This window comes from Corynebacterium sp. ACRQK, assembly GCF_022345965.1.
Taxonomy (GTDB): Bacteria; Actinomycetota; Actinomycetes; order Mycobacteriales; family Mycobacteriaceae; genus Corynebacterium.
In genome coordinates this window covers 114548-172218 of the sequence record NZ_JAKRMU010000005.1, presented here as the reverse complement: position 1 = coordinate 172218, position 57671 = coordinate 114548, and the positions used below count along the sequence as shown (strand labels likewise).

Below are 57671 nucleotides of genomic sequence, written 5' to 3'. Positions count from 1 at the left end.
ACCGATCCTGCGCAGCTGCGCCGCGTGGGCGCGGGGCTCGATAGGTCGCGTCCGCTGGTGTTCCATCAATCGGAAGTGACTGCCGCGGCCGCGTAGTCGACTGGACTTTCTGGCCACATACCCATCTGGGGGTGGAGAAATGGCCGCATATTTTGCTTAATTATTTATGTGAAGCGCAGGGGGTTTGCCGGACTCATAGGTTTGCGCGATCGTATTGAAAACGTTGTTTCATTAGAATATTCGCGCAGGTTTGTATCGTTGAAGATGTATCGGTTGCCAAAAACCGGAGCGTACAGCGCTTGCGGCTAGCGCCCAGCGCGTTTTGATCTAGAAAATTTCAGATTCAACTAATCGATTTTCTTCGAGGAGAGATTTCGCCGATGACCCAGTCCACCGGCTCCACCGACACCAGCATCGACTTCCTGTGGCTTTCCGAGCCCGACATGATTGAAGCGGGGGTGACGGACTCTGCTCGCTGCGTCGACGTCATGGAAGAAACCCTGATCCTTCTGGATAAGGGCGACTACCGCATGGCCGGCGCTTCCGGAAACTCCCACGGCGCTCAGGTCAACTTCCCCGACAACCCCGAGCACGAGGGCATGCCCGCCAACGGCCCCGACCGTCGCTTCATGGCTATGCCCGCCTACCTTGGCGGCCGGTTCAAGGGCGCTGGCGTGAAGTGGTACGGCTCGAACGCAGAGAATCGCACTGCCGGCCTGCCCCGCTCCATCCACGTGTTCGTCCTCAACGATGCCGTCACCGGCGCCCCGAAGGCCATCATGTCGGCCAACCTGCTATCCGCGTACCGCACTGGTGCAGTTCCCGCTGTGGGCGTCAAGCACCTCGCCGTAGAGAACGCAGAGACCGTAGGCATCATCGGACCGGGCGTCATGTCCCGCACCATCCTGGCCTCTTCCATCACGCAGCGCCCCAGCATCAAGACCGTAAAGATCAAGGGCCGCAGCGCCGGTTCCACCGAAAAGGCAGCACAGTGGATCCGTGACCGCTTCGAGGACCTGGACGTGCAGGTTGTCGACAGCGAGCAGGAGGCCATCGAGGGCAGCGACATCCTGATCGCCGGCACTTCCACCTCCCCGGACGGCCCGCAGGCCTTCCCGTACTTCAAGCGCGAGTGGCTCAAGCCCGGCGCGCTGGTGCTGTGCCCCGCAGCGGCTCGCTTCGACGACGACTTCATCAAGTCCGACGAATCCAACCTGGTGCTGGACTACGACGGCCTGTACAAGGAATGGTTCCAGGAAAACGGCCCGGACATCACCTACGAGCGCCTGCTGGGAATCCCCGGCAACCGCTGGTGGGACATGGTCGAGGAAGGCACCCTGCCGAAGGAGAAGCTGCACAACATCGGTGCCATCGCTGCGGGTAAGGCTCCAGGCCGCGAGAATGACGAGCAGATCTTCTTCTACTCCATCGGCGGCATGCCCGTCGAGGACGTTTCCTGGGCTACCGAGGTGTATGAAAACGCCCTTGAGAAGGGCATCGGCACCAAACTGAATCTCTGGGATACCCCGGAGCTAACCTAGGAGCCTGAACGAACCATGGAGTTCAAAAGCATCGACCAGGTTATCGACTTCATTAAGTCGGAAAACATTCGCTACCTGGACATTCGCTTTACCAACATGTTCGGCCTGGAACATGGGCTGACTGTCCCGGCACGCGAGCTAACCCCCAAGGCGGCGGAGGACGGCTTCGCCTTCGACGGCTCCTCCATCCCCGGCTTCTCCACCGTGGATAAGTCGGATATGGCGCTGATCCCGGACCCGACGACTGCCTACGTGGATCCGTTCCGCGATCACCCCACGCTGAACATGCAGTTCTTCGTGCAGGATCCGCTGACCCGCCAGCCATATCGCCGCGATCCGCGCACCATTGCGCGCAAGGCGGAGAACCATCTGAAGGAAACCGGCGTGGCGGACACTTGCTCGATCGGTGCGGAGGCGGAGTTCTACGTCTTCGATTCCGTCCAATACGCCTCCGACACCAACATGTCCTTTCACCGCGTGGATTCGGACGAGGGGTGGTGGCGCTCCGGCGAGGAGACGATGATGGACGGCTCGCCGAATCGCGGTAACCAGATCCGCATCAACGACGGCTACTTCCCGGTCGCCCCGTACGACAAGACCATCCCGGTGCGCGACGATATTGCGTACAACCTGGAGAAGGTCGGCTTCGAGATCGAGCGCTTCCATCACGAGGTCGCCACCGGCGGAATTCAGGAGGTTAACTATCGCTTCGATACCCTGCTGGCCGCCGCGGACGACCTGCAGACCTTCAAGTATGTGGTGAAGAACACCGCCGAGCAGCACCGCAAGACCGCCACCTTCATGCCGAAGCCGCTGGCCGGTGATGGCGGTTGTGGCATGCACGCTCACCAGTCGCTGTGGAAGGACGGCAAGCCGCTGTTCTACGACGAGACGGGCTATGCGGGTCTGTCCGACATGGCGCGCTATTACATCGGTGGTTTGTTGCACCACGCCCCGGCGGTGCTCGCCTTTACGAACCCCACCGTTAACTCTTATCGACGCCTCTATTCCGGCTTCGAGGCACCTGTCAATTTGGCTTATTCGCAGTCCAACCGCTCGGCGGCCATCCGCATTCCGCTGACCGGCGATAGCCCTGCGGCCAAGCGTATTGAGTTCCGTGCGCCGGACCCGTCCTCGAACCCCTACCTGGGTTTCGCGGCCCAGCTGATGGCGGGGCTGGACGGCATTCTGAACCGCATCGAGCCGGGCGAGCCGACGGATAAGGACCTCTACGAGTTGCCGCCTGAGGAGGCGAAGAAGGTGCCGAAGGTGCCGCACTCGCTCGAGACCGCCCTGGCAGCAATGGAGGAAGACCACGATTTCCTGACCGCCGGGGGAGTCTTCGACGAGGACTTCCTTCAGGCTTATGTGCGCCTGAAGTACGAGCTGGAGATCCAGCCGCTGCGCCAGGGGCCAAGCCCGAAGGAGTTCGAGCTGTACTACAGCGTGTAGTTAGCTGCGCGCTACGGCGCGGAGCTAGTTGACTAGCGCCGCGTCCAGGTGCAGAAGCGGTAACGCAGGGGCTGCTCGGGATCGACCTCTTGGTCGACCGGGTGGCCCTTTAGCGATTCCTGCCACTCCTCGGCGTGCTCTTCGAACTCTTCGGTGGGAACCAGAGGTGCGTACACCTGGAAGCGCTCGGGGGCCTCCATGTCGATCTCCGTGATGACGATGCGATCGGCCACAGGCATGCACTGGGCGTACACCTGGCCGCCGCCCAGTACCCATACGGTGGGGGTGCGCTCGTCTGCGGCGCTGTCTTTCAGCTCGTTGAGGATCTGCTCCGCGGCGTTGGCCAGTGCGCTGGGGATCGAAGGCTCGATGATGCCACCGGGGGCGTCATAGTCATCCTGCCGAGTGATCACATAGTTCGTGCGCCCCGGCAGCGGGCGGAATCCATCGTCGAGCGCTTCCCAGGAGGTGCGCCCCATGACCACGGGATAGCCGGTGGTGGCGTTCTTAAAGTGCTGTAAGTCCTCCGGCAGGTACCAGGGCATGTCCGCGCCATCGCCGATCACACCGGCGGTGGTTTGTGCCCAGATCATGCCGATCTCCACCTGATCTCGGGAGATCCCCTTGGCCTCTAGGGCGTAGCTGACCGCAGCGGCGGTGAGCTCCGGGTAGTCGCCCGGCTCGTAGCCGGTGGGGCGATGGGGTTGGTTGTTGGAAGTCATTTATACGGCCACCTTCGCCTTGATCACCGGATGTGGGTCGTAGCCGGTGAACTCGATATCGGAAAATTTGTAAGAAAACATGTCCGCCGCCTTGTTCAACTGCAGCTGCGGGTAGGGGCGGGGATCGCGGGAAAGCTGCAGCTTAACCTGCTCCACGTGGTTGTCGTAGATGTGGCAATCACCGCCGGTCCAGATGAACTCGCCGACCTCCAGACCCGCCTGCTGGGCGAACATGTGGGTCAACAGAGAGTAGCTGGCGATGTTGAACGGCACGCCCAGGAACATGTCCGCGCTGCGCTGGTAAAGCTGGCAACTCAGCTTGCCGTTGGCCACGTACAGCTGGAACAGCAGGTGACACGGTGGCAGGGCCATGTTGTCCAGTTCCGAGACGTTCCAGGCGCTGACGATATTTCGGCGCGAATTCGGGTTAGTCTGCAGAGTTTCCAACGCGCCCGCGATCTGGTCGATGTGCTGACCGTTTGGAGTCGGCCAGCTGCGCCACTGCACGCCGTAGACCGGGCCTAGATCACCGTTCTCGTCAGCCCACTCGTTCCAGATGCGAATACCGTTCTCCTGTAGCCAGCGCACGTTGGAATCTCCGCGGAGGAACCACAGCAGTTCCCCCACCACGGACTGCACATGTACCGATTTGGTAGTGATCAACGGGAAACCTGCGGAGAGGTCGTAGCGGATCTGGCGGCCAAACAGGCTGGTGGTACCCGTGCCGGTGCGGTCGCCCTTAGGAGTGCCCGTTTCAAGGATCTCCCGCAGAAGATCCTCGTATGGGGTGGGGATGGAACTCGGCTGCTGCTGGGGTGCCACTGCTCGCCGCCTTCCTTTCAAGCTTTTAGGTCCTTAGGTTCAAAAGTCTCACTTAGTCTACGTCGGCTATGCGACGGTGGCACCCAAGGGGCTAACAAGCCTGGGCTATGAACAAGCCGAGACTAGGAACTGGCAGCGGAACTAGAAGCGGAGCCACGCGTCGGGTTAGAGCAGTGCTCGGCGGCCGGCGTGTGGTCGCCTGCCTCGCGAGTCAGGCCCCACAGGATCAGCCCGATAGTTGGATCGTGCTTGGGCAAGGCAGCGTGCGCCGGCGGAATGGGGAGCTTGCAGGACGCCCCTACCTCCACGTTCGCCACATCCGCACCGTCGACCGATTCCAGCATGGAGGTCTTGTTCGGTGTCGCGGTGGTATCGGCCGCGGAGTAGAGGTTGGTGTACTGCACGCGCTTGTCGGTATCCGGCAGCTGGTTCAGGCGATCGATCAGTTCCGAGCCGACCAGCTGCTGCACGCCTGCCTTGCCCGCGGCGGACTCGGCTAGCTTCGGGTTCCGCTCGACGATCGGGCGCAGCATCTTGTCCATGCCAGCCAGCGTGGTGCCGTGGTACGTCGCGGCCAGGCCGACGGCACGGCCAACCTTCTCGCCACCGCCGTTCTCCGCGATGTACTTCTTCAAGTGCAACCCACCCTGGGAGTGCCCCACCAGGTCGACCTTCTCCGCGCCCGTTACGGACAGGATGTAGTCGATGGTCGAAGCGATCTCCTTGGCGGAATCGTCGATGTCCACCATGGCGTAGCGCCCCAGCAGGTTCGGTTTGCCGTCCGTGGGCTTGCCGTAGTTGAAGGCCCACGTGCAGAACCCCTGCTTGGATAGAGCGTTGGCGGCCTTCTGCCAGCGCGTGGAGTTATCGGACGTGCCGTGGATGAAGACGACGGGGTTCGGGTGCTCCGGGGAGGGAACACAGGTGGGATTGTTCACAGGTGCCTTGGCCACATGGTTGCCTTCTACACCGGCGGGGACTGCGGCGTCCGAAACAGCGCTAGGAGCATCGCCATCAGCAGCTAGGGCAGAAGGGGGGAAGGAAGAGAGGGCGGAGAGAGAAACGCTCAGCGCTGCGGCGGCAGCGAGGGTGGATCGGCGCGCCCGACCCCGTGCGAGGAAATCAACTTTCATGGAAGAAACGATAGCCCAATTTCCAACGCTGACCACCGTTACAGCCAGAATGCACGGGCGTGTGATCCCCCTGCTCGCGCGTCAAACCCCACTCGATCAGGCCGATGATGTGCTCGTTTTCCGGCAGTGACGCATGCCCCGGCGGAAGCAGCAGCCCGCAGACCTCGCCGACTTCCGCTTCGGCCACATCCGCCCCACCGATGGATTCCAGTTGAGACGTAGAGTTCGGCGTGGCCGTCAGATCCTTCGAGGTGAAGATATTCGTGTACATCACGTTCGGGTGGGTATCCGGCAGCTCGTTGAGCCGACTAATGAACTCCGAACTTTTCAGCTGCTGAATCGCCGCTTTTCCCGCCACCAGATCCGCGAACTCCGGGTTGCGGTCCACCAGGTTCTGCAGGATCGAGGACATCCCGGCTATCGTCGTGCCGTGATACGTTGCGGCCACCCCCACTGCGCGGCGGACCGTATCCTGCCCACCGTGTTCCGCAATGTACTTCTTGATGTGCAGCCCACCCTGGGAGTGGCCTACCAGATCCACCTTGCTGGCTCCGGTGACCTCCAGGATGTAATCAATCGTCGCCGCGATCTCCAGGGCGGATTCGTTGATGTCGTTCACGGCAAACACACCCGGGATCGCAGGGCGGCCTTCCTCCGGCTGGCCGTAGTTAAAAGCCCACACAGAGTAACCCTGGGCGGCGAAATACGTTGCGGCTTTCTGCCAGCGGAAAGTGTTATCCGTCGTGCCGTGGATAAATACCAGGGGGCAGGGGTGTTCCTCCGTAGGTTCCTTCCGCGGATTATTGGCGGGTGCCCCGATAACGTAGCGCCCCTGCAGCGTGGCGGGAATGTCCGCGTCCGGCTCCAGCTGCGCGCGGGAGGCCGGACGGGGCGTCAAGAAGGAGAAAGGAAGCATGCAGGGGTAGGGAGGGGCTAGAGAGAGTAGGCGCCGTGCTTGTCGTGGAACTTCGCGGCGGAGGACAGGATCTCGTCGGCCATGTCGGGGCGGGAGATCACCAGGTCCGGCAGGTACGGCGACTCGCAGTTGTAGCACAGGTCCGTGCCATCCAGGCGGGAGGTGTGCAGGCCAGCGGCCTGGGCAATGCCGACCGGGGCGGCGTTATCCCACTCGTACTGGCCACCGGCGTGGACGTAGGCATCGTTATCGCCCAGGATCACGGAGACGGCTTTAGCTCCGCAGGATCCCATGGTCACCAGCTCCATACCCAGATCCTCAGCGATGAACTCAGCGATCGCCGGGGTGGTGTTCTGGCTGATCACCAGGCGGTTCGTGCGGGTTCCCTTGACTGCGCGGACTTCCGAACTGCTGAACACGCGACCCAGATCTGGCATGCCCACGGCGGCCTCAACGATCTTGCCGTTTTCCACCAGCGCGATATGCACGGCCCAGTCCTGGCGGCCACCGGCGTACTCCCGGGTTCCATCGAGCGGGTCGATGATCCACACGCGCGAGTTGTCCAGGCGTGCAAGGTCGTCCTCGGCCTCTTCGGAGAGCATTGCATCGTTCGGGCGGTGTTGTATGAGGGAGCGGGCGATCCAGTCCTGTGCCAGCGCGTCGCCGGCCTTGCCCAGCTCGGTGCCGCGGAGCAGACCTACGTTCCTTACGCCTTTGAGGATCTCTCCGGTGCCCTGCGCGAGTCTCTGGGCCAGCGTCGCATCATTGAGTTCAGCCGTCATAGTTCATACTTTAGCGGTCTGTTTAAATGGTCACATGGCTGATGACCCGCTGGATTCCTTTTATGCCCCCGTTGCAGCGTGGTTCCGAGACGTTTTCGCCGAGCCGACGATTGTACAAAATCAGGCATGGCGAGCTATTTCCGCAGGTCAGAATGCTTTAGTGGTGGCGCCGACGGGTTCGGGTAAAACCCTGGCGGCTTTTTTATGGTCGCTGTCACGACTTTCTGGGGGATCTTTTTTTAATGACTCCCCCACGCCGGAAAAGCCCAGTCCCACCAAGGTGCTGTACATTTCCCCGCTGAAAGCACTGGGCGTGGACGTCAGCCGGAACCTGGCGGCCCCGCTGGCCGGCATTGCCCGGGTGGCCGACGCGATGGGGGAGACCGCCGCCGCGGTGCGAGTGGGCGTGCGCAGCGGGGACACCCCGCAGTCGGAGCGATCCAAGTTGCTGCGCAACCCGCCGGAGATTCTGGTGACCACGCCCGAGTCGCTGTACCTGATGCTGACCAGCAAGGCGGCAGCCACGCTGGCGAATGTGGACACCGTGATCGTGGACGAGGTGCACGCAGTGGCCGGCACGAAGCGCGGCACGCACCTGGCGCTGTCGCTGGAGAGGTTGGAGATGCTGACGGGCCAGGCGGTGCAGCGCATCGGCCTGTCGGCGACGGTGAACCCCGTGGATAAAGTCGCCAGCTTTTTGGGAGGCGATCGCCCGGTGACGGTGGTGAACCCCGAGCAGCCGAAGTCTTGGGATGTGCAGGTGACCAGCGTGGTGGAGGACTTCCAGGATCCTCCATCGGCAGAAGACGTCGCGTTGGCGGAGTATGAGGTGACGGAGTCGGAGGCGGCGTCAGAAAAAGAAACAGAAGAACCGATAGACGAGGCACTGCTCGGCCCCAGCCTCATCGGCGAAGGAGTGGGCGGCAGCACCCAGGCCGGGGCGGGCGCGCGCGTGGCGAGCGGGGTGGATAAGGAATCTGCTTTGCCGCAGCAGAAGAGCGTGTGGCCGCACGTGCAGCGCGCGATCTACCGGCAGGTGATGGAGAACCGCTCCACGCTGGTGTTTGTGAATTCCCGGCGCGCGGCGGAGAGGCTGACCGGGGCGCTGAACGAGGAATGGGCCAAGGAGCACGATCCCGACGCACTGGCCGCCCCGACCAGGCGCGACCCGGCGCAGCTGATGGCGCAGTCCGACGCTGTGCAGGGGATGGACGGGGCGGGTGTCGCGCGGGCGCACCACGGATCGGTTTCCAAGGACGAGCGCGCTGATATTGAGGCGGCGCTGAAGTCTGGCGAGCTGCGCTGTGTGGTGGCGACGAGCTCCCTGGAGCTGGGTATCGACATGGGGCTGGTGGATCATGTGGTGCAGGTCGGGGCGCCGCCGTCGGTGGCTTCGGCGGTGCAGCGGTGTGGCCGCGCCGGGCACACCGTGGGTGCGACCAGCCGCGCGACGATCTACCCGCTGCATAAGCAGGACGCCGAGGCCACGGTGGTTGTGGTGGATCGGCTGCTGAAGGGGGAGCTGGAGCCACTGCAGGTGGTGCATAATGCGCTGGACGTGTTGGCGCAGCAAACGGTGGCGGCGAGTGTGCAGGCTGGCGCGGGAGGAGTGAGTCACACAGGCGGCACAGAAAGCACGGGCGCGCTAGGTGTCGAGGAGTGGTGGCGCGTCGTTCGCCGCGCGCATCCCTATGCCACGCTGCCGCGCGAGGCCTTCGACGGCGTGATTGAGATGATCAGCGGCCGCTACCCATCCACCGACTTCGCGGATCTGAAGGCTCGCGCGATCTACGACCCCATGGCCGGCAGCCTGGAGGCCCGCCCCGGAGCGCAACGCCTGGCCGTGACGAGCGGCGGCACTATCCCGGACCGCGGCATGTTCGGAGTGTTCCTGGCCGCCGGGGAAAACGACGGCGCGCGGCGGGTCGGTGAACTGGACGAGGAAATGGTCTACGAGTCCCGCGTCGGCGACGTATTCACCCTGGGTGCGAGCAGCTGGCGCATCCTGGAAATCAATCGTGACCAGGTGATTGTTGCGCCCGCCGCCGGCCACACCGGCCGTCTACCGTTCTGGGTGGGTGATGCCGCGGGCCGTCCCGTGGAGCTGGGCCAGGCCATCGGCGAGCATCGCCGCACCTGGGGCTCTGGCACGTTGACGGACATTCGCTCGGCCGATTTTTTGGACGCCCACACCCGCGCCAACCTGGATGCCTACTACCAGGAGCAGAAGGAATCCGCCGGGATCATCCCGGACGAGCGAACCGTTTTGATCGAGCGCTTCCGCGATGACATCGGCGACTGGCGCGTGGTGGTGCATACACCTTTCGGCCGTGGGGTGAACGCACCGTGGGCGCTGGCGCTGGGAGCGGAGCTGAACCGCCGGACGGGAATTGACGCGATGGCCGTGGCTGGCGATGACGGCATGGCGCTCCGCCTGCCTTATTCGGACGAGCCGCCGGGGATGGAGCTGCTGCTGGGTGAGGGGTACAGCGGTGCAGAGCGGGCGGAAGCGACACTGGGGGATGTGATGGAGGAGGTTGGGTCCTCCGCGTTGTTTGCGGCTCGCTTCCGCGAGTGCGCCGCCCGGGCTCTGCTGCTACCGCGCCGCAACCCAGGCAAGCGCCAGCCGCTGTGGCAGCAACGCCAGCGTGCCGCTCAACTGCTGGATGTTGCCCGGGATCATCCGGAGTTTCCGGTGATGGTGGAGACCATGCGCGAGTGCGTGCACGACGTCTACAACCTGGACTTTCTCAAAGCACTGGTGGCGAATCTGGGGCAGCGGGGCGTGCGCTTGGCAGAGGTCACCACGGAGGCCCCGAGCGCGTTTGCCGAATCGCTGCTTTTCACCTACACCAGCGCGTTCATGTACGAGGGAGATTCCGCCGAGCGCGCCGCCGCCCTGGCCGTGGATCCCGCGTTGCTGGCAAAGGTGTTGGGCACCCGGGAGGAAGGCATGTCCCTGGACCCGGCCGCGGTCCGCCGGGTGGTTGACGCCGCCCAGTGGCTGGCCGAGGGGCGACAGGCTACGAGCGTGGAGCAAGCCGTGGATATGCTGCGCGCCCTCGGGCCGCTGAGCCTGGACGGCGTGCGCGAGCGCATCGAACCCTGGGCTGGGACGGTGGAGGATAGCCTCGCGCAGCTGCGGGAGCTGGTTCCCACGCGCCTGCTGGAGGTGCACTTTGGTGGGCAGTTGAAACTCGGCGCAGTAGAGGACATGCCCCTGCTGCGCGACGGCCTGGGCGTACCCGTCCCGCCTGGCGTGGCTATCTCCGCCGAACAGGTGGATCAGGTAGACAATGCCATCGACCAACTGTTGCTGCGGTGGATGAAGAACCGCGGGCCCACGACTGCCGCCGAGGCCGCCGCTGAGTTCGGCCTGGGGCGCGCGACCGCCGAAGCGCTGCTGGCTCGTTGGGCTGAGGGAACGCAGGGCTCACAGGGCACGCGCAGCAAGGGCAACCAGCGCCGCTTGAGTGCGGGGCACTTTGTCTACCTTGGTGATTCTTTCAGTGGGTCTGATGGTCCTAGCGACACTGGTGGCGCCCCTGCACCCACCAGCGCGGATGCACAGGGGGAGATCCAGTACGTGGACACGGGGATGCTCCGCCGCCTCCGTTCGGCAACCCTCGCCGCCGCGCGGGGATCGCTGGAGCCGGTGACCCAGCAGACCTACGCACAATTCCTGGCCGACTGGCACGGTCTGGGTCAGATGCAGCGCGAAGAGCTCGCCAGCGCTCTGGAGCAACTCGCCGGGGTTCCGATCCCCGCCAGTGCGTGGGAAACTTTGGTGCTGCCTGCCCGCATCCCGGACTATCAGCCAGGCGACCTGGACGAGCTGCTCAGTACCGGCGAGGTGCTCGCGGTCGGTGCCGGGCAGGCCGGTGCCAAGGATGCCTGGGTGAGTTTCACACCCGCGGGCATGGCCGAGTACCTGCTGGAAGGCGGGGAGGGGCTGGAACGTGGCGTCCATAAAGAAACAGCGACCACCTTGGGCATGGTTGCCACACAGATCCTCGAGCACCTGCAGCATGGCGGCGCGTTTCTGGCAGCCGAGCTGCAATCGGCGACGGGGGCGGATCACGCGGAGGTCGACGCGGCGCTGTGGGAGCTCTTCGATGCCGGTTTGGTTTCACCCGATAGTTTCGCAGCCTTGCGGGCACGGCTGGCGGAGGCCGGCACCACGGGCAAGCAGGCTCACCGCGCGCCCAGGCGAAACCAGGGGCGCGGGTCGGCGCGCCGGGTGCGGATGGGACGCAGCGGATTTGCGCGAGCAGCGCGGCGGTCGCTGAACGCGCACTCCTCGGTGCCTGGGCGTTGGTCGGCGGTGCACGGTGCTGGCGTTGGTGTTGCAGGGGAGCTAGAAGCCCCTGCCGACGCCGCGGAGCTGGCCCTGGCGCGTTCCGAGGCATGGATCGACCGTTACGCCGTGGTCACCCGAGGTGCGGTCGTGGCGGAAAAAGCCGCCGGTGGCTTCGCCGAGGCGTATCGGACGCTGAGTGCCTGGGAGGATTCCGGCGAAGTGTTGCGCGGCTACATCGTCGAAGGTCTGGGTGGGGCGCAGTTCGCTCCGCGCGACGTGATCTCCCAGCTCCGGCGGGCGCAGGACGGGCGCGAAAATGGGCTCGGCGGTGCCAGGTCGGGTGCTGGCGTTGGCGCTGGCGCAGGCGAACTGGCCACATCCCACAATGCGCCTCAGCTGCTCTCCGTCTTGGACCCCGCGAACCCGTTCGGCTCCACGCTGCCCTGGCCGGAGGTCTCATACTCGGCTGCAGAAGGTATGGCACCCACGCGCACCGCCGGTGCGATGATCGTCATTGCCACTGGTCGTGCCGAGGCGTATGTCTCTCGAGGTGGCAAGAACGTGGTTCTTTTTGCTCGGCCCGATTTTGGTGACGTCACCTCTGCTGAGCTTGGCGCATCAGCGCCGCAGATCGATTTAGTGGTCGGAACACTCAAGGAAGCCATCCGTGCCGGACGGTTGAGCCCCGTGACCATCGAGAAGGTCAACGGTTCATCGGTGATGGACATTGCCACGACAGACTGGGTGGCCGCAGGCGCACGCCTGACTCCAAAGGGGCTGAGTATCCGTGCCTGAGGGAGATTCCGTACTCCAGCTTTCCAACCGCCTGCAATGGATGATGGGGCGTACGGTGCGGAATACCGACATCCGAGTGCCCTGCTTTGCCACAGAGAGCTTCGACGGCGAACAAGTCCGACGAGTGTGGCCCTACGGCAAGCACCTATTCATGCACATTGGCGACCGGGTGATTCACACGCACTTGAAGATGGAAGGCGTGTGGGCAATCCACCGCGCGGGCCAGCGCTGGCGCAGACCCGGATATAGCGCACGCATCGTGCTGCGCTTTAGCCCCCAGCACACCGGTGGCGAGGAGATCGAGATAGTGGGGCACGACCTCGGCTTTGTGCGGGTGTTCAAGTTCGCGGACTACCCGCAGGTTATCGCGCAGTTGGGGCCGGACATCCTGGCGGAAGATTGGGAGTCTGGCGGCAGGGAAGAAGCCATTGCGCGGATCATGCAACGGCCGGAAAGAACATTGGGTGCCGCGCTACTGGACCAGAAGAACGTGGCTGGGATCGGCAACGAGTACCGCGCCGAGGTGATGTTCCTAGTGGGAATGCACCCGGAGGTGAAGGTGAGGCAGGTGGGAGAAGTGGGCGTCACAAGAACAATAGACCTGGCCCGAAGAGTGATGTGGGACAACCGCTTTGAGCCGCACCGCGTCTTCACCGGCGACCGACGGGTCGGGCAGGGAAACTGGGTGTTCGGGCGTGCGGGCAAGGCGTGCCGGCGGTGCGGAGCGGCGATCCAGCAGGCGACGCTGGGTGGGCGCTGGGCTGGCGGAGATCCGGACCTGGATTCGGCGGAGTTGGAACGGATCATCTGGTGGTGCCCGAATTGCCAGGAGCGGTGAGTTTTTCATTGGGGGGTGGGCGTGGCAGCGGCGGGATGTCGCTAGTGAGATCACTTCGTAGCTCGCTAGTGAGCCCCATGATGAGCCGACCGCTAGCTGTATTTAGCACCCCTGAAACGGGGTGGTATGCGCCATTGGTAGGGGAGAAATTGCAGGTCGCAAGAGTTTACCCAAAGTTCATGTGAGCTAGAGTTACGCATTTGGGGAATGGGGGATTTTTTAAAAATTTCTACAGCAAAAGGGTTGGTGATTCTTATTTTTTAAGGAAGGGGAAATTTGGGCGGGGTGACAGTTGCGTTTGTTAGGGTTTTTCGGTGGTCGGGGCAAGGGTTACCTAAGTGGATATGCTTAGGGGGCGAATTGAGCAGTGAATCCCGTTTCGGTAGTTCTTGTAGAGTGCTCTAAGGGTTGCCTAAGGCTCTTTTGGTGAACGCTGGTTTAAATGTCGGTGAACTCTGGGTTGAATACGGTGCATGGTGACACAAAATTGTCGAACAATTCCTTGCTTCGAGGGTCTAGAGTTAAATTCCGTCACTCAGAGCCTGGGTGTACCGCGGCTCTCGCAATTCGTCGCGCAGCACCCGGGAGAGGGCACCCCTAAGACCGGATTCAAACCCAAAGTCACCTGGCCGAAATCTCGCAGAAGTTTGTGGCTGGCGGTGCATTTTCTCGCAGCATCACCAACGCGCCCCAGCCCGTGCAAGCCGGAGAGTATCAAGCTTGCACACTTTTGGCCGGTGGCGTGCAAGAGGAGCACAAAATATGAAGAACCTGTGGAAGAACGGCGCAAGCGCAGCCGCTGCCGCCGTCATCGTTGCGGCAGCCGTCGCATCTCCCGCATCCGCTATCACCAAGGAAGAGCACTACCCGGAGACCCCGAAGCTCAACCCGACCCTGCCGATCGTCAACACCACCCACGGTAGTGACCACATCAAGGCCAACGTCCTGAACCCGCACCCGGTATGCAACTCCGGTGAGGACTACCGCACCGTCGTCTACAAGGTCGACGACAAGTTCACCCCGGCTGGCACCATCTCTGCCACCAACCAGTCGAAGAACACCATCCCGCTGACGCAGGAGCTGTCCAAGACTCAGACCATCTCCATCAGCATCAAGGGTGACCGCACGGAGACCACCAGCGTCAACCTGGGCGGCGAAGGCTCTGCCAAGGATGCCAAGGGCAGCGTTGGCATCGCCTACGAGCTGGCAAAGACCATCGGCGCGGAGGCTTCCTACTCCCTGAGCTGGAATGTTGGTCAGACCGTCGGCCCGTACGACGTCCCGGCCGGCCACACCGGCGAGGCCACCTACGGCTTCCGCACCATCAACATGACCGGCACCCAGCAGTTCTGCAAGGCCAACGGCACCTGGTCCACCCCGACCCCGTGGTCCGCGCTGACTCCGATCAAGAACCAGGTCAACGTGAAGCTGTACGACAACCCGGCTGACTCCGCTGTTCCGGCAAAGCCGGAGGATGCCGAGAAGCCGGCCGACAAGCCGGCTGAGAAGCCGACCGACAAGCCGGCTGAGAAGCCGACCGACAAGCCCGCCGACGAGGCATAAACCAACTTCGCTGATCCCCGTTCGCAGGCTCGAAGCTCCTCGCAAACCCTCGCAATGCCTCTCGCAGCGCAAACCTCAATGCGCCGCGCGATGCTTATCGCAATGCTTCGACCTGCACCTATAAAAGTAAGGAACCCCCTCACATGAAGAAGAACGCAGCTTCCCTGACCCTCGCTGCCGCTATCGGCGTGACCACCGCCTTCGCGGGCGCTGGCAACGCTTTCGCTGATGAAGTTGTTGCCCCTGGCTTCAACCAGGACGTTGCTGTCGCTGAGAACGCGGACGCCTCTGACGCTTCCGCTGCCGAGGCTGACGAAGCTCCGGCTGCCGAGGACGAAGAGCCGTCCACTGACGAAGCCGAGAAGCCGTCCACTGACGAGGCCGAGAAGCCCGCTAAGGACGAGGCTGAGCAGTCCGGCGAGAAGTACGACCTGAAGCCGGAGATCCGCGTCGCTGCTGGCAAGTCTGCTGGCTTCGCAGGCCTGGTTTCCATCTCCGCCAAGAACGTTGGCTCCGAGATCTACTACCAGGACTTCCCGGCTACCTCCTTCCGTATCGACGTGCACACCGAGAAGGGGCCGAAGGGTGTTGACCGCCTGATCACTCCGGGCTGGTTCAATGGTGCATACACTCGCGACCTGGGCTTCGATAAGGACAAGTCCGTCCGCAGCTTCGAGGTTACCCTCTCCAACCCGATTAACCCGGGCGAGTCCAAGCTGCTGGCCAACTTGAACTTCGGCGACGGCAAGACCAAGCTGGGTCGCCTGGAGAACTACATCACCGTAACCCAGACCGGTCGTCTGGAAGAGGACAAGTCCAACTCCAACGACCAGAATGTCGACTCCCGTGAGGTCACCACCACCGACGTTATGCACAAGCCGACCAAGGGGCTGTTCTAGTCTGATCTCTGAACGGATCTCTGATCTCGACGGCTAACTCCGTCTATAAGGCTCCCTGCATTAGCGGGGAGCCTTCGTTTCGTTATCTAGAATTCGCTCGGCCAAAGGCAAATTGTCGGAAATGTTGCATTTCTTTTCTATCGACGCCACCTGTTCCGCCTCTAAATCCTCCTGACCAGCCCTTATATGTAGGTGGAAATAGTTTGCAAGAACGTTTTGCAAGTTTTCCGACTTTTGCCTTACGGGAGTGCAACGTTTCCGACATTTGCCCTGCGGCAGTGCATCGTTTCCGACATCTTGGAGCCGGACAGGCTGGGGTGCAGGGGCAGGCAGAACAGTCGCGGCGTGTAGCGAAGAGCCCGCCCGCCCCAGCTAATCGCTAGCCCCGGTGCTGGCGGTAGTAGGCGATGAGGTCGTCGGTGGAGGAGTCGCCGGCGTCACTACGCTCCTCACCAGTAACCGCAGGCAACAGCGCGTTTGCCTGCTTCTTGCCGAGCTCCACTCCCCACTGGTCAAAGCTGTTGATGCCCCAGATCACGCCCTGCACGAAAACAATGTGCTCGTACAGTGCGATCAGCGCACCCAACGTTTTCGGGGTCAGCTTGTCAGCCAGAATGGTGGTGGTCGGGCGGTTGCCGGGCATCACCTTGTGCGGGATCAGCTCGGGGGCCACACCCTCCTCCTTCAACTCTTCGGCGTTCTTGCCGAAGGCCAGCACGCGGGTCTGGGCGAAGAAGTTGGACATCAACATGTCGTGCATGCTGGTGGTCCCGTCGGCGGCAACGGCATCGTCGTGCGGGTTGACGAAGCCAATGAAGTCAGCCGGCACCAGGTGCGTGCCCTGGTGTAGTAGCTGGAAGAAAGCGTGCTGGCCGTTTGTGCCGGGCTCGCCCCAGTAGATCTCGCCGGATGGAACTTCCACCGGGGTGCCGTCCAGCTGCACGGACTTGCCGTTAGATTCCATCGTCAGCTGCTGCAGGTAGGCGGGGAAGCGCGCCATATCCTCGGAATACGGCAGCACCGCGTGCGACTGCGCGCCCAGGAAATCTGTGTACCACACGCCCAGCATGCCCATTAGCACCGGAATGTTCATTTCCAGCGGTTCGGTGCGGAAGTGGTCGTCGACCTCGTGGAAGCCTTCTAGGAAGCGCATGAAGTCCTGCGGCCCAATGGCGGCCATCAGCGAAAGACCAATGGCGGAATCCACGGAGTAGCGGCCGCCCACCCAGTCCCAAAACTCGAACATGTTCTTCGTGTCGATGCCGAATTCCTGCACTTTCTCCGCGGCGGTGGAGACGGCCACGAAGTGCTTGGCGGTGATGTCACGGATGGCGTCGTCCCCCTCGACGTCCACGCCCTCATCGGCGAGGTTACGCAGCAGCCAGCGGCGCGCGGCGTGGGCATTGGCCAGGGTCTCAGAGGTGGTGAAGGTCTTGGAGGCGATGACGAACAGCGTGGATTCGGCATCCAGCCCATCGAGGGTGCCTGCCACGTCGGCTGGGTCGATGTTGGAGATGAAGTGCGGCGTAATGCCGGCCGTCATGTAGGGGCGCAGTGCCTGTGCGGCCATTGCCGGACCCAGGTCGGAGCCGCCGATGCCGATGTTCACGACGTGCTTGATGGTGTGCCCGGTCACGCCCTGCCAGGAGCCGGAGCGGAGCGCCTTGGCGAAGTCGCGCATGCGGCCCAGCACTGCGTGCACATCGGCGGCCACGTCCTGCGTCTCGTCAGCCCCGCCTAGGATGCTGAACTCCCGATCGACCGGAATGCGCAGCGCGGTGTGCAGGACGGCACGATCCTCGGTGGTGTTGATGTGCTCGCCGTCGAACATGGCGCTGCGGTAGTCTTCCAGGCCGCGGGCACGCGCCAGGTCCAGTAGCAGGCGTAGGCCGCGCTCGTCGATGAGGTTCTTCGACAGGTCTACGTGCAGTGGACCCACGTTGTAGGTCATGTCGCTGGAGCGTCCCGGCTGTTCGGTGAAGAGCTCTCGCAGTTGGGTGCCGCGCGTTGCGTCGGCGAATTCGGTGAGCTTCTTCCATTCCCGTGTCTTATGTGCGGCTTCGCGTTGTTGTGGCATAGGCACAGCTGGGCTCCTTTCGTCGCTGTAATTATCACTTTCCACGGTAGTGGAAAAGGTGCAGGCGCGTGGCGGTCTGCAAGCCTGCTTCCGAAAGGCGCGTATATGTGGGTGCATGACTTCACTCAATATTCCTTCTGAATTCAGCACCACTCTTCAGGTCGCGGGGCTTTCCTTCGAGGTGCCCACGGGGTTGTTCTTAGGTGGGGCCTGGCGCGCCGGGTCTGCCGGTGAATCTATTTCGGTTATTGACGCCGCCACGGGGAAGCCCTTCGCGGATGTCGCTGCGGCAACAGAGGATGATGCGCGGGAGGCCATGGATAAGGCCGTGGAGGTTCAGGTGGACTGGGCCGAATCCACCCCGCGGGAGCGTTCCGAGCTTCTGCGTCGGCTGTTCGATTTGGTGCACGAACACGCGGATCAGCTGGCGGTTCTGCAGTCCCTGGAGCTGGGACGCGCGCTGCCGGATTCCAAGGGCGAGGTAACGTATGCCGCCGAGTACCTGCGTTGGTTTAGTGAGCGTGCGGCGGCTATTGCTGGCGAATATCGCGTCGCCCCGGCGGGCAACGGGCGCATCGTGACTACGCACCGTCCGGTGGGGCCGGTGCTGGCGATTACCCCGTGGAACTTCCCACTGGCGATGGTTACCCGCAAGCTGGCGCCGGCGCTTGCGGCGGGCTGCACCGTGATTGCCAAGCCGGCGCAGCTGACCCCGCTGACGATGCTTTACCTTGCGGAGCTGGGGCGCATCGCGGGCATGCCGGATGGGGTGTTCCAGGTGTTGCCGACGTCTTCGGCGCGCCGCGTATCCGCCCTGTTGGACGACGACCGTCTGCGCAAGCTGACTTTCACCGGCTCCACGGAGGTGGGCCAGGCGCTGGCCGCCACTGCGGCGCAGAAGACGATTCGCACTTCGCTGGAGCTTGGCGGTAACGCGCCTTTCGTTGTGCTGGAGCATGCGGACGTGGACAAGGCCGTGGAGCAGGCTATCGCGGCGAAGATGCGCGGCGCGGGCCAGGTTTGTGTGGCCGCGAACCGCTTTATCGTCCACGAGTCCCTGGCCGAGGAGTTTGAGGCCGGGCTGGTGCAGAAGACGAGCGAGTTCGTGATGGGGCCGGGCACCGACCCGCAGACGACCATGGGGCCGCTGGTCAGCCAGGAGCAGCGCGATGGAGTGCGCGACATGGTGGCCAAGGCTGTCGAGGAGGGTGCGCACGTTGCCCTCGGCGGTAACGAGGCCTTGGAGAAGCTGGGGGAGACTCACCCCAACCTGGACCCGAATGGTTTCTGGTATCCCGCCACGGTGCTTACGGGCGTGACGCCACAGTTTGAGATCGCTAACCAGGAGATCTTCGGCCCCGTTGCGGCCGTGCAGCGCGTCTCCAGCGATGAGGAAGCCCTGAAGGCCGCCAACGACACCATCTTCGGCCTGGCTGGCTATGTGATGGGCGAGGATATGAAGAAGACTCTGCGCTTCGCCGAGCGCATGGAGGCCGGCATGGTCGGCGTGAACCGTGGCGCGCTGTCGGATGCATCGGCTCCGTTCGGCGGCGTGAAGCAGTCCGGCCTGGGCCGCGAGGGTGGCTTCGAGGGGATCGAGGAGTACCTCGACACCGTGTACCTGGCGCTCGACGTCTAGGTCCCGGCTAGGGTCAGGCTCGGTTAGCGCCTATTCGAGGGCGCTGAGCGTGGCCTCGTGCAGTAGGCCGTTGGTAGCTACGGCGGACCCGCCGTGCGGGCCGTCCTGGCCGTCCAGAGAGGTGAAGCGCCCGCCGGCCTCCGTGATGATCGGCGTCAGCGCCGCCAGATCCCAGAGGCTTACCTCCGGCTCGGCGGCGATGTCCACCGCGCCTTCGGCGACCAGCATGTAGGACCAGAAGTCGCCGTATCCGCGCAGGCGCCACGCAGAATCCGTCAGACTGATTAGCTGCTCGCGTTTGCCGCAGTCCGCCCAGCCGGAGAGCGAGGAAATCGCAATCGAGGAGTCCGCGACCTGTGCGACCTTCGAAACCTCCAGGCGGCGGGCACCCACCGACGGCACCCCACGGTCTGCATTGCCTGTGTTACCAGTGGCGCCGGTGTCGCCAGTGCTACCAGTGCCGCCGGTGGCAGTAGCGCTAGCCGGGGTGTTAAACAGTCGCCATGCGCCGGCTCCCTCGGCGGCCCACCAGCGGCGCCCCAGTGCGGGTGCGGAGACGACCCCCACCACGGGCTTGCCGTCGGCCAGCAGGCTGATCAGCGTGGCCCACACGGGCACGCCGCGCACGAAGTTCTTGGTGCCGTCAATGGGGTCGATGACCCACTGGCGCCCGGCAAAGGTGACGTCGCCACCGAATTCCTCGCCCAGCAGTGCGTCCTCTGGGTGATGTGCGGCGATGAGTTCCCGCAGTTCCTTCTCCACGGCGGTGTCTGCGTCGCTCACCGGCGTGAGGTCGGGCTTCGATTCAACGCTCAGGTCGTTCGCCTCGAACCGCGCCATGGTGATCGCGTCGGCGGCGTCGGCCAGCGATAGCGCCAGGGTTAAGTCATCTGCATATGGGGAAACTGAGTCCGTCATGAAACACATGATAACCCCGTGGCGCACGTAAAGCCATGGGAAGAATGTGGCTAGTGTGACGAAGGGGGGTGCGCACTTCTCGCTAGGCTTCGCGCAGCGCCTTAATGGACTGCTCTACCGCGTCTGGCGTCCCGGCAATGAACCAGGTGGTGCCGTCTTTTTCTTCCTTCTTAGCGACGCCCCCAGCGCCCTCCACCAAAGCTCGCCCAGGCAGCCAGTCCCAGCTGGCCACGCTGTGCTGCATCCAGCAGCCGAGCTCGCCACCGGCCACGCAGGCTAGATCGATAGACGCAGACCCCAGCATGCGCAGCGTGGCAAACTGCGTGCTCACGGCCTTCCAGCTGTGCAGCCGGGTGGCGTCCGCGATATCGGTGGGGTGCAGGTAGCCGCCCAGGCAGGTCAGTTCCGCGGTGGTGTTCGGCAGGCTGATCTCGGCGGCGTCACGAGTAGTAGGAATGTTCGGGCCGCCAAACCACGTGTAGCCCATGGCCGGGCGGTGAACGGCGCCGAACAACAGGGCGTCCGGATCATCGGGGGACCCCTCGACCAGAGCCAGGGCAGAGCACCAATAATCTGAACCAGTAGTGAAGTTATACGTGCCATCGACCGGGTCGATCACCCAGGTGCGGCCGGACTTCGACTCCACGGCGGTGCCCTCCTCGCCTAACAGGCCATCGTCGGGGCGGATGGCGCGCAGCGCGTCGGCAATGAACTTTTCGGCTGCGCGATCCGCAGCGGTCACGACATCGCTGACGGACGTCTTCTGCTCCGTTTCCAGACCCGTCTGGCGCATACGCCACGCAAGGCGCCCTGCGTTGTACACCAATGCCTGAGCCAGGTGATGGTCGGAATCGTCGACATGCGCCACGATGAACGTCTTGATGATTGCGTTCAGCATGTCCTCTGGGATCGGGGAAGAAGAATCAGAACCGTTAGTAGCCATACATTCCATTGTGCATGTCGCCGGGTAGACTTGCGCATTATGCAACCGGAAGTTTCTGCAGACCTAAGCGACCTGGACGGCACCCTGACCACCATTGAGAAGGTGCTGGACCTCGACGAGCTGGGCGATCGCGCCCGCGAGCTGGAGGAAAAATCCGCCGATCCTTCCCTGTGGGACGATCCAGACCATGCGCAGCAAGTGACTTCCGAACTCTCCCGCGTACAGGCGAAGTTGAAGAAGGTCACGGGGTTGCGCCAACGCTTGGATGACCTGCCGGTGCTCTACGACATGGCTGAGGAGGAAGCCGGGGACGACCCGGATGCCGCCCAGGAAGCCGTGCAGTTGGCAGACGCCGAACGCGCGGAATTGCGCCAAGAAATTGAATCGCTTGAGGTCACGACGATGCTGTCGGGGGAGTACGACGAGCGCGAAGCTGTGCTAAACATCCGCAGTGCCGCCGGTGGCGTGGATGCTGCCGACTGGGCAGAGATGCTGCTGCGCATGTACACCCGCTGGGCCGAAAAGGCCGGCCACAAGGTGGAGGTCTACGACATCTCCTACGCCGAGGAAGCTGGCATTAAGTCCGCGACCATCGTCATCCACGGCGAATACATGTACGGTACCCTCTCCGTGGAACAGGGCACCCACCGCCTAGTGCGTATTTCTCCCTTCGACAACCAGGGGCGCCGCCAGACCTCGTTTGCTGAGGTGGAGGTGCTGCCAGTGGTGGAGAAGACCGACCACATCGACATTGACGAAAACGACGTGCGCGTGGACGCCTACCGCTCCTCTGGCCCCGGCGGGCAGTCGGTGAACACCACCGACTCGGCGGTACGCCTGACCCACGTGCCCACCGGCATTGTGGTGACGTGCCAGAACGAGAAATCGCAGATTCAGAACAAGGCATCCGCCATGCGGGTGCTGCAGGCGAAGCTGCTGGAGCGTAAGCGTCAAGAAGAACAGGCCGAAATGGACGCGCTGAAGGGCGACGGATCGAACTCCTGGGGTAACCAGATGCGCAACTACGTGCTGCATCCGTACCAGATGGTGAAGGACCTGCGCACGAACGTCGAGGTCAACGACCCCAGCAAGGTGCTGGATGGAGACCTCGACGGATTCCTGGAGGCCGGCATCCGCTGGCGCATGGCGCAGCAGCAGGAAGCGCAGGCCTAGCGCGCCGAGCTGTACGCGAGCGCGCCGGGCCGCGACCGGGCTGGCGGCCGAGCCAGGGCTACGCGCCCGGCCAGGCTCAGCGCTGCGACTTAAGGCGTGAGGCCGTGGATGTAGCCGAAGCGGTGCTCCGTGGTGGAGATCGCCTGCTCGAGTAGCAGCGGCAGCAGCTCGCGGCGGCCATCGGGCAGTACATCCTGATCCAGGATCACGGAGCCGGACTTCGCAGCGGCCTCGTAGAACTCATCCGGAGCCTCACCCAACGAGCGGACGCGCACGGATTGGGCGATGGCGATTTCCTCGGCAAAGTCGCGGTCGGAGGAAGTACGCATCTGCTCGCCGAGCTCGCCCCACTCGCGGGCGATCTCCGGGTTGGCGGAAATATCCAGCTCCGTGCCCGTAGCAGCGGAGGCCAGCTTCAGGCGCAGCAGGTCGCGCGGGTTGGCGCCCTCGGAAACGCGGACGCGCAGCGGCTCGAGCAGCGGCTTGTAGCGGAACACGTTGGACTCCACAACCAGGGCCGTCTTGTCGTGCTCAACGCCGAACTCGGTAGACATCGCGTAGGCATCCGACTCCGCAGCGCGACGCAGCCACACGTGATCGTCCTTGGACAGGGCAGGGGAACCCAGGCCGCGGATCTCGCGCAGTAGCTGCGTGATGTGCGTCGGCAAGGTGCCCGCTGCCAGCTCGCTCAAGTCACCCTCGGTCCACACGCCCTGCTGGGCGACGTAGTTCGGGCCACCGGCCTTCGCGCCGCTGCCCAGGGCGGAGTTCTTCCAGCCGCCGAAGGACTGACGCTGCACGATAGCGCCGGTGATGCCGCGCTCCACGTAGGCGTTGCCGACCTCCACGCGCTCGCGCCAGTAAGCGGTTTCTTCCACGTCGATGGTGTGGATGCCGCCGGTCAGGCCGAAGCCGGTGGAGTTTTGCCACTCGATGGCCTCGTCCAGAGTTTCAGCGTGCATGATGCCCGCCACTGGGCCGAAGCACTCGTGGGTGTGGAACCAGCTGCCCGGCTTCACGTTATCGCGCAGGCCAGGGGACCACAGGGTGCCCTCGTCGTTGAGCTTGCGGGGCTTGACCAGCCACTTCTCGCCCTTCTCCAGCTCGGTCAGGCCGCGCAGCAGCTTGTCGCCCGGCTCCTCGATCACGCCGTTCATAAAGGTGGAGATGTCGGAGCCCGGGCCGACCTTCATGGAACGCACCGCATCGACCAGCTGGTTGATGAAGCGCTTGGACTTGCCGATCGAACCGACGGTGATGATCAGCGAGGCGGCAGAGCACTTCTGGCCCGCGTGGCCATACGCAGACTTGAAGATATCCGCCACCGCCAGATCCGGGTCCGCCGCCGGGGTAACGATGATCGCGTTCTTGCCGGAAGTCTCCGCGTTAATGACCATGCGCGGCTTCCAGCCGCGGAACAGCTTCGCGGTCTCGGAAGCACCGGTCAGGATCACGGACTCGACATCCGGGTGGCTCACCAGACGCTTGCCGGCCTCCGCCTCGTCGGCGTTGACCAGCTGCACCAGATCCTCGGAAATGCCAGCCTCACGCAGAATCTCCATGAAGACCTCCGCGATGCGCAGTACCTGCGGAGCAGGCTTGATGATCGCGCAGGAACCGGCAGCCAGCGCGGCGAAAACGCCGCCCAGCGGGATGGCGATGGGAAAGTTCCACGGCGGGGTGATCACCACGGATTTGTACGGGGTGAACACCGAGCCGCGCACGTGGTCTAGCTGGCGGGCGCTCTCCGCGTAGTAGCGGGCGAAGTCGATGGCCTCGGAAACCTCGGGGTCGGTCTCGGCGACGGTCTTACCCGCCTCGAAAACCGCAGCCGAAATCAACTTCGAGCGGTTGTTGGCCAGGGCGTGTGCCGCCTGGTCCAATAGCTCTGCACGCTCCGCGCCGGTCTTCTGCGACCATTTCTTGGAAGCCTCGCGGCAACGGGCGACGGCGGCGTCAATAACCGCAGGGTCAGTAACCTCCGGGGTCTGGGCGGGGCCAGGATCGCTCGACGGATCGACGATCTGCAGTGCCCACTCGCGGTTGGCGGGCAGTGTCGGGTCGGTGTCGGGCTCATTGACGAAGTTGCCGGGTAGGCCGTCGGACTGGCAGCCCTTCTTCTCGGCCTCTTCCTCCAGACGGTTCTGGGTTCGACGCGAACCGGCGAAAGTCTCCCAGCGGTCGCGCACGGAGTTGCGGAAGCGCAGCTCCTGGCCTTGCATCGGGGTCATGCCGGTGACGTCGGTCTCGTCATCCTCCGGGGTGAACAGTGCGTAGAGGAAGTTCTGCTTTGCACCGTTTTCCTCTAGGCGGCGCACCAGGTAGCTGATGGCCACGTCGAAGTCTTCCTTCTTGACCACCGGGGTGTACAGGATCATATTGCCCGTGACGTCGCGCACGGCCGCGGACTGTGCTGGGGACATGCCTTGCAGCATCTCAGCGTCCAGCTGGTGCTCCACGTTGCGAGCGACGGACAGCTCGTGCGCGAGCGCCAGGTGGTACAGGTTGTGCGAGGCCACGCCGATACGCAGGTTATCTGCGTGCTCGGGCTGCAGCACCCAATCCAGCAGGCGGATGTAGTTGGCATCCACTTCCGCCTTCGTCAGGTAGGGGGCCTGCGGCCAGTCGTGGACCTCCGAATCCACGCGCTCCATGGAGAGGTTGGCGCCCTTCACCAGACGCACCTTGATCTTCGCGCCGCCCTTGGCACGGCGCTGCGCGGCGAACTCCGCCAGCTCCTGCAGCGCGTCGAAGGTGTCGGGCAGGTAGGCCTGCAGCACGATGCCGGCCTCCAGGCTCTGGAACTCTTCCTCGTCCAGCAGTTCAGTGAACAGCTTAAGAGTCAGATGGAGGTCCTTGTACTCCTCCATGTCCAGATTGATGAAGGGGTGCGGGTCGCGCTTCATGGCCTGGCGGTACAGCGGGCGTAGGCGATCCTTCAGACGTTCGATGGAGCCCTCGAAATCCCAGTGGTTCAGCTGGCTGACCACGGAGGAAGCCTTGACGGACACGTAGTCCACCCGCGGGTTCTTCAGCAGGTCGAGGGTGTTATCCAGGCGGCGCTGTGCCTCAGCCTCGCCAAGCACGGCCTCGCCCAGCAGGTTGAGGTTCAGCTGGAAGCCCTTTTCGCGGTAGTCGTCCAACATGCGGTCCAGCGCCTTGGATTCCGCATCCAGCACCAGGTGGCCAACGGTGGCGCGCAGGTAGGAGCGCGCGATCGGCATGACGATATTCGGCAGCAGTGGGGCCGCGATGGAACCGGCGGTAACCAGGATGGAATCGACCAGGCTCATGAATCCCGGCACCGGCTCGGTGCGCTTGAACGGGTTGGCAATCTTGGCGAACTCCTTGGCCGAAACTTGGTTGTCCTCAGGGCGGGCCACGCGGTCGACGAAGGCGAAGGTGAATTCCACGCCGTCGGGATCGTGCACCATGTCTGCCAACTGCTTCGTGGAAGCAGAGGTCTCTTCGATCTCGAGCCATTGCTCGGCGCGGTGGATGGCCTTGGTGACTACCGCTTCGACATCGGAGCTATTGGGTAAAGGAGTATTAGCCTGGCTGTTCAACGCCGACCTCAATTCTTAGATCCTTGGCCAAGGCGCAATGTGGAACCCTGGCCAAGTGGTGTGCAGGGTACATTTTCCACACTAACGATAAGGTTCTGGCAGGGCTAGCACGGGGCTGAACCTAAGTTGTGCGCCAGCCCAGCTCAGAACCAGCGCCGGGGCTAGGGCGCTACGGCGCCGGGTAGTCCATCGGGGTGCCGGGGCCGAGTGGCAGGCCGATCATCCACCAGAGGGCGAAGAATAGGAACCAGCCAACCAGCATGGCGATGGAGTACGGCAGCGCCAGCGACATCAGCGTTCCGATGCCCGCCTTCTTGTAGTAGCGCTGCAGGAAGGTTAGAGCCAGGGCGAAGTACGGGCTCATCGGGGTGATGATGTTCGAGGGAGAGTCGCCGATACGGAACAGCATCTGGGTGACCTCGGGGGAGAATCCGACGTACATGAACATCGGCACGACGATCGGTGCCATTAGTGCCCACTGGGCGGAGCCAGAAGTGATGAAGAGGTTCACCAGCGCCACCAGGATCACAAAGGCGCCGAAAAGCAGCAGCGGTGGAAGATCGGTCTTCTGTAGCAGCTCTGCGCCCTTAATGGCGGTCCACGCGCCCAGGTTGGATGCCTTGAACCAGGCGAGGAACTGGGATACGGCGAAGAACAGCACCATCATCGGCAGCAGGGTCTTGAGGCCGCGCGCCATGAAGTCCGGGACGTCGCTGGCCTTCGTGATGGACTTGATGCCCAGGCCGTAAACCAGGCCGAGGATCAGGAAGGCAGCGCCGATGGGGACGGCTACTGCGGTGATCAGGGGGCTGGACATCACTTCGCCGTTTTCGCCTTGAAGCGGCGATCCCGGAACAAACAGCAGTGCGAAGTAGATGGCTGTCATGATTACGGCGACGATGGTGGTGTTCTGCAGTGCACGCGTCTCGTCGACATCGAGTTTCAGTGCAGCGGTGATCTTTTCCTGCGGTACGTCTCCGGCGAGCTCGTCATCGCCGTCGCGGCCGGTGTTGAAGGTGACCTCCGAGTAGTCGATCTCGTCGTGGTCAACAAGGTCTAGGGCGCGCTTTTTCATGTACAGTTCCGTCACTGCCGTGATGATCAGCGCCAGCACGACCGCGCTGACGGCTACGAAGAAGTAGTTGGCCAGCGGAGAGACGAAGTACTCGTCGTCCACGATCTGAGCCGCCGAGGTAGAGATGCCACCCAGCAGAACGTCGGTGATGTTTAGGATCAGCGAGGAGTTAAACCCAGCTGAGGATGCGGCAAAGGCCACCATCGCGCCGACGATCGGGGAACGGCCTACTGCGCGGAAGGACACTGCGCCCAGCGGAATGAGGATCACGTACACCGCATCGGAGGCTACAGAGCCCGTTACACCTGCCAGAGCCACAACAAAGGTCAGAAGTGTCGGCCCGACCCTTGATACGGTTGCGCGTACCACCGCGCTAATCAGGCCGGAGTGCTCTGCCACGGCCACACCCAGCATGACCGTAATAATCAGACCCAGCGGTGGGAAGGTTACGTAGTTGTCCACCACGCCCGAAAGGATCTCCTTGAGCCCGTCAGAACTCAGCAGGTTGACGATCTCTACCTTCTTGCCGTCTTCTGGGTTCGTGGCGCTGAGCCCCATCTTGTTGAAGATGAAGCTGGAGACGAGCACCAACCCGCCGAGTATGACGAATAGCCAGAACGGGTCGGGGAGTTTGTTGCCGACTTTCTCGATGAATCCGAGGAAGCCCCCGGGTTGATTGCTCTTTGTAGTCTCTTCTTTGCTCTTCGTGTCGCTCATGGGCTTTTCTCTTCTTGACGCCTAACTCTTCAACCGGGTTGGGTTGCGACTTTACATTCTGGGGTGACTCGGGACAGCGGAAGCCTAAAAACAACCAAGCCACACGAAACCCTATGAGTAACAACAGTCACTTTGGACTATCTTTACCTCACTGGTTTCGCTACACTGTGTGCTCGTGATCACCTTCGAAAACGTAACCAAGAGCTATCTGTCTTCCGGGCGGCCGGCCCTGGACAACATCACCCTGGACATCGAAAAGGGCGAGTTCGTCTTCCTTATCGGCCCCTCCGGCTCCGGTAAGTCCACGTTTCTGCAGCTCATTCTGCGCGAGGAAGAGCTAGATTCGGGGGACTTGCACGTCGCCGGCTATCACGTGAACAAGATCAAGGGGCGGGATGTGCCGAAGCTACGCCAGCGCATTGGCTATGTCTTCCAGGACTTCCGCCTGCTGCCGAAGAAGACCGTCTTCGACAACGTTGCCTTCGCCCTCGAGGTCATCGGCAAGAAGCGCGCGGAAATTCAGCACTTGGTGCCTGCGGCGTTGAAGACCGTTGGTCTCGACGGAAAGGAAAACCGCTTCCCGCACGAGTTGTCGGGTGGTGAACAGCAGCGCGTGGCGATCGCGCGGGCGTCCGTAAATAAGCCTTTGGTCCTGCTGGCGGACGAGCCGACAGGCAACCTGGACCCCGATACTTCATCAGAGATCATGATGCTGCTCAACCGCATTAACCAGAACGGTACGACCGTGGTGATGTCCACCCACGACGACGTGGCGGTGGACTCCATGCGTAAGCGCGTGATCGAGCTGTCGAAAGGCAAGCTCGTGCGCGACGACGAGCTCGGTATGTACGGCGTGGGCCACTAAAGCGGAACTGCAAGGGAACAGTACGGATCAGTAGAGATCAGTAGGGAACAGTAGGGAAACATTAATGAAGACCAACTTTGTGTTCCGCGAGGCGTTTTCGGGCCTGCGCCGCAACATGACGATGACGATCGCGATGATCATCACCACCTCCATCGCGCTGGCGCTGCTGGCCACCGGCTTTCTGCTGAGCGCGATGACGGAGCGGACGAAGGACATCTACTTCGACCGCATCGAGGTGATGGTGCAGCTCGACGATAAGATTTCGAGCTCCGACCCAACGTGTGCCTCTCCGGAGTGCTCCGAGATTAAGCAGCAGCTGGAGGGTGACGAGGCGGTGAAGTCCGTGACGTTCCGTAACAAGGAGCAGTCTTACGAGCGCTTCGTGGAGCTGTTTGGCGACTCCGACCCGCAGCTGGTGGAGCAGACGGAGAAGGATGCGCTGCCCGCCGCCTTCCATGTGCGCCTGGCTGATCCGGCGAACTCCGGCCCCATTGACGCGCTGCGGGATAATCCGGTGGTGACGAACATCGTTGATCAGGGCGAGAACCTAGAGGCTGCGATGCGCAACCTGGACTCCATCCGCAACGCCTCCTTTATCGTGGCCGCGGTTCAGGCCATCGCCGCGATCTTCCTGATCATGAACATGGTGCAGATCACCGCCTACTCGCGCCGCAGTGAGATCAGCATTATGCGCATGGTCGGCGCTTCGCGCTGGTACACGCAGGCGCCGTTCGTCCTGGAGGCCATGATGGCCGCCCTGATCGGTGCGGTGCTGGCGGTTGGCGGCATGTTCGCCGCGAAGATCCTGGTGGTCGACCGCGCCTTGAAGGCCGTGTACGACCAGCAGCTCGTGGCGCGCGTGACGAACAGCGACTTGTGGTTGGCTGCGCCGTTTGTGGTGCTGGTCGGCGTGGTCGTGGCAGCGATCACCGCGCAGGTCACCTTGCGCTGGTATGTGAAGAACTAGCACTGCGCCTGCGCTAAGTCGGCGCTGCTTAGCGCGCTTAAGCATTTTCGCTCGAAGGAGCGCCCGGTGGTAGTGTGTGGCTGTCATGGCAGCAAAAAAGAGCACTCCCACCGATTCGGGGAAATCGAAGGGGAAAAAGGGTAGGTCCCAGAAGGGGCAAAAAGGTACAGGTCAGAAGGGGGCTGGCCAGATCGTCGTTGCCACCAACCGCAAGGCACGCCACGATTACCACATCATCGATACCTATGAGTGCGGTGTGGTTTTGGTGGGTACGGAAGTTAAATCTTTGCGGGAGGGTAAGGCTTCTCTTGTTGACGCCTACGCCACCATTGATGAAGGCGAAGTCTGGCTGCGTGGACTTCACATCCCGGAGTACTCCATGGGGCACTGGACGAACCACAGCCCCCGCCGCACCCGCAAGCTGCTGCTGCACCGCCGGGAGATCGACTCGCTGATGGGCAAGGTTCGCGACGGAAATAACACTTTGGTCCCGCTGCAGCTGTACTTCGTTGCCGGCAAGCTGAAGGTGGAGCTGGCGCTGGCGCGCGGTAAGCAGGAATACGACAAGCGTCAAGACATCAAGCGCCGTACGGAAGAGCGTGAGATTACACGCGAGATGGGTCGACGGATCAAGGGGATCAAGGGCTAGGGTGCGGTAGTACATAGAAGACCCCTATTGAACGGGGGGGTTCGAATTTTGATACTTTCGGGGCTGTGGAAGCTAACGACGTGGAACACTGGTCCCTGAAGCATCCGGAGTTTGGGCTGCTTGAGTTGTTTATCGGCGAACCAGATGCACTGCGTAGAATCGACCCGGACTTCCCCGCATCCGATAAGAAAACTGACGCGGAAAACCGTGCCGCGCCGGAGGCGGAAGAGGCAGCTGAAGGTGATGCGGGGGACGAGGGGGCGTCCACAAAAGAAGACAGCGAGAAGTTCTACAAGAGGCTGGAAGAGAAACTAGACGACCTCGATAAGGACCGTCAGCTGCTCGTGCGTCGCGACGGGGTAACGATCGCAAGGTACAAGAGCCTCGAGAATCAAAAGATTGACCTAGGCAAGACCGAGGCGACCGTTAAGGCTGGGAAGTACGGCGGTGAGATGACGCTCAGCGCGCCGTACCTGGGGTGGACGTCGAACTTCCTGGATAGCTGGATGATCGAGGTCAAGGTGAAGGACGACGAAGGGGTGGTGGTCTTCGACCCGCCAGAAGGCTCGAGGGCGGCGAAGCGTTGGGAGGCGATGGAGGAGTCGCCGTTCAAGCGCTGGTTCTATCCGCTGATTACCGGCCTGGGGAAGGGCGGTTGGGCGCTGGCCGTGATCGTGCTGGGGCCGTTGGTTTCCAAGCTAATTGCATGGCTATTGAGCTTCCTACCGGACTGGGATATCAACATTCCGTGGCCAGAGATCAACTTGCCGTCGATCCCATGGCCGGACATTAACTTGCCTTCCATTCCGTGGCCGGACATCAACCTTCCCTCGATTCCGTGGCCGGACTGGCACATGCCCGAATGGATGGAGCCGATTCTGCGCGTAGTGGAATTCATGGCGGATTACAGCAAGGTATGGGTGCCTGTGGTGATCGGCATCGCGGTTGGCCTGATGGCGGTGAAGAACAACAAAAAGTCCAAGGAGCGCAAGGCGAAGTGGCAAGATGCGCAGGCAGACAGCGACCAAGCAGATAGTGAGCAGGCGGATTCTTGAATCAGCACCACACGCGGGTGTAAGGTTAGATTTCCTGTTGTACAAGCGTTTCCGCAGCAGGAATCATGGGGTCGACTTGGTTTCGACTTTGTGTATTGAGCCAGGGGAAGCGTGCCGGTGAAGGCAGACGACCACCGATTTTAAGCGTCGCTGCGAATTTATAAGCGCCGAGAACACTCAGCGCGACTACGCCCTCGCTGCCTAATTACAGCGACCGCGTGTCTGTCAGCCCGGGTATGTCCCTGACCCGGTAGCTGGCATCGACTTAAGGGACTTGCCGCACGGCTTTGTTGCTTGGGCCGTGTGGGACACCTTTCGAGCAACTGGGCCCATCATCCAGGCTGGTTCGTGAGTGCTGGAGGGTCGAGCAGAGGTCACGTGCGAACTGCGCACGGAGAAGCCCTGGCGAGGTCGCAAAGGACCCGGGTTCAATTCCCGGCGGCTCCACAGAACGCATTGCCCCAGTTCAGAAATGAGCTGGGGTTTCTCTGTGTCTGAACCTGGAGGTGGCGCTAAGCCTCCTCATACGTAACACCTGATCGGTTAGACTTGCCCGCATGGCAGCGCCCGAGACACAACCGCAACCCAGCTGGCGCTTTGCCGGAACCTTCCGGCCGTATCAGCAGCGAATCCTCGAACGCTTCGATGACCTGAAGCAGAATCACCGCATCCACATCGTCGCCGCTCCCGGGTCGGGCAAAACGATTCTCGGCCTGGAACTTATCTGCCGCCTCAGCCAACCAGCCCTGATCCTGGCTCCCACCATCACCATCCGCGACCAGTGGATCGACCGTTTCGCGGTGCACTTTCAACACAACGACACATCGAACCCGCGGGAATGGTGTTCCACCTCGCTACACAACCCAGCCTTCCTGACGGTCATCACCTACCAGGCGCTGTATTCCGCATATACCCAGGCGCTCGACGAGGAAACGGGGGAGGACTTCGCGGACCTCGACATCCTGGACGCAGTACGCGACATCGGAACGGTGTGCCTCGACGAAGCACACCATCTGCGCTCCCAGTGGCACCGCGCTTTGACAGCTTTTATGGACCAGCTGGGCCGCCGAAAAGCATTGCTCAACACCATTGCGCTCACAGCCACCCCGCCGTACGATTCCACCCCCAGCGAATGGCAACGCTATGAACAGCTGTGCGGCCCTATCGACGAGGAAATATTCGCCCCCGAACTCGTGGCCGTCGGTAACCTGTGCCCGCATCAGGACTACGTCTACGTTACGAAGCCCAGCCAGGAAGAAGAGCAGGAAATCGCCGAGCTGCGCCGGCGTGGCAACGAAGTGCTAGTGGACCTGCAACGGCAGGGTATCTTGGCGCAACTGGCAGAGGACCTCGGGCGGCTCACGGATGAACAGCTGCAGGTTGCCCTCGACGACGAAGAGAAATTCTACGCCCTCAAAATCCTTCTCGCTGCTGCTGGGCATCCGATAGCGCCGCATATTCAGGCGATACTCAGCGAAAAGCGCCCGGAACTCTCCGGCGAGCTGGGGCTGCAGTTCGTCATCGACCATCCCGACTTCTTCCGCGCCAGCCCGACGGTGGCCTCCGCTCTGCGGGCCAACAACCTGCTGAACAAGGGGCGGATCTCCGTCACCGGGGAGAAGAAAGTTAACCGCATCCTTACCCACTCCGCGGGTAAGGTCCGCGCCGTCAGTGACATTGCCGAAGAAGAAGTCTCCGCGATGTCCGAAAATCTGCGCATGGTGATCCTCGCGGATTACGTCCAGCGGGATTACCTGTCCAGCGTGGGCAGCGACGATGCACTGGTCCACGTGGGCGTCATCCCCATTTTCGAAGCACTGCGACGGCGCGTAGGCGGCACCACAAAAATTGCCGCCATCAGTGGCTCAGTAATCGTCATCCCGAGCGCGGCGCTGGACGAGGTGAAGCGTTTCGCGGCGGACCTCGACGGGGAACTCACCGCCGCCAAGGACCTCAATGACGAGTATGTGGAGGTGCGCTTTTCCGGTGGCACGAGGGTGTCTGTGCCCGCCATTACCCGCGCCTTCCAGGAGGGACTGTTCACGATCCTGGTGGGCACCGCCGCCTTGCTGGGGGAGGGGTGGGATTCGCCCTGCGCCAACGCGCTCATCATCGCCAGCTCCGTGCGCGCGTTTATGCTGACGAACCAGATGCGCGGCCGGGTGATTCGCGTGAACCCCGCCGTTCCGGATAAGACCGCGAATATCTGGCACATCGCGACGTGCGAACCGAGCCAAGGTGCCGGGCGCGGGAAGTGGCTCGACCAGGTGGCACAGAGCGGGGCACAGGCGCTAAACATCGGCGCGGGGGAGTCCCTGGACGTGCTGGGCTCGCACGACGTGCGTTCGCTGCAGAAGCGCTTCGAGGCCTTCGTAGCGCCACGCGCCGATGCGCCGGTGATCGAGAACGGCTTCGACCGCTGCTTCGCCGAGCCACCCCTGCGCGCCTATCGCAGCATCGATGCCGCCAACGAACAGATGCTGGCCCGGGCCTTCCGGCGGGACCTCATGCGCAACCAGTGGCTAGAAGCCCTAGACATGGGGAATGTGCCGGATGGCCAGCCCTACGAGATGCAGTTCCGCATCGATGTCGAAAAGCCTGCCTCGGCCGGGGTGGTGCCTTACCTGGACGTTATCTTGGGCTACATCTTCTTCCTTGCAGTCATGTTCGGCCTGGTAGTGGGGCGAGCCCTTCCGCACCTCCCGGTCGAGGGCCAGTGGCTGGCTTTCGGGGTGCTCGCGCTGCTCGGCGGTGCGGCGGCACTGATGCGCACCCGGAAGGTTCAACAGCTGACGGATACCACCAAGCGTCTGAAAGCCGAGGCCACGGCTCTGGCACGCACGCTGAGCGCCCTCGGCTTGATCGAAACTCGCAATCTCATGGCCATCGTCGACGAGGGTGCCATCGGGGCGAATGTGCGCCTGTCCGGCGGAACCTTCGCCGAAAGGAAGCTTTTTGCGGACGCCATGACTCAGCTGTCTGGGGAGATCCGCAACGCGCGCTACCTCATCGCGCCGGCGCATCAAGTTCGCATCCGTGGAATCTTCTGCGCCCAGTCGGTGCCCGACGTGCTCGGCACGCGCCGGGAGAACGTGGATGAGTTCTTGCGCCAACTCCAGCGCGTAGGCCTGCCGATGCGTGCGGTGTACACCCGCAGCCAGGAGGGCCGGGAGTTCCTCTTGCAGGCGCGCAAGCTCAGCGGAGCCAATATTGCGGCCCGCTTGACTAGCCAGACGCGGCGCTACGAGAAGCAATCACCGTTGGAATTTCCTATTGTCTGACCTCTCACACTATTCTAAGGTGCATGAATGCAGTCCTAGTCGCCGTCGTCGTCATGCTGGCCCTCGCCCTGCTTCGGGTGCATGTGGTTCTGGCGCTTTTCATCGGAGCTATCGTCGGTGGTCTCCTCAGCGGCCTTGGCCTTGATGCCACGATGGTGGCCTTCCAGCAAGGCCTCTCCGGCGGCGCGAAAATCGCGCTGAGCTATGCCCTGCTCGGCGCCTTTGCGATGGCCGTCGCCAGCGCAGGGCTGCCCAAGCTTCTGGCGGACTCCCTGCTGGGGAAACTGGGCGTCACCAACGAAGAAACAAAGAGCCGCGCCGTCGCCGTAACGAAATGGCTGATGCTGGCCGGCATCCTCGCCATGGCCGTGATGAGTCAGAACCTCATCCCCGTGCACATCGCGTTCATTCCGCTGATCATCCCGCCGCTGCTGAGCGTGTTTAACAAGCTGCAGCTGGACCGCCGTCTGGTCACCTGTATTCTGACGTTTGGCCTGATCACCACGTACATGTGGATCCCGCTGGGCTTCGGCTCGATCTTCCTAAACGACATCCTGCTGGGCAATATCGACAACGCGGGCATGAGCACCGATGGCATCAACGTGATGAAGGCCATGGGCATCCCGGCGCTGGGCATGTTCTTGGGTCTGCTCATTGCGGTTTTCATCACCTACCGCAAGCCACGCGAGTACGAGGAGCGCCCGATTACAGAGACGGATGAGGACTCGTCGGGGGAAATCTCGCGCTACAAGATCATCGTCTCCGTCGTTGCGATCATCGCCACCTTTGCCGTGCAGGTCGTTATGCAGGCGATGGACATGGAGGCAGATTCGCTGCTGGTCGGCGCCCTGGTGGGTCTGACGATTTTCATGGGTACCGGCGCGGTCGATTGGAAGAAGGCCGACGATGTCTTCACCGCCGGAATGCGCATGATGGCTCTGATCGGGTTCATCATGATCACCGCCCAGGGCTTCGCAGCTGTCATGCAGGCCACCGGTGAGGTCGAGAGCTTGGTCAACACCTCTGCCGACCTGTTCGCGGGCAACAAAGCCGCTGCCGCCCTGGTGATGCTGCTGGTCGGTCTGGTGGTCACCATGGGCATCGGCTCGAGCTTCTCCACCCTGCCGATTGTCGCAACGATCTACGTGCCTTTGTGCGCATCGATGGGTTTCTCGCCGCTCGCCACTGTGGCGATTGTGGGTACTGCGGGTGCACTTGGTGACGCCGGCTCCCCGGCCTCCGACTCGACCCTAGGCCCCACGTCGGGTCTAAACGCGGATGGTCAGCACGATCACATCCGGGATTCCGTGATCCCGACGTTCCTGCACTTTAATATTCCGCTGCTGATCGCCGGCTGGATCGCGGCAATGGTTCTGTAGCTGCTAGAACTCACCAGCAGGTAGGACGCCGGGATCCGGGGCGCCAGAGGGGAGGGATGCTAGTAGCGCACAACCAGGTTGCGTGCGTCCGTCGGCCCCAGCAAGATCTCCGGCGCCAAGCCGAAGTTGGTCCAGCGTGTACGGCTCGCCCAGTCCAAGGCTTCCTCTCCCATGTTGTGGCGGAAGTTCACGGCAATACCATCGGAGTAGAAGCGCAGTTGGGTGGCTCCGGTGGGCCAGTTTTTCGCCGCGGGGGTTTCCAGGAAAACCGCGTGGGTATCGACGTCCGGCTTGTCTCGGTGAGCGCGGTGCGTGTGCCCGGCTAGCACTAGCTTCACACCCGGCGCCGCCTGGATCATTTTCTGCAGCCGGATCAGATCCGGGTCACGCAGAATAAAAGCAGGTCCAGCCGCGTTCGACCAGCCGGCCTCGCGGGTCATGGGGTGGTGCAGCATCAGTACGGTGGGCTTGTTTGGGTCGCGACGCAAGAAGCCTTCAATCTGCCGGAATTGCTGTGGCTCGATCCGTCCGCCAGACTTGTCCAGCTCCGTGGAATCAATGCCGATCACGCGCACGCCCGCGGGGTCTAGATCCATCATCCAGGCCTGTTGCCGTGGCTCGAAGACGTCACCGAAGGGGTCGAAGTGTTCTTTGCCGTAGGGGGTGGCGGTTTCGTAACCGGAGGAGTCGTCGGCTTTGTGCGGCCGGTCGTGATTGCCGCGGGTTACGCGCCACGTGCCGGAGAACGTATCCAGCATTTCCTTGGCACGCCGAACCTCGGCCGGGCGAGCTTCACTTGTTACATCACCATTGACAAACAGGTGCGTAGCGCCGCAATCCTCAGCGGTCTTAATGACCGCATCCAGGCACACCTCCGGGTAAGGCGCGGATTTCGGGTTGGGCACCGCCGGCGGTGGAAAGCCATCGAACCACAGGCCGTCCTGAGTCTCACCCATGTGTACATCGTTCGCAACGACCACGGTCTGCAGTACCTCGCCGGACAATCTAGGCAAGGTAGTGAACTCTTTCTTCTTTTCCTGGAAGTAGTTGTGAGTCGCATTGGCTTCGATGCCGTGGGAGGAAGCGCTGAAGCGGTACTTGGTCTCCGGCTGCAGCCCTTCGATAGTCATGATGTGGAAGAAGGTGTTCTTCTCCGATCGCACAACCTTCGTATCCTGCGGGTTATCGTCCGGCCATACGCGCAGGGTGCCTTCGGTCGGCATGCCCACAGGGCGCTCAGCGATGCTCACCTTTGCGTCCCACGTCAGCCAGCTAATCGTCGCTGAATCCTCCGTAACAGTGACTACCTGCAGGTCACCGGCCAAAAAAGCACCGTTCGGCCCAGTGCCCTTGTGCCCCATAACCCAGCCGGTCTCGGAGCTGCCGATGTTGCTTGGGGTGAAGCTCGCCGACCCCGCCAAGCTTGGAGTGCTAGCGGATCCCAGGGTTGAACTCCCGGCCAACCCACTGCCCGCCAGGCTGGAACCGCCCGCGCCTGTGCCTGGTGCTGCGCCAGCTTTCGCAAGTGGCCCCACCACGAAGGCCGCGGAACCAGCGCTGAAACCTAGTGCTTTGAAGAATCGGCGTCGAGAAAAAATACCTTTACTACCCATGAAGGCAAAGGGTAAAAGGTGTGCGTGACCAGCAACCAGCCTAAAAGCAGCGGGTAGGGAAAGGTCTGGCAAACACTGGGTTAACGGCTAAGGCCGTACCTAGTTAATCTTCTGCTCGTGGCCTGCCCACGCTTCCTCGCGCAGTTCGTTCTTGCGAATCTTGCCCGTGGAGGTGCGGGGGAGTTCATCGAGAATGCGCACGTCACGCGGCACCTTGTAGCCGGCGATGTGCGCGCGACAGTAGGCGATCACGGCTTCCTCCAAAGCGGCTTCTTCGCCGCCGCGGGCTTCCGGGCGCAGGGTCACGTATGCGCGCGGACGCTCGCCCCACTTCTCATCTGGTACGCCGATGACTGCACAGTCGGAGATGTCGGGATGGCTGATAACGGCCTGTTCGACCTCGATGGTGGATATGTTTTCGCCGCCGGAAACCACCACGTCCTTGGCGCGATCCATCAGCTGGATATAGCCGTTGGGGTGCATTACTCCGAGGTCGCCGGTGTGGAACCAGCCGCCACGGAAGGCATGCGCGGTGGCCTCTTCGTCCTTGAAGTAGCCGGCCATAATGCCGTTGCCGGTCAAGATAATCTCGCCCAGGGTTGCACCGTCGGCGGGCACGTCTACCAGCGCTTCGTCTAGGTGTTCGGTCGGCTCGATCACGCGCACGTCTTCGTTGGTGATGGAGGCCACGCCTTGCCGGGCTTTCAGAACCGCGCGACGGCGAACCGTCATGTCCGCCCACTCGGGCTGCGCCTCGCAGACGGTGAAAGGCCCGTAGCTCTCAGTCAGACCGTATACGTGGGTGACCTCCACGCCGATGTTTTCGCAGCGAGTGATGGTCGTAGGGCTCGGCGGCGCACCAGCGGTGGTAACGCGCAGATTGGTCACACGGCGCTTGTTTTCATCATCTACCAGGGTGTTGAGCACGGCCGGAGCGCCGCACATGGCGGTCACGCCTTCGGCACGGATCAGTTCCCACATCTCCGGGCCACGCACCGCGCGCAGAGCCACCTGTGTAGCGCTGACGGCCATCGCCGCCCAGCCCGTGCACCAGCCGGAACAGTGGAACATCGGCAATGTCCACAGGTACACAGTGTCGTGGCTAAAGTGCTGTGTGTGCGCCTGTCCCATCGCGTTCAGGTATGCGCCGCGGTGGGTGTAGATCACGCCCTTCGGCTTGCCAGTGGTGCCGGAGGTGTAGTTGATCGCAATGGTCTCGTTCTCATCGTGCACGCGGTAGGGAAGTGGCTCTTTGTCGCGGTGCCCGGCCAGGTAGTCGCTAAAGGTCTTTACTAATGACGCCCCCTGCGCGTCAGCAGCCTCGTTGTCAATCGGGGGCTCTACGCCGTCCTTGTCGGCGATATAAACGGCCCGGCGCAGGTTTCGCTCACCGCTGGCGAGGATGGGGTCGATCAGTTCCTTCTCGCCAACCAGAACGTCGATGGAGGAGTGGTCGAGGATGTAGTTAACCTCCTTTGGGGCGAGGCGGGTGTTGATCGGCACCGTCACTGCATTCGCCAGTGGTACGGCGAACTGGGCCAGCAGGGCTTCGTAGCTGTTGGACGCGAGAATTCCTACGCGGTCTCCCTCGACAACCTGGTCTGCGAGCAGGGCGTGGGCGAAAGCCTGGGCGTCTTCGTTGAACTCTGCGAAAGTGATGCGCCGTGGCCCGTCGACGGCGGCGATCTTGTTGGGGTGAACCTGTGCGGAGCGCTGCAAGAAGCGCAGGGGAGTAAGTGGAGCGTTTAGGCCATGCTGCGATGCGAAAGTCATGCTCGCGACTGTAACCCAGATCACTAAATCCTGTGAGGAGTTTTGCTTAATTGAGTTTTGATAGCGTGGGGATCATGAGAAATTTACTACTTGCTAAGAAAATTGTTAGTTCGCAAGTTGCTCGCCGTAGTGCCGCAGTAGCAGTGGCATGCGCACTGGGAGTCTCGGCAGCCGCCTGTTCGTCTGAAGATTCGAATGATGGCGCCACAGAGAAGGAAACTGTCACGTCCACGGTGAAGGAGAGTACTGAGGAATCTTCTGCCCCAGAGGGGGCGGAACAATCTCGAGCTTCTCAAGAAGCTCCCGCGCAGCAGGACTCGGGCAGCAAGCTCCATAGGATCACCGTCGATGGCAAGGAAGTGGATACCAAGCTGTTCTCCCCGGTGCGTTGCGAACAGGATGAGGACGACGGACGCGAAGTGTTAGAGGTCGATTTCGGCAAGGATGACGACGATCGTGATGAGCTGGAGATCGACATCTACACCGATCAGCCGGCCCTAGAATCCCTGGACTTCGAATACAAGGGTGTCGAATATGAGATCGATGACGACCATGCCGCCTCGGCCACGGTGAAGCGCCAAGGCGACAACTATGTCGTCGAAGGAAACCCGGTGGAGGAGGATTCGAACCGTACGATCGCCCTCTCCGTGGAGTTCAGCTGCGCCAGCTAGTGGGCGGCGTTATAGCCCGCTGGTTATAGCGTGTTGGTTACAGTGCGCTGCGCCAGGGGTTCTTGGTATCCACCAGGAACTTCTCCACATCCTCCGGGCGTGCCCGCAGGGTCGGGTCGAAGTCCAGGTAGGCCTTCGTCTCCCGGGCGATGAGCCCAGAGAGGATCAGCATGCCCACCAGGTTCGGCAGCGCCATCAGGCCGTTGGCAATGTCCGCGAAGGTCCAGGCCAGGCCGATTTCCGTGGTGGCACCGACGAACACCACGCACGTAAACAGCATGCGGTAGGGCAGGGAAGCCCAGGATCCAAAGGCGCGCTCCGCGTTTCGCTCGCCATAGTAGGACCATCCCAGGATCGTGGAGAAAGCGAAGAACACGATGGAGAGGGAGACGATGGTGCCACCCCACTCCGAGCCGATGCCCTTGCTAAAGGCCTGAGCCGTCATGTTGGCCGCATTATCCTCGCCTGTATCCCACACGCCGGTGGTGATGATCACCAGGCCGGTCATGGTCACCACGATGATCGTGTCGATAAATGTCTGAGTCATAGAGACCAAGCCTTGGCGCACAGGGTGAGTGGTCTTCGCGGCGGCCGCTGCAATTGCGGCCGATCCCATGCCGGACTCGTTGGAGAAAATGCCGCGGGCCACACCCATCTGCATGGCCAGCATGATGCCGGAGCCTACGAATCCACCGGTGGCAGAGGTCCCCGTGAAGGCGTCAATAAAGATAAGTCCCAGAGCATTCGGGATGTCGCCTGCGTGCAAAGCCAGCACTACGATGCCGCCGCCGATGTAGATAAGAATCATCAGCGGAACAAAGGCCGAGGTCACCCTGCCGATGGAGCTAATGCCGCCGAGGAGAACCGCTCCGACCAGCACGAACATTACCGCGCCGGTGACGGTGGGGCTGACGTCGAACGTGTCCTCCAGACCCGCGGCAACGGCATTCCCCTGCGTCAGATTGCCGATGCCGAAGGAAGCGATGATGGCTGCGATGGTGAAAAACCACGCCAGGAACGTGCCCAGCCCACCCGGAATGCCTTCCGAAAGGTAGCGCTGCGGACCGCCGGAGACATTGCCCTTGGAATCGGCCACGCGGAAGCGTACACCCAGGAAAGCCTCCGAGTACTTAGAGGCCATACCCACCAAGCCGGTGATCCACATCCAGAACAGCGCGCCGGGGCCACCGATGGAAATTGCGGTTGCCACACCCACAATGTTGCCCACGCCGACAGTTGCGGCCAGTGCAGTGGTGAGCGCCTGATACTGAGTGATATCGCCTTCGCCGCCCTCGTCGTTCCTGTCGATAAGCCCGTGGCGCAGGGCTACGAACAACTTGCGGAACTGCACGCCACCCAGGCGGATCGTTAGCCATAGGCCGGTGAGCAGCAGTAATGGGATCAGGAGCCACTGGCTCCAGATAAACTGGTCGATCTTGTCCAGAGTGTTCTGGAGGGATTCGGCGAAGGAAACGTCTTGCATGGACTACAGAGGTTACGCCTGTAAACAAGTGTGGAAGAAGAGTTTAGACAAATTCGTTGAGGCTGTTTGCAATTGCCGGGGCGGCGGCGAGGAGTGGCGACAAGCGCGGGGCGGGGTGGAAGGGCGAGGGGACAGCGCTGAAAAACCCGCCGGAATCGGGCACGATAAATGGTGAGTAGCAAGAAAATGCTTTCAGGCACCGACCGAAGGAAACATCATGCACCCACGTGCTGGCCAGCTCGCCACCCCCGACGACCTCACCGACATTCCCGCCCTGCTGGAGGCATACTCCGCCACGGTCCCGAACCTGGCTGACCCGGGCCAGCGTGTGAGCTTCGGCACCTCCGGTCACCGCGGTAGCGCATTCGACGGTGCCTTCAACGAGCCACACATCCTGGCAACCACTCAAGCCATCGTTGATTACCGCCGCGAGCAGGGGATCAACGGCCCGGTGTTCATCGGCCGCGACCCGCACGCGCTGTCCGAGCCCGCCGAGGCCACCGCGCTGGAGGTACTGGCCGGTAACCAGGTGACCGTGAAGGTGGATCAGGAGCGCGGCTTCGTACCCACCCCGTCCGTCAGCTTCGCCATCCTGGAGTACAACAAGCAGTTGCCCGGCGGCCCGGAGGGTACCGATGCTGGCCGCGCCGACGGCATCGTCATCACCCCCTCCCACAACCCGCCGCGCGACGGTGGCTTTAAGTACAACCCGCCGACCGGCGGCCCGGCGGATACAGACGCCACCAGCTGGATAGCCCGCCGCGCCAACGAGTACCTGGATGCGAACCTGACTGGCGTGCAGCGCTCCACCTCCACCGAGCTAGTGGAAAGCCACAACTACCTGGGCAATTACGTTGCCGCCCTGCCGGAGGTTATCGACATTGAGGCCATCCGCAACGCGGGCGTGCGCATCGGCGCCGACCCGATGGGTGGCGCCTCTGTTGCCTACTGGGAGCGCATCGCTGACGTGCACGGCCTGGACCTGACGGTAGTTAACCCCACCATCGACCCGGCCTTCGGGTTTATGACTTTGGACTCCGACGGCAAGATCCGCATGGATTGCTCTTCGCCGTCTGCGATGGCCTCTCTGGTCGATGCGGTCGCAGGTGCCGGTGAGGCTACCTATGACATCGCTACTGGTAATGACGCCGATTCCGACCGCCATGGAATCGTCACCCCAGACGCGGGCCTGATGAATCCGAACCACTACCTTGCCGTTGCTATCGAGTACCTCTTTAGCCACCGTGAGAATTGGCCGCAGGATGCCGCCGTGGGTAAGACCCTGGTCAGCTCCTCCATGATCGACCGCGTGGTGGCGCGCATGGGCCGCAAGCTGATGGAAGTGCCGGTCGGGTTCAAGTGGTTCGTGCCGGGGCTGGTCAATGGATCCGTGGGCTTTGGTGGAGAAGAGTCCGCGGGTGCTTCGTTCCTCCGTCGTAACGGGCAGGTCTGGTCTACCGATAAGGATGGCATTATCGCTGACCTGTTGGCGTCCGAAATCAAGGCAACGACCGGCAAGAGCCCGTCCGAGCGCTACAAGGAGCTAGCCGAGGAGCTGGGCGCACCGCAGTACAAGCGCATCGACGCTCCGGCGAACCGTGAGCAGAAGGAGCGTTTGAAGAAGCTCAGCGCCAGCGACGTGGAGGCCACCGAGCTGGCAGGGGAGAAGATCGAAGCGATCCTGACCGAGGCTCCGGGCAACGGCGCGGCCATCGGTGGTGTGAAGGTGACTACCGAAAATGCTTGGTTCGCTGCTCGCCCGAGTGGCACGGAGGACAAGTACAAGATTTACGCGGAGTCCTTCAATGGCGCCGAGCATCTGGACAAGGTGCTGGAGGAAGCGCAGGTCGTCGTCGACGGCGTGCTGGGATAACTTCGCGGTTCCCTGCAGGTATGCGTAAAATCACGGGGTCGATTCAGGGTATTGCCAGAAAACTGCGATACCCTCATGCCCAGTAGACACGTCATCATCTTGAAAGGAACGCTCAGTGAGCCAGAAGATCAAAGCCCCTAACGCTTCTAAAGGGGGCAATGGCTTCCTGTGGGGAATCATTGCGATCCTCGTTATCGCAGCCGTAGCCATCGGTTTTATTGTGTACAACAACCAGCAGCACAAGGTCGATAACATCACCCTGCCGGATGACAAGGTGGATGTGAAGATGACGACCGACGAAAGCGCCGTCACGCTGGAGTCGGAGAACGCCGGCGACGACGTGCCGACCGTCGAGGTCTTCGAGGACTTCAGCTGCCACTACTGTGCACAGCTCGAATCTGCATCCAGCGAGGATCTGAAGAGTGCGCTGGAAGAGGGCAAGCTGAAGGTGAAGTTCAACTTCATGAACTTCCTGGACCGCGGCGATGAGACCGGTCCTTCCACCCGTGGTGCGTCCGTTGCCTGGGCCGTGGCTAAGGCCGGCGACGTGAATGCCTTCTGGAACATCCACCGCCTGATGATGGAGGAGCAGTCCACCGTTGCCCGCCAGTGGAGCTGGGAAGACCTGGCTAACGCAGCCGACAAGATCGGCGTGAATAACGATGTGGTCGAGAAGATTCGCAATGAATCCGTGAAGGAAGACGGCTTGAAGGTCGCTCAGAAGAACAACAAGGAGGTCGAGAAGCGCGAAGGCGACGTTTCTTCGCCGCTGCTGTACAAGGACGGCAAGCGCTTCGACCCGCCGTCCAACCCGGACCAGACCCTGAGCTCCTGGGTTCCGGTCGCGCTGGAAGGCAAGTAGCGCCCACACGTTACCCCATTGCCACCTGGCGATTTGGAGAACTCAATTCCAGTGTTGTAGCTTTAGATCCGTTCGCTTGCAAAAAGCAACGGGGCTATGGCGCAGCTGGTAGCGCACCACACTGGCAGTGTGGGGGTCACGGGTTCGAATCCCGTTAGCTCCACGTAAGATGAGAAAATCGAAACTGCCCCGCCTGATGGCGGGGCAGTTTTGTTTCTGCGGTGACGTGGGCCGGGGCATCGATGCTGGTGTGGGCGAGGACGCTGGCGGTGGTCTCGTTGGGTGTGTAGGTGGCGTTCTCTTCGTCGTCGATGGTGATGCAGGTGAACAGGGCGCGGTTGAGGATGCGTCGTTCGGCTGGGTCGCACTTGTTGTAGAGGTCGTCGAGGATGCCGGGGTCGTCGTACTGGTCGTCGGGCTCGGGTGCGTGAGTGTTCATGATCGGTGCTCCCCGGGTCACATGCTGAGGCTGTCGGCGGCCGGTGCGGTTTGCTGGTGCTGGGGTGGTTCGAAGGCCTGCCCAGCCGCCTGGCGTTCGAGTGCTTGGCGGGGTGTGCGGTCTACGTCTTAGCGGGTGCGGGCGGTGTCGTGGCTGATCTTCTTAGCGACGAACTCTTCGCCGGCGATGCGTTGTCCGTCGCGTTCGTAGGTGTAGTCGTGGGCGTAGCCTTCGGCGACGAACTGGTCGCCTTTGGTGAAGCGTTCGAAGGCGCGTTCGGCGGTGGCGCGGTAGAGGACGAGGTTGCCAAAGGAGGGTTCCAGTTTGGTGAAGATGCCGTCTTCTTCGCGGTGGAAGTTCTCTTAGCCGTAGAGGGCGTAGAAGCGGGCATCGCCGCGTTCGGTGTAGGTCAGCTGCGGGTCGGATGCGATGAACCCGGACAGGGATTCCTGGGTACGGATGGCCATGACGCGGTACCTCTCAACTCGTGGACTGCAGCCCGCTGGTGGTGTGGGCTGCTGGTACCGGTCAGGTGCACCCCGCGACCCCGGTCATGCACGGGGGTTCTGCAGGAGCTGTTCGAGCCGGGCGCGATCTCGCTTGAGGGGCTCGGTGTCGGGACGGGTGGGCCAGGCGGTCAGGTCGGTGATGATCGGCGGCGCGGAGCGGAGCAGGGTGACGCCGGTGCCGAAGGGGAGGGTGCGGATGCGGTCGGGTGGCAGGATCGGCACCCGCCGTACGGAGCGCTGGTTCGGTGGGCTTGGGTGCTGTGGACGTGGTGGGGTGGGTGGTGCGGTAGGCCGACCGCACGGTGGTGGCGATCTCCCGCGGACCCTACCCCGCCTCAGCGGCAGCAGCACCGAGTGCTTCGACTGCGGTGGCTGGTGTGATGTCGTGTTCCGCGGCCCGGCAGGACGCCCAGAACAACCCCCGATTCTTCTCGCCCTCACCCAAACCCGCCACCCACGACACCACCACCCCAGGCTCTCTCTGATCCATGCTGCGATCAGCAGCGCGCGGTCGCAGGGCAGGGCGGGGATCGAGGAAGTCCCGGACCGCGTCGCTGTCGATCCCGGCCGCCGCGCCCTGCCGGACCGTCGCCAGCCGATACGACCCGGCATCTGTGTGTGAGGGTGGGATGACGATGTAGCCGCCATCGCCGCGGAAATCCACACCGGCCCGGGCAGCCTGACACGACCGCTGCACCACATCCGGCGTGGCCGGGTAGTAGCCATGCCGTCCACCCGAGGGGGAGACCACCGTGAACACCGGCACACCCGCCGAAGCAAGATCACCCGCCACCCGCCCCAGCGACCTGTCCGAACCAGGAGCGAGAAGCCGGGCCAGGTGGTAGAGGTTCGGGCTCATAGCGCCACCGCCTCACGTCCCGACACCACCCGCCCCACCGGCTCCGACACCGCCGGTGCAGCAGGGGTCTGCCGTGTCGCGGGGTCGCGAGTGGGGGGTGTCACGTTCCAGGCCGGGAGGTGTGCCGTTGCCGACCTGCACCGTGTCGAGCTGCTCCAGAATCCCCAGCGCGGTCTTGCGAACCCGTTCCCCGGTGGTCTTGACCACCTCGACCGGGTCCTGGCCCTCCACCCGGGCCGCCCACGTCGAGACATACGGGACGGTGTAGCCGGAAGTGTCCATGCCATGCGCGGCACCCACCATCAACGCGACCGATTCGGCCTCCACCTCACCGATCCCACGATGCTGTCGCGCCTCGCCCGCGTCCGGGGCATGCAACAGGACGTGGCCGAGTTCGTGGGCCAGGGTCTTCACCTGCGCGGCCGGGTCCATGTCGCTACGCACCGACACCACCCGACTGGAGTAGTCGGTTAGCCCATTCGCCCCGAAAATCTCCGATGCATCCGCAACCAGCCGTAGCTCGAACCCGGCCGCGTCGACTTGTGCGGCGAAACCCTCCCACAATCCGGCAGGAGCCTGCCCCTCCAACAACCGCGGCGCCGGCGGCTCAGGAATCGGCTCACCCGTGGTCTGGGAGGCGTCCCAGACGTAGGCGGGGCGGACGCCGACCATCTTCGTGCGCACCGTCTCACCCGCACGCGGCTTCTCACCCTTACCCAGCCTCCGCCACGACTCAGCATCCTGTGGCGTCGCTGAGGCGAACCGTCCCGTCACCGGCGCCAGAATCTGATACCCCGGCTGCCCTTTCGACACCTGACGGCCCAACTGCTGCCACTGCCTATACCCGGCGACATGCGACGGCACCGGGTTCGGCACCAGACCCAGCCCGTAGGCCTCCTGATGCTGGGTGAAGATCAGAATCGTGTTTGCGAACGACCGTGCCCGAAACCGGGCCGCGAACGCCAACGCCCGGGCCCAATCCTCACCCGAGACCAGCTGCTCGACCGCACCAGTCAGCCGCTCATGCAGCGCATCAAGCTTCGCCTCCCGCGCCGCCCGAGCATCCTTGTCCGACGTTGCCATGCCGGTCTCCTTCCGCGAACCTGTCCACCGGGTCGAAGAACCGACCCGGTGACCATCAGGTACGCCGGAACCACCAGCACTAGAAGACGGACAACAAGGAACCCCTACACTGACCGCCAGGATCCACAGTGAACCTGACGTGTCATACCGGACCTACCAAACCTCACCTGGCAGGGTCCAGTGATCACGGCAGATCAGCGCAGATCGCAGTGACGTTCTGTCATATCACCGTCACGGCGCGTGCGAATCCTCCATCGGATGCCCGCACCACAAACACACCACCACAGCCGCCTGACGGACCTCGCTTCGGTACTCGGTCGGGCTCCGTCCGGTGAGCTTGCGGAACTGCTGGGCTGCGTGGGCTTGATTGGTCCAGCCGACGGCTCGGGCGATGTCACGCACGGGTTGATGGGTCTCGCGTAGAAGCTGGGTCATCTTTCGGACACGTCGGTGGATTAGCCATTCGATCGGGCTGACTCCTAGTGCGTCGTGGAAGACACGGTTCAGGCGTGACGGCGAGAGCTTGGCGGTGGTTGCGAGATCACGCAGCGACCACGGCCGGGACAGGTCATGCTCCATCGCGTTCATCGCCACGATGACCTCTTCTCGTAAAGCGGGTCCAGCGGAGATCCGCTGGCTCTCCCTGGAGCGGCCTTGAGGGAACGGCCGCGGTGCCTGAGCCAAGATCCGGCTCGGTCAATGCCCGTTCCCGGCGACCGCTGAGGCGCGGGAAGGGAGAAGCCAAGCGATGCTGATGAGTCCGAGTACCGCAGCGGTGACCCCCATCAGCAGAATGGTTCGGTAGCTTGACTCAGTGCCGAGGGGAGTGAGGGCCACAGAAGCGTAGGCGCTTCCGAGGATGGTGACTGACAGCAAGCTGCCGAATTCGTAGGCGACCTCTTCGACTCCGGATGCCATGCCGGCACGTTCCGGGGAAACGTTGGTGATGATGGTGGAAGAAGCCACCGTGATCAGGATGCCGATGCCGGCTCCAGCTGTGACAAGGGTGATTGCGAATACCCCGAGGCTCACCGGGAGGAGGAGCGCCCCAACCGCGTAGCCAACGGCAGCAAGACCTGCCCCGCCAAGCAACATCGGGCGTGGGCCGATGCGGGAGAGCAGCGAACCACTCAGCAGCGATGTGACTGTCGCTCCGACAGCGATACACCCCACCAAGAGCCCACTGTGTAGCGGTGAGTATCCCTCGGCTGTTTGGAAGTGCTGAGAGGTTACGGCTCCGACCCCGGCGAAAACGAAGGTGCTCAGCCCGGCCGCCACCACTCCCGCGGACACGCCGCGGTTACTGAAGATGCGGAAGTCCAGGAGCGGTGTCTTCAGCCGTGCTTGTCGCCGGGCGAACAGAGTAAAGCTCACCGCGGAGACCAGAATCGCGCCAACAAGCAGGACCGCGGACGGATCCGGCAGCGTGACCTCCTTGATCGCAGCAACCATCCCGGTCAGACCAGCGAGCGCGAGCAGCGACGAGAGCAGGTCCCAGGGCACCGCCCCCGACTCCTGAGCCTTTGGCGCATAGAGCCCTGTCAGCACGAAGGTGGCGATCACGATGGGCACATTGATCAGAAACACAGAGCCCCACCAGAACCACTCCAAGAGCAGTCCGCCCACAAGCGGCCCGAACGCGATCCCGCCGATCGACACACTTGACCACACGGCGATAGCGAAGTTCCGTTCCTTCTCATCACCAAACGTGACTCTGATGATCGCCAGGGTCGCGGGAAGCATGAGCGCCGCTCCCACTGCCAAAAGCCCTCGCGCGAAGATCAACACACCGGGGCTCGGTGAGAAGGCCGCAACCAGCGACGCCACTCCAAACAAGACGATTCCATACTGGAAGACCCGCTTATGGCCATATCGATCGCCGAGAGTCCCGGTTCCCAAGAGCAGCCCAGTCATCACCAACGGGTACGTGTTGATGATCCACAGCGACTCACTCGTGGACGCACCCAGATCCACAGTCAACGGTGGGACTGCGATGTACAGGATCGAAGTGTCGAGCGTTGCCAGCAGCAGCCCAAGTGAGACCGCTGTCAGCACCAGCCAGCGCCCGTCGGGCCGAACCGCAGCATCTGCCGCGGCGGTGCTTCGTGAGGTCATCCGATCGTGGGTCCCTTCTCCGCGTGCAGGAAGACGGCATGTCATGACTGCCGAGACGGCCAAGAAGCAGCCCCCGCCGCAGCATCGTTCTGCGTAGCGCTTATCTCGTTACGTGGGTCGATTCACGTCGAAAACCGGCGGACGAGGGTCGTCCAGGAGAGAGGCAAAGACGAGTGTGTCGGTCCATTCGCCCTTGTTCCACCAGTCCTGACGCAGGTGGGCCTCCTGCTGCATGCCCACGGCCGAGGCGAGCCTCGCTGAGGGCCTATTGCGGGCATCCATCTGAGCGACCACGCGGTGCAGTCGGTGGTGCTCGAAAGCAATGCGGAGGACCTCGGCGACCGCCTCGCGCGCGAAACCACGGCCGCCATGGGCTGGATGGAGTACCCAGCCGATTTCCGCGACGCGGCGCTCCTTGTCGGTCAGCCACAGCAGGACGTCCCCGATCGGGACGCCGCCATGCTCGATGACCAGCGCAAGCGCATTAGTCTCGCCATCGAGGCCGGTCTTGCTCAGGCGCTCGGCGAGCTTGTCGCGGGTGACTTCCGCGGTCCACGGCTCATCCAGCAGGTAGCGGGCAACGTCAGGTCGCGAGTACAGCTCATGAAGCCACTCGGCATCGCCTGTCCCATGCAGACGGAGCCGAAGCCGCTCCGTCGCCAACGGCCACTGGGCGCTGAGCACGAGATCGCGCCGGTAATGGAACAACTCCTCGTGCTGTCCTGCGGGCGTGGTCCCGACGGCTCGCTCGACCTCACGGAACCCTGCGTTCGTCAAGCACCGCTGAGAGGCCTCGTTCTCCGGAAGTGTGCGTGCCGTCAAGGTTCGAAGTCCACTGTTGCGCGCGAAGCGCGCTGCCAGCTCCAGGCTCCGACGAGCGTGCCCTGCTCCGCGTGCATCGGGATGAATCCAGAACCCGACCTCGGCAGCCTCAGAGCTGACGTCGAAGACCACCAAAGAGCCCACAAACCGGTCCGTCTCGGCGTCGGCAAGTGCAAGGACTGCCAACGTGCCGGACGACAGACCCGCCGCGACCTCTTCACGGATCATCCGTCGCACAGACTCGGGGGTGTAGTCGGGCTCAGGAAGGTGGCCGAAGCGCCGCACAGCCTCATCCTTGGTGCCGGCCGCATACGCGTCTGCGTCCAGCTCAGAGAGGGGGCGTAGGCGAGTGTCCTCAAAGGTGATCGGAAGGGTGGTGGCATCCAACATGCGCTAAACCTAACATAGAATGGATAGCTAACTGAAGCGTGTTTGGTTAGGCTGGTGGGGTGAGCTACTGGGAACACCGAAAGCCTGTGCAACGCCTCCGCGCAGTGGACATCGTGGAGGTTGCGAGGGCATCGGTGAGGCTGCTGGACGAAGGTGGGTTGAGGGCCCTCACCCTGAGATCTGTGGCGCAACAGGTGGGTGTCGCTCCAGCCAGCCTGTACTCCCGCGTGGAATCAGTCGACGATCTGTTCGACCTCGCCCTCGACACAGCGCTTGCAGACGATCCCGTGATGTCCGAGTCGATCCGCAACGCTGACCTGCCCTCCTTGATGCATGCCTTCTTCGCGCACCTCACGAACCACCGGTGGGCCGGTCAGGTCATTGGCATGCGCGCACCCCGGGGCCCGGCGTACCTGGCCCTTTCCGAGCGGATGTGCGTCCTGCTCGAACAAGCGGGTACCCCTGATCCGCTGGGGACCTCCTACCGGCTGTCCAATCTGGTGATCGGCGCCTCCCTGACCGCCCCCATGGCATCTGACGAGAAGCGTGTCGCCATCGACCCTGACCAAGCCCCTACCTATGCGCGACTCCACGCGACGCACCACATCAGCCCGCAGGAGATCCTCTCCGACGGCATCACGGCACTCTTGTCGTGAGGGGGCTTTTGATTCGGGGCTGCCGTGCGTTGCTGATGGCCACGGACTGGTCTCCGTGAGAGTGCGCCCAATCGCAGTGCGCCGATTACTTGACGGGCTCATCCCGACGATGGCGATGAACTGCCGTGCGGCATGCCCACGGCTGCGCCACCCGACTTTTGTCATGGCGACACCGACTGAAAGGTCGGTCTCGACCAGGAGCTCGGTTAGCCCGTGGGCCCGAACATGGGCCAGGTACCGCATGAGCGGCATGTGGAACCGCTGTGTGAACGCACGCTCCTACAGTCGTAGCCGCCGCGTGACACCGCGCCCGTCACAGGCAGCCCTGCTGCTTCGCAACCCGTGAGTCCAACACATCTTTCTCCTCACAGCCATGAACCGCCGACATGAACGCAGTGGCCAGCATTGCGCTAACAGACATGACCGCACCACGGGCACGCCCGCACGCCTCGATCGCGGTACGCAGCCCGATACTCGGTCGGTGACCTCCCGGTGAGCTTGCGGAACTGCTTCGCTGCGTGAGCCTGGTTTCTCCAGCCGACCTCGGCTGCTGCCTGTCGGATGGTTGCGTCGGTGGCGCTGATGGTTCGAGCCATCGCTCTCACCCGTTGAAGCGTCAGCCACTCGATCGGCGGCATCCCGAAGATCTCGACGAACAACTGTCGCAGACGCGAGGGTGACAGATGCGCGATCTCAGCCAACTTCGCCAGTGACCACGGATGTGCCAAATCTGTCTGCATCACCACTGACAAGTGAGTGAGTACCGCACGGGAACCAGCCTCCTCGTCGACGGAAGGGCGCGACTGCGGGCGTCGACCATGCTCCGGGCTGGGTGTCATGGGGCGAAGGGGCTCAGGTGTTGACGAAGACTAGGCCGAGCAAACCATTGAGCCTTCCCTGCTCGGCATGTGCCTTGGACAGACGACAGTGGGGTCGGCCGGGCAGGGGCAACGTTCCGATGGCTGAGACCATCAGGGACCGCTCACTGACGCCGCACGTGACATGCTGATGGAAGTTGTGTGAGCCGCAGGTCGCGCGCGTTTGTCCACACAGGTCGCGAGGGAGGTCAGTGTCCAGCTCTGTTGCATAGCTTCGACCGTTGCGCGGACCTCTGTGCGCTGGGTAGTCATTGGGCGCGTCCATGGTGCTCTTCGCGGGGGCTGTGCTGTGCCTTTAAGGCGTTGTTGGTGAAGATGCTGTGGGGTGGTGGTTGTCAGGTAGTGGGTACAAGGTGCGGATCACGTTGGCTGCCGGGCCGGTGGGTGCGTTTCGGTGGCCGGTGCCGGCCCACAGGTGAACATGTTGGGCATGGCCTGCTTTGGCTGCTGCTTGTCGGATAGGTCGGGTCAGGTGGTGGACGGCGGGATAGGCGTATGGTGCGTGGGCTTCGTGCGTGGTGATGAAGTCGTTGGTCAGGGCTCGGGCGGGTCGTCCGGTGAACGCGTGGGTGATGGTGGTGCCGTGGAAGTTGGGGTCTGCCAGTGCGGCCCGGTGGGTGGTGGAGGTTCCAGCTTCGTCGGTGCGCAGGAGCAGCGTTCCTACTGCTGCTGCGATAGCGCCGGCATCGAGTACCGCCTGCACTGCTTGGGCGCTGTCGATGCCGCCAGCGGCGATCAGCGGCAATGTGCTGACTTTGCGGACTCTTGCGATAAGGGTGGGGAGGTCCACCCGCTGTGGTATCCGTGTGGGGTCGAAGGTAGCGCTGTGTCCGCCTGCCGCGGGTCCTTGGATGATGAGCCCGTCCGCACCGTGTTCGGTCGCTGCGATGGCTTCCTCGGGAGTGGTGACGGTGATCAGGACTTTGCTGCCCAGCTTGTGCAGGGTGGTGATGATGTCGCCAGGTGGCAGCCCGAAGGTGAATGAGACCAGCGGGACGGGGTGCATAGTCAGGAGGGTGATCTTCTCATCCCAATGGTCATCATCCATCACGGGTTCGGGGTCGAGTTGCAGGCCATAGCGCTCTGCCACGGGGGACAATTCTTGGGCATAAGCGGCTAGCGCGGCGGGGTCAACGGTGGTCGTGGCGGGTACGAACAGGTTGACTCCGAATGGCATGTCTTCTGCCTGGAATTGCTGGATCTCGGCGTGAAGTGCGTCGGCGGTCTTGTATCCGCCTGCGAGAACGGGGAAACCGCCTGCTTTGGCAACGGCAAGGGCGAGCGCGACGGTGGTCGGGCCTCCTGCCATGGGGGCGGCGACAATGGGCCGGGGAGTGGGAATGAGCGTGTTCATGAGGGTTCCTTTCGTTGAGTCCGGGGGTCAGGCACTTCGAGGTTTGGGCCGGGTTGCTTTGAGGCAGGCGACGGCGACCACGGCGAGCAATGTCAGATGGATAAGGGCTGCGGCGGCCATGCCCTGAGGAAAGGCTGATGCGGAGGCAACGCCGTAGAACAGGGCTGCAATGGCGGCCACACCGAGGGCAGCTCCGAACTGCTGCAGGGTGGTGACCACGCCGCTGGCCATTCCTGCTCGGGCAGGGTCTACTTCGGACAGTGAGAGGCCGGTCAGTGTGGGGAGCACGAGCCCGTTGCCGAATCCGGTGAGACTCACAGCGACGACGAGCCACCACGGGAGGACTTCAGCGGGCACGCCAGTCCCGGTTACGGGGAGGATGATGGCCACGCCCAGCCCAGTGATCGCGCATCCACTGAGCAGTCCGCTCCGGAGGCGGTGCTGTATCCAGCGGGCTGCGGTGAGGGAGCTGAGCATGAACGTCAGGCCGGAGGGGACGAACACCAGCCCGGCGCTGACCGGATCCAGCTGGCTGTGTCGCTGCAGCACGACGGTCAGCACGAACATGAAACTGGCGAAGTAGGCCATGAAGGTGGCAGAAGCGACACTTCCCCAACGCATGGACCCGACAGTGAACAGCGAGGGGTCAAGAGTCGCCGTGAGCCCGCGCTGTGTCCTGTGACTCTGCCACCAGATTGCCGCTGCAAGCACCGCGCCACCGGCGAATGCTGCAGCCGCAGCGACCCCGACCATCTGGTGCTGGGCCAGGAGAGCCGCCCCCATCAAGCCCGCCATGCCCGTGAAGATCGCCGCCGCGCCACCCGCATCAATGGTTGCGCGCGGGTTGCTCGGAATCTGGGGGATGAACTGGAGCGTTGCGGCCATGGCGATGGCCATGATGGGGACGTTCACCAGGAAGATCAGACGCCACCCGAGACCCCACAGATCCGCTTGCACCAGCAAGCCTCCCAGCCCCTGCCCTGCGATCGATCCAACCCCAGAAGCGGCCCCGAACCATCCCATTGCCCAGCCTCGTCGAGAGGCGGGGATGACGGTGTTGATGAAGGCAAGCACCTGCGGTAGCAACACTGCTGCGCTCAATCCCTGCAATGCCCGGCAGGCGATCAGCGCTGTGGCGCTAGGCGCCACGCCGCACAGCGCCGACGCCACCGCGAACGCGGCCAGGCCACTGATGAACACCTGTCGCCGTCCATACAGGTCCCCGAGACGGCCGCCCGTGATCAACCCGGCTGCGTACATGAAGGCGTACCCGGCCACTACGAGCTCCAACTGCGTGTTGGTCGCCCCAAGACTGGACTGGATGGCGGGGGCGGCCACGTTGACCACGAAAAAGTCGAACTGGCCGATGAACGTGGCAGTGAGGACGGTCGCCAAAAGTCGCCCCTGAGACCTAATCATGGATGTCATATGTCCATAATAACCATGGATACGATAGATCCATGAAGATGTCTGCTGGAGTCGAGTGGGGAACCCACATCTGCCTGCTCCTCACCCAAGCCGATGATCGCCTGGTGGGACGGCGCTCCCTTGCGGATCACTTCGGGCTCCCTGAGGCCTACCTGGCCAAGCAACTGAAGAAACTGGTCGCCGCCGGGGTACTTGAGGCGGTGCCTGGACCCGCAGGCGGGTACCGGCTCGCCGCCGAACCAGGACGCATCACCCTTCTTGACATCGTCGAGGCCATCGAAGGCGCCGAACCCAGCTTTACGTGCACCGAGATCCGCCAACAAGGCACCGGCGCAGCATCGCCTGACGACTGCTTGCGCGACTGCATCGTCAAGACCTCAATGCTCAACGCAGACCAAGCCTGGCGCGACACTCTCCGGAACCAGACAGTCCACGACCTCGCCATCAAGCTCCCCAAAGCAGTGACGCAGCGCTACCGCAACACGACCCTCCGGTAGAGCCTTTGTTGCTCCCGGCTGGCACTGGAAGCGTGTCCCTGTGTTCCGTATGTGGCGTGCCGCGGGGTGGCGGGTTTAGACCTCAGTCGTCGCAGCTGCTTCCACGTGCTCGGATTGAGTCCACCGGCATCCACCAGATTGGACGTATTAGAACACCTGACATCGTTGGGTGCGAGAGCGGCGAACGGCTCGTTGAGCTGGATCGCCGCTTTTTCGTCTTCGGTGATGAGGATGCGTTGGTAGAAGGCTTGGTTGGCTAGCCGTTTCCCGTGGTCGTCGATGCGGGCATACATCTGAGCGCAGTCAGCTAGTAGCCGTAGGGCGGTGGCGAGGTGCTGGCGGGGGCCTTCGTGGTCGTGCCGTTCAGCGTCCAGCCGTTTGGTGACATCGGCCAGGGCGATGCGGATCCGGTCTTGATGCCGTTTCAGGGTGTCGAGGTCGATGGCGTCGGCGAAGTGGGCTTCGAGGAGCTTGTCCGCTTCGGCTTCGAGCCGCTGTTTGGTGGTGGTGAGGTCGTCGATGGCCTGCGACCGCTCGGCAAGCCGCTCATCGAACGCCGCTTCGACCTGCTGTGCGAGCTGCTGGTAGGTCTGCTCGGTGATGGCGATGTGTTGGTAGCAGTCGGTGACGAGTTGTTCGGCGATGCCGACGGGAACGGCCTTCCTCGTGCAGCGGGTGCGTTTGGTGGCTCGGCCGGTGCAGATGTAGTAGGCGTAGCGGATGCCTTGTTTGTTGCGGGCGTAGTCGAGCTGCAACCTGGCGTTGCAGGTACCGCAATACAGGGTGCCTTTGAGGTAGTGGTCGTGCTTGCGGCGTCGTTCCCCAGCGGTGGCGCGGGTGTCCAGGAGGGTCTGGACCTGCAGCCACGTCTCCGTATCGATGATCGGCTCGTGGGCGCCAGGATGGAGAGCGCCTTGGTAGCGGACCTGCCCGATGTAGTACGGGTTGCGCAAGAGTTTGAAGAACGTGGAACGCCCGACGGGTCCAGATGGTCGTTTCGGCGTGGGGACGGTGGTCAATCCTCGGGCGGTGGCTTCGGCCAGCAGGTCGGGGACGGTGTGCTCACCGGCCGCGTAGGTGTCGAAGACCCAGCGGATGAGGGGTGCCCGGTCGGGGTCGATCTCGACGGTCCGGTACTCCCGGCCCTGGTCATCGGTGCGCCGGATGTTGAGGTAGCCGATGGGTGCGCGGGATGGGGTGCCGCCTTTGGCGACCTTTTGGGTCATGCCTTTGGTGACTTCGGCGACGAGGTTGCGGGAGTAGAACTCCGCAATCGAGGACATGATCCCGTGCAGCAGCATCCCCGACGGGGTCTCGTCGATGTTCTCGGTGGCGGAGACGAGTTGGACGCCGGCGTCGATGAGGTGGCGGTGGATGTCGACGTCATCGAGCCGGTTCCGGGCCAGCCGGTCGACCTTGTGCACGATGCAATACGTGACCTGATGAGTCGCAATGTAGTCCAGCAACTGCTGCAACCCCGGACGCTTCGCCGACCGTGCCGACTCACCCGCGTCGACGAACTCCGCCACCACGTCGGCGCCGAGAGCATCGGCTTTGCGGCGGTTCGCTTCCCGCTGGGCGGGGATGGAGAATCCTTCGTCGCGGCCGCCGGTGGTGGCTTGTTCTTTGGTGGAGACCCGCTGATAGGTCACCGCCGTCACCCGCCCCTCACCCGTGATCGTTGAGGCCAGTGTGTCGAGGGTGGTCATGGGCATCTTCTCTCATCGTCGAGCTTGCATCGGGGTCGGGCTGCGGGGTCTGGGCGTGGAGACAATCGGCCAGGTGCAGCACCAGCGCGACCAGCCGGTCCATGTCCGGCTCGCCCCGGGGCACGGGTTCGGCAATCAACCGGCGCCCGTTCGGTGTGGTGCGTGCATACCTCATACCCCACAGGTGGACACCTCACCCCAGTACCCGCGAGGACGGTTGGGGTGGTGACGGTTCCGGAAAATGTCCGGGACCGTCCCGTCCTCCGGCGTCGGGCGCGAGGGTGCCGGGTGAGGTGGTTCACGGCTGGGGAAAATATCCCCAGCCGTCCATCCCCACCGAATGACGCACGATCCGAGCCGTGCCACGGTGCCTCGCGACACGGCGAGTCCAATGGAGGCTTACCAGCCAGGTGCGCACCGCGCTCCAGATGGAGCATCGTGACGGTGGCCTTCACAACTACCCAATGGCGAGGTTGGGAGTCCAGCAGTTCAGCCATGGACGCTCTGATACCCGTCAAGCACGCGCGGATCACCGTCACTCTCAGTGGAGTCCCGCATAGTGGTGTAGCGCGGTGGTCGCCGTGATCGTC

42 protein-coding genes, 1 tRNA gene, 1 other RNA gene and 1 pseudogene are annotated in these 57671 nt (G+C 62.8%); 21 read left to right on the top strand and 24 right to left on the bottom strand.

Annotation, left to right across the window (positions count from 1 at the left end; translation table 11 throughout):
* The first annotated feature begins 380 nt into the window (after window positions 1–380).
* A complete protein-coding gene (locus MHX63_RS07375) occupies window positions 381–1541 on the top strand; it encodes a tyramine oxidase subunit B (RefSeq protein ID WP_239387927.1) in 1161 nt (386 codons plus the stop codon).
* Between the two features lie 15 nt (window positions 1542–1556).
* Entirely contained in the window at window positions 1557–2993 is a 1437-nt protein-coding gene (gene glnA, locus MHX63_RS07370) for a type I glutamate--ammonia ligase (RefSeq protein ID WP_239387926.1), read from the top strand.
* 32 nt (window positions 2994–3025) lie between these two features.
* Here the strand turns inward: glnA and MHX63_RS07365 are convergent, their stop codons facing one another.
* From MHX63_RS07365 to MHX63_RS07345, 5 genes are all read right to left on the bottom strand, one after another.
* On the bottom strand, window positions 3026–3715 hold the full coding sequence (locus MHX63_RS07365; RefSeq protein WP_239387925.1) for a dihydrofolate reductase: 690 nt from the start codon (window positions 3713–3715) through the stop codon (window positions 3026–3028).
* The gene (locus MHX63_RS07360; RefSeq protein WP_239387924.1) at window positions 3716–4537 is read right to left on the bottom strand and encodes a thymidylate synthase; all 822 of its coding nucleotides are present in this window, start codon (window positions 4535–4537) and stop codon (window positions 3716–3718) included. It lies immediately after the preceding gene.
* 122 nt (window positions 4538–4659) lie between these two features.
* Window positions 4660–5670 carry a triacylglycerol lipase gene (locus MHX63_RS07355; protein WP_239387923.1) on the bottom strand — a complete coding sequence of 337 codons (1011 nt, stop codon included), beginning with the start codon at window positions 5668–5670 and terminating at the stop codon, window positions 4660–4662.
* Entirely contained in the window at window positions 5660–6586 is a 927-nt protein-coding gene (locus MHX63_RS07350; RefSeq protein WP_239387922.1) for an alpha/beta fold hydrolase, read from the bottom strand. The genes MHX63_RS07355 and MHX63_RS07350 overlap by 11 nt, the downstream gene beginning before the upstream one ends.
* Before the next feature lie 17 nt (window positions 6587–6603).
* Window positions 6604–7368 (bottom strand): 3'(2'),5'-bisphosphate nucleotidase CysQ, encoded by a 765-nt coding sequence (locus tag MHX63_RS07345; RefSeq protein ID WP_239387921.1) that lies wholly within the window; start codon window positions 7366–7368, stop codon window positions 6604–6606.
* A 34-nt stretch (window positions 7369–7402) separates the two neighbouring features.
* Between MHX63_RS07345 and MHX63_RS07340 the strand changes: the two genes are divergently transcribed.
* The 4 genes from MHX63_RS07340 to MHX63_RS07325 all read left to right on the top strand — a co-directional run bounded on the left by MHX63_RS07340 (window position 7403) and on the right by MHX63_RS07325 (window position 15763).
* Complete coding sequence (locus MHX63_RS07340; protein WP_239387920.1) at window positions 7403–12463, top strand: DEAD/DEAH box helicase; 5061 nt, start codon at window positions 7403–7405, stop codon at window positions 12461–12463.
* Window positions 12456–13301, top strand: a complete 846-nt coding sequence (locus MHX63_RS07335; protein ID WP_239387919.1) for a DNA-formamidopyrimidine glycosylase family protein — start codon at window positions 12456–12458, stop codon at window positions 13299–13301. Before MHX63_RS07340 ends, MHX63_RS07335 begins: the two co-directional genes overlap by 8 nt.
* 762 nt (window positions 13302–14063) lie before the next feature.
* Window positions 14064–14864, top strand: a complete 801-nt coding sequence (locus MHX63_RS07330; RefSeq protein ID WP_370644042.1) for a hypothetical protein — start codon at window positions 14064–14066, stop codon at window positions 14862–14864.
* Window positions 14865–15007: 143 nt separating this feature from the next.
* Window positions 15008–15763 (top strand): neuraminidase, encoded by a 756-nt coding sequence (locus MHX63_RS07325; protein ID WP_239387918.1) that lies wholly within the window; start codon window positions 15008–15010, stop codon window positions 15761–15763.
* 379 nt (window positions 15764–16142) lie between these two features.
* On the opposite strand, the gene pgi is transcribed toward MHX63_RS07325, so the two are convergent.
* A complete protein-coding gene (gene pgi / locus MHX63_RS07320) occupies window positions 16143–17840 on the bottom strand; it encodes a glucose-6-phosphate isomerase (RefSeq protein WP_239387917.1) in 1698 nt (565 codons plus the stop codon).
* Between the two features lie 115 nt (window positions 17841–17955).
* On the opposite strand from pgi, the gene MHX63_RS07315 reads away from it, so the two are divergent.
* Window positions 17956–19479, top strand: coding sequence for an NAD-dependent succinate-semialdehyde dehydrogenase (locus tag MHX63_RS07315; RefSeq protein ID WP_239387916.1), 1524 nt, complete (start codon window positions 17956–17958; stop codon window positions 19477–19479).
* Window positions 19480–19509: 30 nt separating this feature from the next.
* Here MHX63_RS07315 and MHX63_RS07310 read toward each other — a convergent pair whose 3' ends face one another.
* Window positions 19510–20397: an inositol monophosphatase family protein gene (locus tag MHX63_RS07310; protein WP_239387915.1), complete on the bottom strand. Its 888-nt coding sequence runs from the start codon at window positions 20395–20397 to the stop codon at window positions 19510–19512.
* Between the two features lie 82 nt (window positions 20398–20479).
* Window positions 20480–21349: an inositol monophosphatase family protein gene (locus tag MHX63_RS07305; RefSeq protein ID WP_239387914.1), complete on the bottom strand. Its 870-nt coding sequence runs from the start codon at window positions 21347–21349 to the stop codon at window positions 20480–20482.
* Window positions 21350–21379: 30 nt separating this feature from the next.
* On the opposite strand from MHX63_RS07305, the gene prfB reads away from it, so the two are divergent.
* Complete coding sequence (gene prfB / locus MHX63_RS07300; protein WP_239387913.1) at window positions 21380–22513, top strand: peptide chain release factor 2; 1134 nt, start codon at window positions 21380–21382, stop codon at window positions 22511–22513.
* Window positions 22514–22602: 89 nt separating this feature from the next.
* Here the strand turns inward: prfB and MHX63_RS07295 are convergent, their stop codons facing one another.
* Together MHX63_RS07295 and MHX63_RS07290 are read right to left on the bottom strand one after the other, a co-directional pair.
* Window positions 22603–26079, bottom strand: a complete 3477-nt coding sequence (locus tag MHX63_RS07295; protein ID WP_239387912.1) for a bifunctional proline dehydrogenase/L-glutamate gamma-semialdehyde dehydrogenase — start codon at window positions 26077–26079, stop codon at window positions 22603–22605.
* Window positions 26080–26248: 169 nt separating this feature from the next.
* Entirely contained in the window at window positions 26249–27871 is a 1623-nt protein-coding gene (locus MHX63_RS07290; RefSeq protein ID WP_239387911.1) for an AbgT family transporter, read from the bottom strand.
* A gap of 175 nt (window positions 27872–28046) precedes the next feature.
* Between MHX63_RS07290 and ftsE the strand changes: the two genes are divergently transcribed.
* From ftsE to MHX63_RS07255, 7 genes are all read left to right on the top strand, one after another.
* Window positions 28047–28736 carry a cell division ATP-binding protein FtsE gene (gene ftsE, locus MHX63_RS07285; protein WP_239387910.1) on the top strand — a complete coding sequence of 230 codons (690 nt, stop codon included), beginning with the start codon at window positions 28047–28049 and terminating at the stop codon, window positions 28734–28736.
* A 64-nt stretch (window positions 28737–28800) separates the two neighbouring features.
* Window positions 28801–29703 (top strand): permease-like cell division protein FtsX, encoded by a 903-nt coding sequence (ftsX, locus tag MHX63_RS07280; protein ID WP_239387909.1) that lies wholly within the window; start codon window positions 28801–28803, stop codon window positions 29701–29703.
* Window positions 29704–29788: 85 nt separating this feature from the next.
* Window positions 29789–30352, top strand: a complete 564-nt coding sequence (gene smpB, locus MHX63_RS07275; protein ID WP_239387908.1) for an SsrA-binding protein SmpB — start codon at window positions 29789–29791, stop codon at window positions 30350–30352.
* Window positions 30353–30417: 65 nt separating this feature from the next.
* Entirely contained in the window at window positions 30418–31407 is a 990-nt protein-coding gene (locus MHX63_RS07270; RefSeq protein ID WP_239387907.1) for a hypothetical protein, read from the top strand.
* Window positions 31408–31474: 67 nt separating this feature from the next.
* Window positions 31475–31857: a transfer-messenger RNA gene (gene ssrA / locus MHX63_RS07265) on the top strand.
* A 107-nt stretch (window positions 31858–31964) separates the two neighbouring features.
* Window positions 31965–34688: a DEAD/DEAH box helicase family protein gene (locus MHX63_RS07260; RefSeq protein ID WP_239387906.1), complete on the top strand. Its 2724-nt coding sequence runs from the start codon at window positions 31965–31967 to the stop codon at window positions 34686–34688.
* A 23-nt stretch (window positions 34689–34711) separates the two neighbouring features.
* Window positions 34712–36067, top strand: a complete 1356-nt coding sequence (locus tag MHX63_RS07255; protein ID WP_239387905.1) for a Na+/H+ antiporter family protein — start codon at window positions 34712–34714, stop codon at window positions 36065–36067.
* 59 nt (window positions 36068–36126) lie between these two features.
* On the opposite strand, the gene MHX63_RS07250 is transcribed toward MHX63_RS07255, so the two are convergent.
* Both MHX63_RS07250 and MHX63_RS07245 read right to left on the bottom strand, forming a co-directional pair.
* On the bottom strand, window positions 36127–37680 hold the full coding sequence (locus MHX63_RS07250) for a metallophosphoesterase (RefSeq protein WP_239387904.1): 1554 nt from the start codon (window positions 37678–37680) through the stop codon (window positions 36127–36129).
* A 99-nt stretch (window positions 37681–37779) separates the two neighbouring features.
* Window positions 37780–39453: an AMP-binding protein gene (locus tag MHX63_RS07245; RefSeq protein WP_239387903.1), complete on the bottom strand. Its 1674-nt coding sequence runs from the start codon at window positions 39451–39453 to the stop codon at window positions 37780–37782.
* Window positions 39454–39527: 74 nt separating this feature from the next.
* Between MHX63_RS07245 and MHX63_RS07240 the strand changes: the two genes are divergently transcribed.
* Window positions 39528–40124, top strand: a complete 597-nt coding sequence (locus MHX63_RS07240; RefSeq protein ID WP_239387902.1) for a lipoprotein LpqH — start codon at window positions 39528–39530, stop codon at window positions 40122–40124.
* 37 nt (window positions 40125–40161) lie between these two features.
* Here MHX63_RS07240 and MHX63_RS07235 read toward each other — a convergent pair whose 3' ends face one another.
* Window positions 40162–41607: a sodium:alanine symporter family protein gene (locus tag MHX63_RS07235; protein ID WP_239387901.1), complete on the bottom strand. Its 1446-nt coding sequence runs from the start codon at window positions 41605–41607 to the stop codon at window positions 40162–40164.
* 217 nt (window positions 41608–41824) lie between these two features.
* On the opposite strand from MHX63_RS07235, the gene pgm reads away from it, so the two are divergent.
* From pgm to MHX63_RS07220, 3 genes are all read left to right on the top strand, one after another.
* Window positions 41825–43480 carry a phosphoglucomutase (alpha-D-glucose-1,6-bisphosphate-dependent) gene (gene pgm, locus MHX63_RS07230; protein WP_239387900.1) on the top strand — a complete coding sequence of 552 codons (1656 nt, stop codon included), beginning with the start codon at window positions 41825–41827 and terminating at the stop codon, window positions 43478–43480.
* Window positions 43481–43595: 115 nt separating this feature from the next.
* A complete protein-coding gene (locus MHX63_RS07225; protein WP_239387899.1) occupies window positions 43596–44342 on the top strand; it encodes a thioredoxin domain-containing protein in 747 nt (248 codons plus the stop codon).
* 90 nt (window positions 44343–44432) lie between these two features.
* Window positions 44433–44505: transfer RNA gene (locus tag MHX63_RS07220), tRNA-Ala, on the top strand.
* Here MHX63_RS07220 and MHX63_RS07215 read toward each other — a convergent pair.
* The 6 genes from MHX63_RS07215 to MHX63_RS07190 all read right to left on the bottom strand — a co-directional run bounded on the left by MHX63_RS07215 (window position 44497) and on the right by MHX63_RS07190 (window position 50559).
* Window positions 44497–44781 carry a hypothetical protein gene (locus MHX63_RS07215; protein WP_239387898.1) on the bottom strand — a complete coding sequence of 95 codons (285 nt, stop codon included), beginning with the start codon at window positions 44779–44781 and terminating at the stop codon, window positions 44497–44499. The two genes, MHX63_RS07220 and MHX63_RS07215, sit on opposite strands and share 9 nt — an antisense overlap.
* Before the next feature lie 834 nt (window positions 44782–45615).
* The gene (locus MHX63_RS07210; RefSeq protein WP_239387897.1) at window positions 45616–46149 is read right to left on the bottom strand and encodes a bifunctional DNA primase/polymerase; all 534 of its coding nucleotides are present in this window, start codon (window positions 46147–46149) and stop codon (window positions 45616–45618) included.
* A 12-nt stretch (window positions 46150–46161) separates the two neighbouring features.
* Window positions 46162–47232: an ArdC-like ssDNA-binding domain-containing protein gene (locus MHX63_RS07205; protein ID WP_239387896.1), complete on the bottom strand. Its 1071-nt coding sequence runs from the start codon at window positions 47230–47232 to the stop codon at window positions 46162–46164.
* Between the two features lie 231 nt (window positions 47233–47463).
* On the bottom strand, window positions 47464–47820 hold the full coding sequence (locus MHX63_RS07200; RefSeq protein ID WP_239387960.1) for a helix-turn-helix domain-containing protein: 357 nt from the start codon (window positions 47818–47820) through the stop codon (window positions 47464–47466).
* A 108-nt stretch (window positions 47821–47928) separates the two neighbouring features.
* A complete protein-coding gene (locus MHX63_RS07195; protein ID WP_239387895.1) occupies window positions 47929–49347 on the bottom strand; it encodes an MFS transporter in 1419 nt (472 codons plus the stop codon).
* Between the two features lie 108 nt (window positions 49348–49455).
* Window positions 49456–50559 carry a GNAT family N-acetyltransferase gene (locus MHX63_RS07190; protein ID WP_239387894.1) on the bottom strand — a complete coding sequence of 368 codons (1104 nt, stop codon included), beginning with the start codon at window positions 50557–50559 and terminating at the stop codon, window positions 49456–49458.
* A gap of 86 nt (window positions 50560–50645) precedes the next feature.
* Here MHX63_RS07190 and MHX63_RS07185 point away from each other — a divergent pair, with 86 nt between their 5' ends.
* Window positions 50646–51215, top strand: coding sequence for a TetR family transcriptional regulator (locus tag MHX63_RS07185; protein WP_239387893.1), 570 nt, complete (start codon window positions 50646–50648; stop codon window positions 51213–51215).
* A gap of 90 nt (window positions 51216–51305) precedes the next feature.
* Here the strand turns inward: MHX63_RS07185 and MHX63_RS10515 are convergent.
* From MHX63_RS10515 to MHX63_RS07170, 4 genes and pseudogenes are all read right to left on the bottom strand, one after another.
* Window positions 51306–51479: pseudogene (locus MHX63_RS10515) on the bottom strand (helix-turn-helix domain-containing protein); the annotation flags it as partial.
* 146 nt (window positions 51480–51625) lie between these two features.
* Window positions 51626–51955: an AraC family transcriptional regulator gene (locus MHX63_RS07180; protein WP_239387959.1), complete on the bottom strand. Its 330-nt coding sequence runs from the start codon at window positions 51953–51955 to the stop codon at window positions 51626–51628.
* A 433-nt stretch (window positions 51956–52388) separates the two neighbouring features.
* A complete protein-coding gene (locus MHX63_RS07175; protein ID WP_239387892.1) occupies window positions 52389–53447 on the bottom strand; it encodes a nitronate monooxygenase in 1059 nt (352 codons plus the stop codon).
* 27 nt (window positions 53448–53474) lie between these two features.
* Window positions 53475–54875, bottom strand: coding sequence for an MFS transporter (locus MHX63_RS07170; protein WP_239387891.1), 1401 nt, complete (start codon window positions 54873–54875; stop codon window positions 53475–53477).
* A gap of 38 nt (window positions 54876–54913) precedes the next feature.
* Here MHX63_RS07170 and MHX63_RS07165 point away from each other — a divergent pair, with 38 nt between their 5' ends.
* Window positions 54914–55372 (top strand): Rrf2 family transcriptional regulator, encoded by a 459-nt coding sequence (locus tag MHX63_RS07165; protein ID WP_239387890.1) that lies wholly within the window; start codon window positions 54914–54916, stop codon window positions 55370–55372.
* On the opposite strand, the gene MHX63_RS07160 is transcribed toward MHX63_RS07165, so the two are convergent.
* A complete protein-coding gene (locus MHX63_RS07160; RefSeq protein WP_239387889.1) occupies window positions 55348–57024 on the bottom strand; it encodes a recombinase family protein in 1677 nt (558 codons plus the stop codon). The two genes, MHX63_RS07165 and MHX63_RS07160, sit on opposite strands and share 25 nt — an antisense overlap.
* Window positions 57025–57671: the final 647 nt, after the last annotated feature.

Bases quoted from the DNA above. Each gene is read 5' to 3' on its own strand.
- MHX63_RS07375 (WP_239387927.1), top strand. From the start codon at position 381: ATGACCCAGTCCACCGGCTCCACCGACACCAGCATCGACTTCCTGTGG.
- glnA (WP_239387926.1), top strand. From the start codon at position 1,557: ATGGAGTTCAAAAGCATCGACCAGGTTATCGACTTCATTAAGTCGGAA.
- MHX63_RS07365 (WP_239387925.1), bottom strand. From the start codon at position 3,715: ATGACTTCCAACAACCAACCCCATCGCCCCACCGGCTACGAGCCGGGC.
- MHX63_RS07355 (WP_239387923.1), bottom strand. From the start codon at position 5,670: ATGAAAGTTGATTTCCTCGCACGGGGTCGGGCGCGCCGATCCACCCTC.
- MHX63_RS07350 (WP_239387922.1), bottom strand. From the start codon at position 6,586: ATGCTTCCTTTCTCCTTCTTGACGCCCCGTCCGGCCTCCCGCGCGCAG.
- MHX63_RS07345 (WP_239387921.1), bottom strand. From the start codon at position 7,368: ATGACGGCTGAACTCAATGATGCGACGCTGGCCCAGAGACTCGCGCAG.
- MHX63_RS07340 (WP_239387920.1), top strand. From the start codon at position 7,403: ATGGCTGATGACCCGCTGGATTCCTTTTATGCCCCCGTTGCAGCGTGG.
- MHX63_RS07330 (WP_370644042.1), top strand. From the start codon at position 14,064: ATGAAGAACCTGTGGAAGAACGGCGCAAGCGCAGCCGCTGCCGCCGTC.
- MHX63_RS07325 (WP_239387918.1), top strand. From the start codon at position 15,008: ATGAAGAAGAACGCAGCTTCCCTGACCCTCGCTGCCGCTATCGGCGTG.
- pgi (WP_239387917.1), bottom strand. From the start codon at position 17,840: ATGCCACAACAACGCGAAGCCGCACATAAGACACGGGAATGGAAGAAG.
- MHX63_RS07315 (WP_239387916.1), top strand. From the start codon at position 17,956: ATGACTTCACTCAATATTCCTTCTGAATTCAGCACCACTCTTCAGGTC.
- MHX63_RS07310 (WP_239387915.1), bottom strand. From the start codon at position 20,397: ATGACGGACTCAGTTTCCCCATATGCAGATGACTTAACCCTGGCGCTA.
- MHX63_RS07305 (WP_239387914.1), bottom strand. From the start codon at position 21,349: ATGGAATGTATGGCTACTAACGGTTCTGATTCTTCTTCCCCGATCCCA.
- prfB (WP_239387913.1), top strand. From the start codon at position 21,380: ATGCAACCGGAAGTTTCTGCAGACCTAAGCGACCTGGACGGCACCCTG.
- MHX63_RS07290 (WP_239387911.1), bottom strand. From the start codon at position 27,871: ATGAGCGACACGAAGAGCAAAGAAGAGACTACAAAGAGCAATCAACCC.
- ftsX (WP_239387909.1), top strand. From the start codon at position 28,801: ATGAAGACCAACTTTGTGTTCCGCGAGGCGTTTTCGGGCCTGCGCCGC.
- smpB (WP_239387908.1), top strand. From the start codon at position 29,789: ATGGCAGCAAAAAAGAGCACTCCCACCGATTCGGGGAAATCGAAGGGG.
- MHX63_RS07260 (WP_239387906.1), top strand. From the start codon at position 31,965: ATGGCAGCGCCCGAGACACAACCGCAACCCAGCTGGCGCTTTGCCGGA.
- MHX63_RS07255 (WP_239387905.1), top strand. From the start codon at position 34,712: ATGAATGCAGTCCTAGTCGCCGTCGTCGTCATGCTGGCCCTCGCCCTG.
- MHX63_RS07250 (WP_239387904.1), bottom strand. From the start codon at position 37,680: ATGGGTAGTAAAGGTATTTTTTCTCGACGCCGATTCTTCAAAGCACTA.
- MHX63_RS07245 (WP_239387903.1), bottom strand. From the start codon at position 39,453: ATGACTTTCGCATCGCAGCATGGCCTAAACGCTCCACTTACTCCCCTG.
- MHX63_RS07240 (WP_239387902.1), top strand. From the start codon at position 39,528: ATGAGAAATTTACTACTTGCTAAGAAAATTGTTAGTTCGCAAGTTGCT.
- MHX63_RS07235 (WP_239387901.1), bottom strand. From the start codon at position 41,607: ATGCAAGACGTTTCCTTCGCCGAATCCCTCCAGAACACTCTGGACAAG.
- pgm (WP_239387900.1), top strand. From the start codon at position 41,825: ATGCACCCACGTGCTGGCCAGCTCGCCACCCCCGACGACCTCACCGAC.
- MHX63_RS07215 (WP_239387898.1), bottom strand. From the start codon at position 44,781: ATGAACACTCACGCACCCGAGCCCGACGACCAGTACGACGACCCCGGC.
- MHX63_RS07210 (WP_239387897.1), bottom strand. From the start codon at position 46,149: ATGAGCCCGAACCTCTACCACCTGGCCCGGCTTCTCGCTCCTGGTTCG.
- MHX63_RS07205 (WP_239387896.1), bottom strand. From the start codon at position 47,232: ATGGCAACGTCGGACAAGGATGCTCGGGCGGCGCGGGAGGCGAAGCTT.
- MHX63_RS07200 (WP_239387960.1), bottom strand. From the start codon at position 47,820: ATGAACGCGATGGAGCATGACCTGTCCCGGCCGTGGTCGCTGCGTGAT.
- MHX63_RS07195 (WP_239387895.1), bottom strand. From the start codon at position 49,347: ATGACCTCACGAAGCACCGCCGCGGCAGATGCTGCGGTTCGGCCCGAC.
- MHX63_RS07190 (WP_239387894.1), bottom strand. From the start codon at position 50,559: ATGTTGGATGCCACCACCCTTCCGATCACCTTTGAGGACACTCGCCTA.
- MHX63_RS07180 (WP_239387959.1), bottom strand. From the start codon at position 51,955: ATGCAGACAGATTTGGCACATCCGTGGTCACTGGCGAAGTTGGCTGAG.
- MHX63_RS07175 (WP_239387892.1), bottom strand. From the start codon at position 53,447: ATGAACACGCTCATTCCCACTCCCCGGCCCATTGTCGCCGCCCCCATG.
- MHX63_RS07170 (WP_239387891.1), bottom strand. From the start codon at position 54,875: ATGACATCCATGATTAGGTCTCAGGGGCGACTTTTGGCGACCGTCCTC.
- MHX63_RS07165 (WP_239387890.1), top strand. From the start codon at position 54,914: ATGTCTGCTGGAGTCGAGTGGGGAACCCACATCTGCCTGCTCCTCACC.